Genomic DNA, 46,835 nt, shown 5'->3' with positions numbered 1-46,835 from the left:
GCACCCATATGTGCCCACGCGTCCATTCGACCATGGCTGCTGCGAAATCCAGGACAGCGTGTCATAACCGTCGTCCCCTATATGTTCCCTAGCGTATACGCCGCCGGAATCGAAGACGCCACGACGCTCCTGCACAAGTACAGCGAACCCTTGTCCAGCAAACATTCTTGCCACTTTGTGGCGAGGCTCAACCGGACAGCGATAGGGCGTCTTACCGTATGGAGTTCGGATAAGGATTGACCCGAGTTCCCCAGTGTAACCAATAGGCCGATACAGGTCCGTGGCGAGCTCAACGCCGTCCCGCATTGGAACGCGCAAGCCGGTCTGCAAAACCACTTCGTATCGCGGCGTTGGCGGTTTAATCGGGCCTAGTTCATTACACACTTCAGAGTGCCTCCCAGACATTGAGACTGATTCAAGATGGAGTGGCCAATTTCGACGGGTCTCAGCATTCTATCTGCATGGTGGTGTTCCAGCCCACCTGCCTGTGCAATACCAGATGGAATACGCTCATTGGGGTGGCGCTGATTGCATGCCTTTCACTTAGCGAGCCAGCAGGCTGACAGGTGCTGTGGTCCAACTTCGATCGCCGGCGGCTCCTCAGCTTTGCAACGGTCGAAGGCAAGCGGGCAACGAGGATGGAAACGGCAGCCCTTCGGCACGCGCGCGGCACTTGGAACCTCGCCCTGCAGGGCCGGCAACTCGGCGCGACCTGCGTTGCCGCCAATCTGCGGTGTGGCGTTGCGCAAGGCGACGGTATACGGATGGCGAGGGTTGAATGTGATCTCGTCGGCGCTACCAATCTCGACCAATTTTCCAAGATACAAGACCGCAATCCGGTCGGCGATCAGCCAGGCAAGGGGCAAATCGTGGGTGATGAACAGCAGCGCCATGTTGTGCCTGTCGCGCAAGTCAACCAGGACCTGAAGAATCTGAGCGCGTATCGAGACATCGAGCATCGATACAGGTTCATCAGCAACGATGAGTTCCGGCCGGACGGCAAGCGCTCCTGCAATCACGACGCGCTGGCGCTGCCCGCCGGATAGCTCGTGCGGGAAGCGGGCGAAGAAATCGCCGGGAGGATTGAGCCCAGCGGCCGCAAGCGCTTCACTCACCCGGTCGGCGAGTTGAGTGGCGTTACCGACCAGCCGCAGGGACTGCAACGGCTCCGCCACGATGTCGAACACGGTGTGTCGCGGATTGAGGGCCTGATAAGCGTCCTGGAAGATCATTTGCACGCGACGCCGGTACGGACGTAGAGCCGAGAAGCCCTCTACCGACCTCATGTCGCGGCCTTCGAACAGCATTCTGCCGCCAGTCGGCTTGGCAAGCTTGGTGATGACGCGGCCCACAGTGGTCTTGCCGCTTCCCGATTCGCCGACCAGGGCGACGATCTCGCCCCGCCCGACGTTGAGGTCGATCCCGTCTACCGCGCGCATGGCGCCGACAGATCGGCCCAGGACACGGTCGAACAGACCGCCCTGGATAGGAAAATGAACTTGCAGGCTCTCGAGACGCAGGATGCCGGCAGTGTCAGGCATGAACAGCGACCTTGTCTTCTTGCGTCAAGGACCGGTGAAGGTGACAGGCGACACGTCCCCGCCCGAACTTATTGAGGCTGGGGACTTCGGTCGCGCACCCCCCCATGACCGACGGGCAACGCGGATGGAAAGCGCAGCCCGAGGGTCGATTCACCAAGTTGGGAGGATCACCCGGTATTGGCCGGATCATCTTTTTGCCGCTCGCTGGGTTCGGGATCGATTCGATCAGCTGTCGGGTGTAGGGATGTTTGGGCTGGGCGAAAATCTCGGCGACAGTGCCATCCTCGACGATGCGGCCCGCGTACATGATCATTACGCGATCACAACACTTAGCCACCACAGAAAGGTCGTGGGTGATCAAAATCAGGGCGAGGCTCAACTGCGATCGCAAGTCGCCTAGCAGGTTAAGGATCTGAGCCTGAGTGATGACGTCGAGCGCTGTGGTGGGCTCGTCACCAATGATAATCGAAGGTCGACACGCGAGCGCCATGGCAATCATCACCCTTTGTCGCATTCCGCCCGACAACTCGTGAGGGTAGGCGGAACCACGATCCGCCGGGATGCCGACCAGTTGAAGCAACTCACTTCCCCGCTTGGTCGCCTCGCCCCGCGACATGCCGAGCTTCAGCATGCATGGCTCGGCGATCTGCTTGATAATGCGGTGAACAGGATTAAGTGCGTTCATCGCGCCCTGGAAGACAACGGACGTTTCGCTCCAGCGATGTGGCCGCATCGCCGCATCATCGTCGATCGGCAGTCGGTTGCCACGATAGCGCACTTGGCCGCCGCTGACCCGCGCGTTGGGTGATAGTAGACCAGCGATCGCCATCGCGGTCGTGGTCTTGCCACTGCCCGATTCTCCGACGAGGCCCACGGCCTCTCCGGCTCGGAGCGCGAAGCTTACGCCGTCGATTGCTCGCAATGAAACGCCCTTGAGCCCATAATCGACAGAGAGCCGGTCTATTTCCAGAAGCGGTGTTTTGTCCTGGGAGGAGCTGGTCATGGGATCACCCTCCGCCGTGGATTGAACGTGTCGTCAAGGGCACTGCCAATCAGGACGAAGCTAAGCGAAACCGTGAGTACGCACAGTCCTGGGGCGCCGAGGTACCACCAGGCTCCAGCACTGGCCGCGCCGGCGCGCTGAGCGAGCGAAAGCAAAGTGCCCCATGAAGGCTGCAACGGGTCCCCGAGTCCAAGGAATGAGAGCGATGTCTCGACATAGATTGCGCTGGCGACCACCAGCGCACCATTGGCTGCGATTTGCGGCACGAGATTGGGGAGGATGTGCCGCACCATGATGCCGAAATTACTGCTACCCGCAACGCGCGCACGATCAATGAATGGTCGCTCCTTAAGCGACAGTGTCTGACTCCGGACGATACGTGCAACAAAGGACCAGCTTGTCATGCCTATAACGACAATGATCACGAAAAGAGAAGGACGGAAGCCCAGGATTTCTCCACCGCGCCCCATCACCTCGAGAACCACGGGTGTAATGACCAGCGCCAGCACGAAGGACGGCATGACAAAAAAGAAGTCTGTCAAGCGCATCAGCCAGACGTCGACCCTGCCACCATAGTAGCCAGCGGTCGTACCGATTGTAGTCCCAACGACGAGGCTGATCACAGTCGCGAGTAGCGCAATCGTAAGCGAGATCCGGGCACCATGGAGGACCAGATTGAGCACGTCCCGCCCGATTTCGTCCGTGCCGAGCAGATGCTCGCCTGATGGGGGTGCGAGGAAATCGCCAGTTGCATTGATCGCAGTCTGGAGCGGTCCCGCCAGAATATTGGGGACCGCTCCCACAACAAGAAAGAATACCAGACATACGAGGCCCACCTGAGCACCGCCATAGCTGAGAAATTGACGCAGAAAGCCTTTTATTGCGCGCGCCCGGCCTCGCGGGCAATATCGAACAATATTGTCGCTCATTGTCGGACCCTCGGATCTAGAAGGCTGTAGGCAAGATCGGCTACGAGGTTTGCGAGAACAATTGAAACGCCAAGCAACAGGAATATGCCTTGAAGGACTGGGTAGTCCCGTGCGTTGAGTGCTTCCACCGTCAGCCCGCCGATACCCGGCCAGGCGAAAACGGCTTCGACAGTGATGGCCCCGGCGACCACATAGCCAATATTGAGGGTGATCAAGGTCACGACCGGTAGCATTGCATTGCGAAATGCATGACGCATCAGCATTTGACCGTTGGTCAGCCCTTTCGCCCGTGCGGTTACCATGTAATCCTCGGTGAGTACGTCACTCATTGCGGCACGAGCGACGACGACGTACTGGCCGATTAGCCCAAGCGCCACCGCAGTGGCGGGAAGCGTGAGATGTTGCAGGTAGTCGAGGAACGAACCAAGAGAGCCCGTGATCAGGCCGGGCGAGTATGCACCATAGCCCGGGAGCCAACCCAATGCCGTGCTGAAGATTACCACCAGGATCATGCCGAGCCAGAAAGCCGGCGTAGAATAGAGCGCCAGAGAGGCTCCGGTTGCGATACGGTCGCCGGCTCCTCCCCGGCGCCAGCCTGCGTAGATCCCAAGCATCACCCCAATAACGATTGCCATTATCTGAGCAACCCCGACTAGGACTATGGTGTCCGGCAGGCGTTCCGCTATCAGGTCTGCGACATGCCTGCCCCTGAACTTGAAGCTGTAGCCGAAATCGCCGCGGAGTGTTGCCGACAGGTAGTCGACCGCCTGGTCCGGGAACAGCGGCCGGTCAAGGCCCCAACGTTGGTTCTGCGCCTCAATCTGCTCGGCGGTGACGCTGACGCGCGCCCCGCCAAGCAAAAGAGATGCAGGGTCACCTGGAATAACTCGGAATAGGATGAAGTTCAGGACTGCCACCATCAGGAGGGTTATAGAGGCCCTGACGATGATGCGCAGGATGTGACGGCTCCCTCCCCCTCCGTTCACGGCGCGGGCACCGGCTTCAAGCGATCGAATGGGAAGTAGCTGTCCATCGACATGATGCCTTGCTTTCCCCAACCCTCGAAGCAATCCCTCCGGTGGGCTTCGAGCAGGGTGGGGTAACATAGTACGATGTAAGGCGCTTCAGTATAAATTAGTCGCGCTGCCTGGTCGACCAGCTTTTGGTTTTTCTTGAGGTCAACGGTGACCTGCACCTCCGCGAACAGTTTGTCGAACTCCGCATTCGTCCAGTACGCCTTGTTCTTGATGCCGATGGAATTGCTGCTGCCGAAGATGAGCAGGTCTTTAGGTGTTGGGCCTTGCCAGGTATCGGAAATGAGCAGATCCCACCCTCCGCCGCCTTTCGCCGGAGCTGCGGCGCGGGCGCTCAGCGCACCGGAGTCGAGCCGAGTCACCGATACAGGGATACCGATTTGCTCCAACCAGCCAGCGATAAACTGCACTGCCGCGACCGGCATCTCTATATTTGCTGAAGGTCCAGACACCAGCTCTAGCTGGAAACTCTTCCCGTCCTTGTCCTCCCGAATGCCATCGCCGTTCGTGTCCCGGTACCCTGCGGCGTCAAGCCGGCGGTTGGCTTCGGCGAGATCGAAGTGGCGCCTGATGTCGTTCAGATCTGAATAGTAATCGGCCGCCACCGGCATTGCGAGTCCGACACCAGGGTCGGCGTGTCCGCGCATGGCTCGATCGACGATGGCCTTCTGATCGATCGCGTAGCCGAGCGCATCGCGAAACGCCGGATCCTGCAGAGCCTTGGTGCTACCTGCGCCATCTCCCGAAGCGGTGTTGAAGGCGAGATAGGTTTTCTGAGCTATGCGGGATTCACCGACTACAATGTCGGGATCCTTCGAGAGATCAGCCCACTGGGCGGACGTCAGGTAGTTGCCATAATCGAGTTCCCCGCTCTTAAGACCTTGCGCAATCGGATCGGCGGCATCGAAGGACCGCAGGATCACCCCCGCGATTTGGGGCTTCCCCGTACGGAAATAGGGGTTCGGCGTCAGGCGTGTAAACTGGCCCTGGTGAAACTCCGAAACGATCATAGGTCCCGTACCCACCAAAGGCGGATCGTTGCGGAAGGTTACGCGTGCGTCAGCATAGCTGATGTCCTTCCAAATGTGCTCGGGAACGATCATTATGATATTGTCTATTGGCCAGGTCGCGGGGAACTTGGTCACGATCTGCAAAGTCTCGTCGTCGAACGCTTTGATGGACTCGACGTTCTCAAGACCGCTGGTGCTGTTCCACCCGACGTTTAGCTCGTCGGGCTTGCCTATGGAATCGTGCAAATAACTATAAGTGAACGCCGCGTCCCTAGCGGTAGCAGGCTGGCCGTCCGACCACTTCATGCCGGGCCAGATCTTGAAGGTCCAAGTGAGGTTGTCGTCGGCGACGGACCAAGATTGGGCAAAGCCCTTTCGATCGTCGTATCGCTGGGCGTCTATGCAGACCAAGAAATCATAGCAAATAGCCAAGGGCCAAAAGGAGCCCCAAGTGGCGAAGGGGTTCATCGAATCAGGGCCTCCACCCAGTCCGCCGATTCGCAGGATGCGATCGTCGCACGACGAGGCGAACGCCCTCGAGTTAATCCCCCAAGGGGTCGCCGAAATCGCCAGCATTGCCTTCATAAGCGCACGACGATTATATGAGTATTGGCTCATTTTATCCTCCCTGTTTGCCGGCTTTATCATCACTTCATGTTCACACGACCACGATGATCTACGGCCTCAACCCGGAACATCTGGCTTCCTTTTGACGGAAGCTCCACAGTCCCCTCATTCCAGATAAGTAGCAGTGCCCAGGGGGGTGGTTCCTGCAAATTGGCCGCTGTGCCTGCATGAATCCGGCGTTTTTCTCGATTCTGGGCACAGCTAGCCAGAATTAAAGTCGATTGGCCGGTTCCAGCTCCTGGCGGCGCCCACGGACAATTCGCATATAGCAAACGAGGCAGTCATTCAGGTTCTGTTCGCGACCTCGGGTTGGAGGGTCCCGTCGAGCCGCAAACGCCTTTATCACGGATGTGTGATGTCGGAATGTCGATGCCGAAATTCCAGAGGATATCCTCTTCCGGCACACGACGGTCTAAGAGGCGTTCGACAAGCTGCGCGCCGCGCAACAACACGGAGCTTGAGCCGCCCGTTGAAAAACGATGTAAACGCTGATGGATCTCCAGCCTGATGCGTGGCCGCCAGCTCGTCGACCGTGAACTATCCGCAAGCCATTGATCTGGCCTTTTGATTGAGGCGGATAGCGTCTTTTGAATTGCAGGATTAGCGGTATTTGGACGCTGTTTTCCTGCAATTCGGTTTTGCGATTCCCTTGTGCTGCGGAGCGTGATTCACTCGGTTCGGCGGCGGCGAATCGAGGGGACGGCGAATGTCCAAGCCACGCGAGACGGGAGAGCAGGACCTGTTCCGCTCCAGGCTCGATCAGATCATCAACATGAAGCAGGCGATCGACCGGCCGGTGCTGGAGGAGCGTTTCGGCGCCGTCTATTCGGACGGCCCCGGCATGCCGCCGCTGCCGACCCGGCTGATGGCGGGGCTGGCGATCCTCAAGCACACCTTCAACCTGTCGGATGAGGTGCTGTGCGAGCGCTGGGTGGAGAACCCTTACTTCCAGTATCTCACCGGCGAGACGTTCTTTTGCCATACGCTGCCGTTCGACCTCTCGTCGATGACGCGCTGGCGCAGCCGCATGGGCGAGGAGCGGATCGTGGCGCTGTTGCAGGAGAGCCTCAGCCTTGCGGTCAAGACCGGGGCGATGAAGCCGGCCGACACGCGCCAGGTGATCGTCGACACAACCGTGCAGCCGAAGAACGTCATGTTCCCGACCGACGCCAAGCTCATCAACCGGGCGCGCGAACGGCTGGTGCGGCTGGCCAAGAGGGAAGGAGCTCCATTTGCGCCAGAGCTATCAGCTGGCGCTGATCAGCCACCAGCGCTATGCCCACGCCAAGCAGTTCAAGCGGGCCAACAAGGCGCTGCGCAGGCTCAAGACCTATCTCGGCCGGACCATTCGCGACATTTCTCGCCAGATCGCCGGCGATGCGGGGCTGGACGCGCTCTTCAAATGGCCGTTCTACCAGGCCGCCACCGTTCTCTAGCAACGCCAGCGCCAGCGCGGCCGCAAGATCTACAGCCTGCACGCGCACGAGGTGGAATGCATTGGCAAGGGCAAGGCGCATATGCCCTACGAGTTCGGTGTGAAGGTGTCGGTGGCCACCACGCTGAAGCGCTCCAAGGGCGGCCAGTTCGCCCTGCATGCAAAAGCGCTGCCCGGCAATCCCTATGACGGCCACACGCTGGCAAGCGTCATATCGGCCACATCAAGAACGAACACCGCATGGGCCGCAACTACCTCGCCGGCCAGCAGGGCGACGCCCTCAACGCCGTCCTGGCCGCCGCCGGATACAACTTCTCCCTCCTGCTCAGGTGGCTGAAGTGATTTTTGTGGCCCTTGATCGCCCTGCTTCAACTCCGGCCGAAGTCGGTCGCCGCTTAGCGTCTGGATCACGGTCGACCAGCACGAGTTCCAAAAATCCAACCTGCATCTCAGGCACCGCGTCCTGACCTCGGAAATCGAGGATCCAGTCTCGACAGAGTATTCGACAAGATGCGGACGTGTGTTACAATAACGAGCCGCAACTCATACCAGACATGAGCTCATATTTTGGGATAGTGGCCTCCAAGCGGTCAAGCCACGGACGCGAATGTCATCCGATAAAGGGTCGCGGCGTCATAGATGGGCAGTCCTGTCCTACGACGGATTGCTGACGTCACCATCGGGAACAATGTACATTCAAATAGGAGGGCGGCAATCCCCGGATGTGCGGCGCCAAGTCGCGCGACACAGGCTGCAACCTCCGACTCCATTTCAACAACACCAGCCGGCCACGCGTCACCTTCAATGCCGCCGATGACTACTCTTGCCTCTGCGGATGAATCTATGCCCAGCAGCTCTTTGCCGCAGTGTCTTGAGTCTGCGGCCACAACGGCGAGCTTTGCGTCAGCTGGAAGCTGCCGGAGTAGCGTGGGCGCCAGTAGCAGGCTCGACATGGCCACCGGGACTTCGACAGACGCGGCCACTGCAGCCTGGTACCGGATACTGAACCCGCAGTCCCCGGTTATCGCGACTGCTCCGCGCTCGACCAACCGCCTGGCAGCTGCAATGTAGGCCGGCTCGAGAGAAGCATCACCGGGAATGACCCTCTCCTCCAAAGCCCCGGCCGCGGTCTCTATTATAATTGGGAAGTCGAAAGTTGCCGGGTTGAAGACCGACTCCGGTTGCGGTGGCGGAAATTCACGAGGCGGAAGTCCGATCTCCAGCCCAATAATTCCGAGGGCCCTTTGTTGAGTTGTCACGGAAGCATCCTTCTTCTGGAAGCAGCTAAGATGGTGATTTCGGCAGCAAATGCCCATCACCTGCGCGATACAGGTTCTCTCTGAATGCACGAATTTAACAGCGTCGAAACGGCTGTTTCAGAGAAACATGCCTTTCCAGGCGCAGTAAGTCGGCATTGTTTTGGTGCATTCGCATGAAAGCCGTAAAAACTGGGAAACCGCAGAACGCTTGTGCGACCCTCCCCGGGCCTGTAGGATACCGGGTTTGCGTCCGCCGTCAGACAATCGTGTTAGGGCACTTTCCAGAGCCCAGATGCCCTGAATGGCAGATTGAACGCACATCAGATCTTCAAGCTCGCAACTGCCGAACGGGCAGCGCTATTTACCTAACTCGACCAATCTGGGGCTTGGACCGGACGATCCTAGTTATGCAGTCCTGAATGAACTGGGGCAGTAACCTCGACATCAACCCGGCCCTGAAAAACCGCGCGTAGGTTCGTCGCAGGGCAGCCTGCTCCGAACGGACCAGTTCCTGCCCGGAAGCCACCCACGGGATAACTCAACTAGCGGCACAACCCGCAACTCACCTCGTCTCCAGCACCGCATTGAGAAACTGCTGCGTTCGCTCGTTTTGCGGATTGCCTAAAAGCTGGCTGGGCGGGCCTTGCTCGACAATCTTACCGCCAGAAAAGAAGCACACGCGATCGGAGAACTCCTTGGCAAAGCCCATCTGGTGCGTGACCATCAGCATTGTGAGGTCATGTTCGGCGCTGAGCTTGCGGATGACGTTGAGCACCTCTCCAACCAGTTCCGGGTCAAGCGCTGATGTCACCTCGTCAAACAGCATCACCTTGGGCCGCATGGCCAACGCCCGAGCGATCGCCACGCGTTGCTTCTGGCCCCCGGAAAGCTGGATCGGGAAATGGTTCTTCTTGTCGCCGAGGCCCACCAAGTCGAGCAGCTCTGCCGCTCGGGCCTCCGCCTCCTTCTTCGAGAGCCCAAGGACGGAGATCGGCGCCTCCATGCAGTTCTGCAGAGCAGTCATATGCGGGAACAGGTTAAAGTGCTGGAACACCATACCGATCTTGGCACGCACGCGACGGAGATGACGCTCGCTCGCCGGCACTATTTGGCCGTTCTTCTGCGTATGCGTCAACGGTTCACCGTCGACCCATATCACCCCCCCGTTGATGTGCTCAAGCGTCATCAGCATGCGCAGAACGGTGGTCTTGCCCGAGCCGGACGGACCAATGATGGACACCTTCTCGTTGCGTGCGATCTCGAGATTGAGTTCGTCCAGCACCGTCAACGCGCCGTAGCGCTTTGTGACGTTCTCGAAGCGAACTATGGGTTCGTTCATGACTTTTTCGCTGCGCCTGATATCGAGGTCAAGCTCGTCCCGCCTGGCTGATGCCCTAGGGCGCTTCGTGAGATCGTCCTCGAAGCGAAGCACAAATTCGCTCATAGTATAAGGCCTCCCTATTGCAGATGGTAGCGGCGGTTGAGCCAGACGCGGACCGACTGCACGATAGCGGAAGCAACCAAGCTGAACACGTAGTAGAAGAAGCCGCACATAGTGATCGCTTCTATGTATCGATAGTTATTGCCCCCGAAATTTTTCGCCTGCTGCAGCATCTCGAAGATCGAGATTGCCGCCAGGACCGGCGTGTCCTTGAACATGCCGATGAAGTAATTGCCCAGAGCTGGCACCATGGGCGGGATCGCCTGCGGCAGAATGATTGTTCGCCAGGTCCGCGTTCGCGAAAGGTTTAGTGCCGTACAGGCCTCCCACTGGCCGCCATCCACATTCTCGATGCCGCCGCGGAAGACTTCGGAACAATAGGCTGCATAGTGGATCCCCAGCACGCCAACTCCCGCCGTCCAGGCAGGAATGAAGATTCCGATCTGCGGACCAACGAAATAGACAAAGAACAACTGCAGCAGCAAGGGCGTTGAACGGATAAACTCCACGATCTCCGCCATGGTGGTCGAGACGTAGCGGTTTGGCGACTGGCGAATCATCGCGAAGACAAGACCCAATATCAGCGCGATCGCAAACCCGAGCAGCGTAGCCTCAATGGTGACGATCGCTCCCTGATAGAGATATGGGAAAGCCTCCCATACGTAAGACCAATCCCAGATCTTCAAGCCACCTGCTCCCGAACGAAACCGCGCGAGACGCGGCGTTCCAGCCAGCGCACGAAAGGAGTGATGAGGGCGCGCGCGATGATGTAATAACCGAATAGTGCAACCGCAAAGAACAGCATATAATCGCCAGTTGCGTCGGCCGCCTGCTTGGCGGCGCTAGTAAATTCGGGAATGGTGATGAAGAAGACGAGCGAGCTACCCTTAAGCACATCGATGAGCATGTTACCCCAGGTCGGCAGCATGGCGCGCATTGCCTGTGGGAGGATAATACGCCGCATCATGGTGAGCCGCGAAAAATTGAGCGCTGTAGATGCCTCATACTGGCCCCTATCAACGGCCTGAATGGCGGCGCGGACATACTCGGCTGCGTAGCCAGAGGCATTCATTCCGATCCCCAAAATTCCGACAGTCCACGGCGACAGGAAAATACCGAAAATCGGCAATACAAAGAACCACCAGTAGAGCTGAACCAGCATGGACGTCCCGCGGAAGAATTCGATGTAGGCGATACTGAACCAGCGCAACTGCCGACGGGGAGAGACTCGGGTCAGGCCCACGAAAAGCCCAAGGACGATCGCTACGACGCAGGCGCCAAGAGTGACGATGACCGTAGTCATGACGCCCTTGGTGAGCACGGCAAAGATAAAGCTGAGATCGACCTTACTCATATGCCCTCCCCACTGACCGCCTACCGGCCAAGGGCCGGGGAGCGGTCAGACGCATAGCTTCAGCCCTTGCAAAGATCAGCGGTCTTGCTGCCATCCGGGAGATCGCGTTTGGTGTAACCATATTTGCCGACCGCGGCCATCATTTCGTCAGAGCCAATATAGTCTTTCAACACAGCATTGAACGCGTCTACCGCAGCCTGTTCGCTGAGCGGGAAGGCTATGGCGGGATGTTCATTCGGTCCCGGCGGGGTATACGGGTCAGCCACCTCAATGCTGGGATCCTGCTCGGCAAGAGTCGTCGCGTTCAGACTATAGAGCGAGCCGGCAGCGGCGCGGCCGGCCTTTACAGCCTGTACGACCTCGGGCGGTCCGGCGACCTGCATAACCTTGTCGTCAGGGAAACCTAATTTCTTCGCCTGCTCGACTGCGGTGGTACCCGTCATGATGGCCAGGGTAAGCCCCTTCTTCTGAGCGTCATGGAGGGAATGCAGCGCTTCCGGATTGCCCTTCGGCACGATCATCGAATCATTGCTCGATGCGATCGGTTCGCTGAACAGGACGTTGCGGCACCGCTCCGGCTTAATCCACATGCCGCCCGTGATGATGTCAAAGCGACCAGCCTGGAGGCCCGGGACAAGGGAACCCCAATCGGTTACGACCGGCTCGATTTTGGTCGTTCCCATCTTTCTCAGAACGTCCAGTGTCATCACATTGACCAGGCCAAGCGGCTCGTTGTTCGCACCAGGATAGGCACTGGGAGGCTCATTGGTGAAGCCAAGACGGATCGTTTCTCCGTTCTTAATCTTATCGAGCAGCGACTCCGCCGAGGCCGAACCGGCAAAGGACGAGATTGTCATCGCCGCCAGGCCGAGCGCGGCAATCCTCTTCAAGATTGCAGCCTTAAAGCATTCGTCGAGTTTCCACTTGACCACTGGTTAGTCCTCCGTTTTCGCATCGCCGATGGTCTCCCGATATGCCTCGGGAAAAGACCATTGCATCATTTGTTGAGCTTGTAGTCCGGCGGTTCCCATCATCGTGTGAGCTGCAGGGTCCCCACTTAGGTATAGATTCCTCCAGTCGATCCTTTGCTACGCCACTTGTGCATGCTTCGTGAGCGTAGCAGCGCAGCTGTGGTGCTTTGTGCGAGAAATGCAAGTTATTCGCAGAAATTCGGTGATTTTTGGGTGCATACGCACATTTCCGTCATCCCCGTGGTTCGTTGGAAGTGAACAATCGCGAGCTGTGGTATGGCCAACTGAGGCACACCACGTCTTGCATGACTCCTGCCCTGCCCGGTTGGATGGGCGCCACCGCCTGGGCTATGCCCTTGTTGCCATGGCAGGGCACAAGTTCGTCGTATGCGACACGCCGCTGAGAGATTCGCCTCGGAGACGCTGGCCCGAGCATTGTTCCCGTCACAGTTGATCATTCGTGCCATTGACGGATGAGTCTGTTCACGGCTTCGCTCCGGATCAACCTGGACGGAATCGCCGGCATTATTGAGCAGATGGAAATCTGAATTCCTGATCAGCTTCGCCAGGTTGATCCCTTGCTCCGGCGTCGCGGTAGGGTCGTTCTTGGACCAGATGATCAACGTCTGGGCCTGAAGCTGATCAAGGTAGGGGAAGATATACTTCTGCTGCAGCAGTGGATAACGATGCAGGTTTGTCTCGTCTTCCGGCAATCTCTGCCAGATCTCCCATTGTCCCCGAGCCGCGGCCCGCCGATAGGCTTCTCGCTCGGCGCATTCCACATCCTGCCCGTGGGCGCGGCAGCTTTTCCGCCGTGCGGTGATGTATTCCTCTTCGCTCGGCATCGGGCCGGAACAGCCGTAAGCCTGCCGGCAGGCCTCCAGCCAAGCTTCGTCACGGTCATCTCCGAACGCCGGCGACACGGAGTTAGCGGTCAGCAGGACAAGCTTAGAAACAAGATCGGGACGCACGATCGCGACCCGCGCGTCGACGAATGATCCTTCTGAATGGCCGACTAGCGTGATCTGCTTCAAACCCAGTTGTTGGAGGAAGCTAATTACATGATTCACACGACCGAGCCGGTTAATGTATTTGCAGTCAGCAGGATAATCCGTTCCCCCAAAATGGAGTTGATCAATCGCTACTACCGTAAATTGATCGGATAGCCCGTTCAGCTGCCGAACAAAGGAACTCTTAGCCTCTGCACGGAAGCCCGCCCCCTGCAGGAAAACAATCGGCCTACCAGCTCCGTTCTCGCAGTACGATGTCTCGACACCATCAACCGATACGCGATGCTTGGTGATCATCGGTTCCTCGGCAAAAGGAGGGGCATCAGGTCGGCATTGCGACATGCGAGATGGACTGCCATTGCTCACTCCTGAGCGTAGCAGCCTCACATGCCACGTTGCCGAACTATCTCGTCTGAATACCGGAAATCGGCACCCCGGAGCCTCGCGTCTTGTCACTTTGCTCTGTCGTCGCCCAGCCACTGCGGCCGGGAGCCTTTTAGGTGCATGGGTGGCATTCCCCGCAAGATTTCAACCCTTGCACAGGTCGCCGGTCTTGGTGCCGTCCGGCAGATTGATTTTGGTGTAGCCGTATTTTGACCGACTGCATCATTTGGTCGGAGCCGATATAAGTATTCAATACCTCGTTGAAGGCATCGACCGCCTGCTGATTGGGCAGGAAGGCGAGACTTGGGTAGCCGGCCTTCCCAGCCGGCGGGGTGAACGGATCTGCCATTTCAACGCTGTCGACCTTGTCAGCGAGCTCCTTACCGTGAAGTAGTTTAGCGACCCCGCCGCCGCGCGGCCGACCTTCACTGCCTGCAAGAATTCGGCCTGGCCGGCGACCTGCATGACACGATCCTCCGGAATGCCCGCGTCTTTGGCGGTCGTGACCGTGTCGGAACCGGCGGTGGTGACCAGCGTTAGGCCCTTATCACGAATATCGTCAAAGGAGTGCTGGTCTTTTGGGATTGCCATTCGGCATGAGCAGGGCTTCGGTGAACTTAGCAAGCGGCTCGGTGAACACCACATTGCGGCAGCGCTCCGGCAGAATGTACATGCCGCCTGGCCTAGCTCCGTCTGCCGTCTCTCAAGGTTGTGTCGGCCAATTTCTCAGCCACCATAATCGTCGGAATGTTTGTGTTCGCCCGAGGGCAAAATGGCATGACGGAAGCGTCGGCGATCCTCAAACCCAAAATACCATGAACGCGTCCCGACGGATCGGTCACAGCGCCAGGATCCGCGGCTGCCCCCATCCTGCAGGTCGACGTCGGATGCCAACTTGGGATGACGTTCTGGCGAATATACCGATCCAGATGTTTCTCGTCGTTGACGAGATCGGAAATGCTATCCCCATCCGTTATGACGCGCCTAATCAGCCCACGGCGCAGCCGCGGCGACGCGTCCATGAGCAGCGCCAGAAATGACGTGAGTGCATAGTTTGTGCTTGTGACCTTGCTCACCAGCTTCGCTCGCGCATTCAACGCTGACGGAAACGGGTCCAGCGCCACAGAGGACAGCGAATCTTGCTGCAGCAGGCGGACTATGAAGCGAAAGCCCTGCTTGAGGCGCTCGGCGTCCCGCTTGTCGCTCAACCAGTTGAAATCGACCTCCGGCTCTATTTTATGCGAACTACCCTTGAGCGCCACAGTTCCCGTCGAGTAGCTGCGATTGACCCACACGGCGAGAGTGCCGAGGCGCCTCCCCAGCGGGTGCCAGGATGATTTGGCAACAGTCGATATTGCCATATCGGTCGACGGGCAGCCTTCGTAACCCGACGAGTAGCGGGCGTGCATCTGAATATATTCGCTCACGCCGGGTGACAAGCGATCGGCCGGCTTCAAATAGGCCGAAACGCAAATCGTGGGGTGTTCCTGAAGATTCTGGCCCACACCTTTCAAATCTGCAACGATAGGGATTCCGAATTGTACTAATTCCTTCGCGGGGCCGATCCCGGAGCGCATCAATATGGCGGGTGAATGGAGTGCTCCTGCGCACAGGATAACGCAAGAAGCGCTATACGATTGCACGCCCGATTTGTTCTCCGTCTCGACCCCCGTTACCGTTGTTCCCAAAAAGGTCAGCCGCGCAACTGTCGTTTCGGATAAAATCGTTAGATTGCGGCGAGAGCGGACGGTTTCGGGTAAGTACGCCATCGCGGAGGAGACCCGATGACCATTGCGGTTGGTCAATGGGACAACTGAATAGCCATCACCGAATGCACCATTGAAGTCTGGCCTGAAATGAAGCCCCAAAGCATCGTAAGCATCGGAGATTGCCCGGATGAAGCCCGACCAGTCTGATTGGCGCACACGTTTGATTGGCAAGGGGCCGTTCGTGCCATGAAATTCCCCGCCGAAATCCAAATCGCATTCTAGACGACGGAAGTAGGGCAGCACGTCTTCCCAACCCCAGCCCGTTGCACCGCTTGAGGCCCACTCATCGTAATCTCCGGGCCCGCCGCGGTTGGCGACTTGGGCATTGATGCTGGAGCCGCCACCCATGACGCGCGCCTGTTCGTAATGGACAGGCTTGCGGCCACCTCGCACCGTTGTCGCGTGGAGTGACTGCCATCGATAACCGGGATTAAGGTAAGCACGCGTTGGGTCGCCATCCTGGATGTCGTCAGGAATGGCATTCGGCGGCGTATCAGGGCCAGCTTCAATGAGCAGCACGCGAGCGCCATAGGCGGAGAGCCTGCTCGCCATCACGCATCCAGAGGAGCCACCACCCACGACGATATAATCGAAAACCACGCAAACTCGCAAATGTCTGAGTCGGGCAAAAATCTAGCAGACGGCGAGCAAGCAAAAACGCGCAATTATCTTGCAGGACGCAGGAAATCAGCGCATTCTTAAGAGATTCGCATTATGGCGGCCTCCCAACGGGGCGGAACGTTTAAACATGACCTTGCCAGCAGTCCATCAGGGCTGAAGGCGATGCCGGAGCGTCGTGACTTAAGTGGACAAAGCGCATCGCGACTGAAGGGGACAAACCTATCGCGAGATACATCAGAATGCAGCCCGGTAGGTCCAGAAGTGCTTTTGCAGCATCGCGCTGACGAGGCCGTTGTAAGGAGCAGAATGATGCTTCGCCTTGCGCTCCATCGCCGCTTTAGCGGTACGAAAACTCCCGTCCCAATCATGGCCGGCGGGCAAGGCGGCTGACCCTTGCGCCAGTCATCGGTGAATCGGATCAACCAGTTGTTGAATGCGCGTAAGATTGCGCGTTCTATACATCGATTGGCACCGCCAAGGTTACCTTCGTGCGATCCATCACAATCATCGTGCTGTAATTTCTAACAGCCGGGCTATCAAAGAAGAAACGCCTCGAGAATGCGTCGTACTCTGCCAAGTCACGCACGGAGAGAAGGAGAACGAAATCGGCGTTACCGGTGACCGCATACGCGCTCATTACTTCAGGCGCCTTCTGTAGAGACTGCTTGAAGCGATCGATGACGTCGGAACGATAGCGCTCAATGTCGACCAAGACCAGCATCATCAGGGACCTGCCCACCGCCTCAGGCGACACGATTGCAACATCAGCCTCAATTACGCCAATTTGTCGCAACTGCTTCAATCGCCGCTGACAGGCCGTGGGCGATATACCGGCCAGTTGGCCCAATTCTTCCGTTGTTTGGCGATTGTTGCGCTGAACAGCGCTTAAGATTTTCAGATCTATCCGATCCAATTCCATGGTCATTCTCCGGAATAGCTGCAATTTGCGCAGAAAAACTGCGATATGCACTCGACTGTAGCCTCAACCCCGCGCAGACGGAAGCCCAAACGATCAGGCCAGGCATGGGACCAAAGTCGGCTATCGTCCTCGACGTCAGTTATAGCCATTGGCCGAAGAGTGCTGTCCACCATCGCCCAACTGACAATGGCAGCCGACGGTCAAAAGCCGAGGCCTTGCGCCCAGTTCGGCCGAGGAAACGTCTCGGAACTTAAACGCTAAGCCGACTGGACGATGATGATAGGGGGGACCTCTATTTCCGCGCTTCGGCTTCCATTCGTTGGCTCACGCTGCCAAGAGTCTCATCTGTGTATAGGGAATCGAGCGCTAGGTTCGCCTGCCCCGGTTGCTGCATCAAATGCAGCCGTCTTGAGGTGGTTGGGAAAAATCGTCACCGCAGCCACACAAACCGCCGGCCTTATGCAACCTGCCGGCAATTTCGCATAATTACTGCATCCCGCCGCTCAGAATTTGCGCAAGGCGCCCAATGTAGCGCGCTATTGTCTCACAACGGCACCTACACGCCACTTCATAAAGCAGAAGAGGCCTGGCTTTGCAGGCTTCAGATTGAGGAGTTCGCCTATGAGCAAGCAATTCGCACCTGAAATGGATGCAGGTCTCGCGGTTTTCAATCGCCTGGAGTCTGAGGTGCGCAGCTACGTCCGCGCCTTCCCCGCCCTATTCGATCGCGGAGTCGGGACCACTCTCATCGCTGCAGACGGTCGGGAATATCTCGACTTTTTCGCCGGTGCAGGCGTTTTGAATTATGGGCACAACAACCCCGTCATCAAGAAGGCGCTGCTGGATTATATCGAGCGCGACGGAATTGTGCATGGGCTGGACCTTGCCACGACGGCCAAGAAAGCCTTCATCGAAGCTTTCGAGCGATACATTCTCAAGCCTCGTGGTCTGACATACAAATTACAGTTTCCCGGCCCCACAGGTACGAACGCGGTCGAAGCGAGTCTAAAACTGGCTCGCCAGGTGACCGGGAGATCGAACATCGTCTCGTTTACCAACTCGTTCCATGGGGAAAGCGCTGGAGCATTGGCAGCGATGGGAAACAAGGAGCACCGGGCCGCTGCCGGGTTTCCCCTCGCCCATGTGACATCGTTGCCATACGAAGGCTACCTGGGGGCGTCAGTTGACACAATCGATTACTTCGAAAAGCTTCTCAATGACCCCAACAGTGGCCTCGACAAACCTGCCGCGGTGATCCTGGAAGGGATCCAAGGTGAAGGCGGCATCAATGCTGCGAGCGTTACTTGGCTGCAACGGCTGCGCGAGCTAACGTCGCGGCACGGAATCTTGATGATCCTCGATGACATCCAGGCCGGGGTCGGTCGCGCGGGCAGTTTCTTCAGTTTCGAAGCGGCTGCAATTGTGCCGGACATCGTTACCCTGTCCAAATCTTTGTCGGCGATCGGAACCCCAATGGCCCTTATTCTCATCAAGCCTGAACTTGATGTCTGGGCCCCGGGCGCACACACCGGGACCTTCAGAGGCAACAACTATGCTTTCGTCACTGCTCGTGCGGCCCTCGAAGCTTACTGGTCCGACTCCAAGTTCGAGGATGAGATCGCTCGCAAGTCTGCGATCTTGGTCCAAGAACTCAACGCGATTACCGAGGAATTCCCCACCCTCGGCCTGAGCGTGCGAGGCCGCGGTCTGATGTACGGACTCGTTTCACCGAAGCACCACTCCTTGCCAGGTCTGGTCTCCCAGGAGGCTTTTCGTCGGGGCTTGGTGATCGAGATCGCCGGCTCATACGGTGAGGTGCTTAAGTTCATGACTGCCCTCACCATCGCCGAGGCTGACCTTCGGCGTGGTCTGTCCATCATTCGCGACAGCATTGGCGCAGTAGCGACTACCCTCGACGGTGGAGGCGCGGCTCGCTAGCCGACAAAGCACCGGGCCACTAGCAGGTCCAAAATCGGGCCGCTCGCAGTCACGGAACGGGAAGGCCGTTCCGTGGCATGTGGCAGTGGGCGAACTCGGAGCGGCTGAACGGCAGACTAGGGCTTTCACTGCCGGACCGATACCACGGTTGCCGTTCTTCCTGCGGCGCCGACCACTGTCGCTGCGCCAATTCGAAGAAAATCGAGCGATAAGAAAGAGGACTGGATGGCCAGCAACGACGTAGTCAAAAATTATATCGATGGCGAGTGGCGGGATTCTGTGTCCGGCACACGCATCGAGGTCGATGACCCGGCGAGCGCCGAAACGATTGCTGTCGTAGCTGAAGCAGGACCCCAAGACATCGAGCTTGCCGTTACTGCTGCTCACCGCGTTTTTCGCGACCGCGTGCTGATAGACATGCATCCGTATGATCGCGGTCGCATGTTGTTTCGCGTTGCCGACGCCCTTGAAGCGCGTTTCGACGAGATCGCAGCCATTAACTGCGCGGAGACGGGGAAGGCATTGGAACTTGCCGATGGCGAGGTTCAGACCGCCATCAGATACCTGCGATACTATGGTGGCTTGGCCGACAAACTTGAAGGGCGCTCGATCCCGCGCGGGGCCAACCTGGTCAACTACACAGTCAGAAGTCCCTTCGGCGTGTCCGCCCAGATCGTTCCGTGGAATGGTCCACTTGAACTGACGGCCCGCTCGCTGGCCTGCGCCATCGCAACCGGCAACTCAGTCGTGGTGAAGTCGCCGGAACTAGCTCCCCTTTCCGGAGTTGAACTTGCGCGTGCCTGTGAGACAGCGGGGCTGCCTGCCGGAGCGGTCAACGTGCTCACTGGATACGGCCAAACGGCAGGCCAGGCGCTGATCGAACATCCCGACGTTCGCCACATCGTCTTCACGGGCTCGATTACTACTGGGCGGACGGTGCTCAAGACGGCAGCGGATCGGATCGTGCCCTGCATAATGGAACTGGGCGGAAAGTCGGCTGCAGTTGTGTATTCCGATGCCGACCTCGACTGCGTTGTGGAAGCGGTACGCGTCGGGACCTTTCTGAATGCAGGCCAGAATTGCAACAACCTTACACGTCTTATTGTGGAACGTTCTATTGCAGACAAACTGGTGGAAAGAGTGAGGGTCTGCGTCGAAGGACTGTCGGTCGGTCCAGGACGCGAAAACTGCGACATCACCCCGTTGATCTCCCGAAACCAACGACAAGGAGTTGAGCGGGCCTGCCAGACGGCCCTCTCGCAGGGCGCGCGACTCGTAACCGGCGGGACTGCGCTTTCGGAGCGGAGCGGTTACTTTATGGCGGCCACGGTGTTTGCCGATGTCGCGCGAGACAGCAATCTCTTCCAGCAAGAAGTATTCGGTCCTGTTCTTGCCGTTACCACGTTCGATAATCCGGGAATGGCCGTCAATCTCGCGAACGACACCGTTCACGGTCTGGCAGCGGGCGTGTTCACGCGGGATATTGACCGGGCCCTCTGGACCGCCGACCGCCTTTGGGCCGGTCAAGTGTACGTGAATGGGTGGTATGTGGGCGGGGTGGAAACACCGTTCGGTGGGATAAACCAGTCCGGCTACGGCAGGGAGAAGGGTCAGGAAGCGCTGGACGGCTACGTTCAGACGAGAAACGTTGGTATCCGCCTCTCGCAGCCACCATCTGGAAATTGAACGCTTGCTGATCCCTACCGACGGCGCGGCTGTCGGGCGATGCAGGATTCAATGACCTCGACCAAATCGAAATAAGCCCGGCGAGAGAATCCGTATCGGAGGTCATCGAGAACAACTCTAATCATAGGATTTTTGGCTGCGGACGGGCTTTACCCACCACGGACATGTAGGAGCGCATTGCCTAGCCCGCTGCGTGGGTCGCATGGGTCAGGAGAGGATCACAGTGCTTCAGAGACAATTGAGATTCGCAGAGCTGCCGCCGAAGATTTCGACAAGTTGGCAATGTTGAACCGCGAGTTGATCGAGGCCGAGAAGCATCGAAACCCCGATGACGGTTTCAGAACTCAAGGAGCGGTTTATTCAGTTGGTGAATCGCGAAATTTGGATGGTCGACCTCTTCAGCCAGAACGGCGAGATTGTGGGCCTCGCCACTCATCGTTTGGAGCCAGACAATGCGGAGCCGAGTGGGCAACGCGTCTTTTTGAGGCAATTCTACGTCAGCTGCCAACACCGACGTTCGGAGATTGGCTGCAGGACCCTTGAGCTGCTTATTCGGTCTCGTTTCCACAACAAATCAAGGATTTTCCTCGACGTGCTGGAGACCAATCCTGGCCGCAAGACCTTCTGGTCTCACACCGGTTTTGTCGCCTACAGCACGCTCATGGAGCGTCTCGTTGAAAAAGCGGACACCAAATAACCTGCGGTGCTGGGAATTAATTTGGGGATCGGATTGTCTGGCATTTGCGTGCGTCGCGCAAAAACACGAGAATAGAATCGAGCCGGTCGTAACCGAATGGGGCTCACTTGTCCCCGGCCTGCAGGCTAGCCGCTTCGACTTCATCACGGCCGGCATGTGGATCAAGCCGGAGCGCTGCCGCAACGTGCTGTTCAGCGAACCGATCGCTACGGAGAGAGGCGCACTGCTGGTGCCTAAGGGCAACCCGGAAGGGCTGCATTCTTATGAGGATGTGCGTGACAAGGGACTCACCTTCGTCAGTGATACAGGCTACACCGCGGTCCAGGACGCGAAAAAGTCAGGCATCGCCGACGACAAAATCATGCAGGTCGCCGGACCGCCGGCGGACAGGCTGTCGCGCCGCCGCCGGTGCCCTCGACTACTTTACAGCGACTGGACTTGTTAAGAAGGACCACAGCCTTGAGCTGGCCGATTCGTTCATCGCGCCAGCCAACTATCCTGCTATCGCCTTCGAGCTCAACGAGCAGGCTGCGGTCGACGCGTTCAATGCCGTATGCAGGACTATGTTGGCTCTGGCGAAATGATGGCAGTATTCGGCAAATACGGCTACGGCAAAGACAACCTGCGGACGGCAGCAAGACCGCTGACCTCTGCAGAGGCTGAAGGCAATGTGCCTTAACACGTCCCCGGTCATGGCGGGGACGTGTTCAGTGGGCAAGCGTCTGTGAGGCGATTTCAGGTCCACCGTGGCGGTGCTCACAAGACGCGCCTCATTGCCTGAAACAAACACATCTACACTTCATCGGGTGCGCACATGTGAGCGTCGCGGCCCACAATACGACGGCCAATATGCGGGCTGGCTCACCTGCCACATCAGGCAACTGCGCAAGCAAATCCCCTGACGTGTGCCGGAACGAGAAGCAGGAGAATACTGTGGAAATCAGAGTTGTACGCCCGGGCGACCTTTCTCAATTGCGCAAGATTTGTGACGAACACATCGACTTGGAAGGGGTGACAATAGCGGACCAGGACCTGAGTCCTTATTGGAACTCGGCGTTTTTTGGAACACCTGCCCAGTTGTTCGGTTGGGTTTGTGATGAAGGAGGGTGTGTGCTGACAGTTCTGCAAATTCGCTGAGAGAGGGCGGTCATGGCAGGCTGGTGATTGTTCACGTCACCGATTCCCGCGAAGGAACGCCACCATGACCAAGATTGAAAGTAAGACCGGCAGCGCTGCCATCAAAGACATTCTGCTTTCGGACCCGGACGGACTTCACGAAGTGATCCGTGCGGTGATGCAGGAGGTACTCGAGGCCGAGATGGACGAGGCGCTGGGGGCTTCGAAGAGCGAGCGCACACCTGAGCGGCTCGGCTACCGCTCGGGTTATTACGGCCGCACCCTTGTCACGCGGGTCGGCAAGCTTGAGCTGCGGGTTCCGCAGGACCGGGCCGGCCGCTTCTCGACCGAGCTTCTCGAGCGTTACCAGCGTTCGGAGCGGGCCTTGGTGGCGACGCTTGCGGAGATGTATGTGCAGGGCGTGTCGACCCGCAAGGTCAAGGCGATCACGGAAGAGCTGTGCGGCCATGCGTTCTCGGCCTCGTCGATCTCGGCCATCAACAAGCGGCTGGACGAGAGCCTCGCTGCCTTTGCCAGGCGCCCCCTTCAAGAGCCGTTTCCTTACCTCATCCTCGATGCGCGCTAAGAGAAGGTGCGTGAGGCCGGCGTCGTCATGAGCCAGGCGGTGCTGATCGCTGTCGGCATCGACTGGGACGGCCGGCGCCAGATCCTGGCCGTCGAGATGGCCAATCGCGAAAGCCGCTCGGCCTGGAGGGATTTCCTCGTCGCGCTGAAGGCGCGCAGCCCCAAGGGCGTCGAGCTGGTTGTCTCCGCCAATCATGCCGGCCTGGTCGCGGCGATCGGCGAGGTGATCCCCGAAGCCGCCTGGCAGCGCTGCTACGTCCACTTCCTCAGGAACGCGCTCGATCACCTGCCGAGAAAGCACGGCGCCGACTGCCTGCAGGACTTGCGCTGGCTCTAATGACCGGCGCGATCTCGCCGAGGCCAAGGCCGATCTCGCCGCATGGCTGTCCAAATGGTCGGGCCGCTATCCGCGACTGACGAGTTGGGTGGAGGAGACCATCGAGCGCACGCTGACCTTCTTTTGCCTGCCGCGCCAGCATCACAAGCATCTCAAGAGCACCAACATGCTTGAACGGCACAATGAGGAAATCCGCCGGCGCACCAATGTCATGCGCATCTTCCCCAATGAAAGCTGCCTGCGCCTCGTCAGGGCGCTGGCTGCGAGACCAACGAGAACTGGATGGAGGCCAACCGCTACATCAACATGGACGATCTGCGCGAGCACAAGAAGCTCGCTCTACGCCAAGCCGCATGACCAGCATCGTGGCCGCCCCATTTTGCAGAACTTGACGCACACAACCTGAAGGAGGTAAGCGTCATGACAACTCTTAGAGGATACATGACCGCGTCGATCCGGCTTTTCCTTGTTGGTCAGGGGCGATCCTCGGGTACGCCTCCGGCGAGGGCCGCCTTGCGCGATCATGGCACGGTAGCGAGGCTGGGCTCTTAAGGTCGTCCTTAGGAGCGTAAGCCCCGCGACCATCCCATCGCTGAAAACAAACCCTTGATCAGCGGGCGCCCGACGGACCGCCTCTGTCGTCGTGGCGCTCCCATGAAGAACCTGGCCCATAGTGCATCCTTTGATTCGGAAGATAAGGATGCCCCATCAAAACCTGAGATCAAACATTTAGGCAGGCCTCGACTGGGACAAGTAAAACGGCCGCATTCGAGGCATGAGGCTGCACGCGTCTAAGATCCGAACAGCCAATACCCGAGCGTCCTCGACATCCCCGCCGCCAGAAGTCAACGATGCCCAGATCGGCCGCACGACCACCAGCAGAAGGGCGCCACCTCAACCCGTCCTACACTCAACATTTTGTCGCGTCCGCGACGTGCCTTCTTGATCCGATCCGTGGTCTGCTCACCTAAATAGCTGAAAGAGATCACGCATTTCTGTTTCCGGCCTGATTAGCCAGTTTGGCACGAGGTTTGCAACTTTGTGTGCGATCCAGTTGAACGGGCCGATTGGCACAGTCACCTGAAATCACAACTAATTAAAGGAACGGAACATGTCGGAACTGTATCGGATGGCATTACCAATGGGGGACAGCCGGCCGGCAATGCCTCCGCCCACCACAACCAGCCTTCGCCTGACTGTCTCGTGCTGGCCACGCCAGAGTAATCAATTTTGTCCTAAGAACCACAATACGACAAATCGCAGAACGTCCATCCATCCATCCTGAAACCAAGACACAGCAATCGCTTGTCGACGCAGTGTCCCACCGCCGAGAGGAAATGTAGATGAGAAAATTTGTTGCCGCCAAGCTTCATGGAATAACTGTGACCGACGCGAATTTGAACTACCGGGGCTCAATAACTTTGGATCCAGATCACTGCGACGAAGCCGGCATCCTTCCAATGGAATTCGTTGAAATCTGGAATAAATCATCGGGCGCTCGAATCAGCACTTACGTGATTTATGGAGAGCGGGGTTCTCGTTGCTGCGTGCTGAACGGAGCCGCTGCTCGCACCTGTCAGGTCGGGGACGAAATAATCGTTTGCTCCTCCGCATACATCGAGGAGCATCAGATGGTGGAGATCAAGCCGCGAGTGCTGACTTTCCACCGGGATAATTCTATCTGCGACCACATGTTCTACGAGGGTGCAATAGACGACGATGGAAGGATAACGTTCTCGATTCGCGAGGGCTCTCCCGGCGATAACGCGCTAAAACTCACTCCCTAGTAGGGCCTTTCGGTGACAGCTCGTGGCGCCGGGTCCCGGTCAAGGGCGTACTCGTCCCCAGTACTCTGGTACGCGATACAGTGCATTATCCCACTCGGCCACTATTCGGTCAGTTGCCATCAAGCCCAATCGGTTCTGCCCAGATCTGGGAAGACGATTTTGCTGCGCCAAAGGCAACTTCAGCTTCAGCCAGCGGCTGCGGGTAGAGGCGACCAATTTCACGGAATGTTTGGCCTTGGATCGTTGTCTTTAAGTCTGAGGTCCACGATGGCAAAACGACCTATCGACAAAAACGCAGAGTGGAGAACAGCCAATGTCAAGGAAAGCTCTCATCCTGGTTGAAGGCCATGCAAGAGGTAATGGAATACGATACATCCACGCGGCCCGGCGTCTTGGCTTTCATCCAATTACACTATCAGTTGATCCAACACAGTACGAGTATCTTGCGGCGGAAAGAAGCGAGGCAATCCGTGTCGATACAACCAATCTTGATACCTTGATTCGCGAATGTTCCAGGCTGCGTGAGACCAATGACATCGCTGGTATCACGGGCTTCTCGGGCATCGACGAGTCGGTCTATGCAACCGTTGGCAAACTATGTCGGCATTTCGACTTACCGGGACCCAACCCCGAATTGATTGAACGATGCTGTGACAAATTCTCTCAGCGCCAGCTACTTGCGGAAGCCGGAGTTCCGATACCCGCTTATCGCATGGCGCTGAATGTGGCAGAAGTAGAAAGCGCTGTCGCGGAGATCGGCTTTCCCGTAATTGTTAAGCCGGCAATCGGCAGCGGTAGCATCGGTGTCCGATTGTGCCGCAACGCCGATGAGTTAGCTGACCACACGACCTATCTGTTGGGTGGGAAGCACATCTGGCCGTCTTCGCCGAGGATATTGGTTGAGGAATTCGCGCGCGGCCCTTTTTATAGCGTGGAGATAATGGGCAATGAGGTTATTGGGATTGTCGCCGTTGATTTCGGCCCCCCACCGCATTTCGTCTTCCGTGAAACGACCTTCCCGGCCCCGCTTGCGGAAGACGATCATGACCGTATCGTTGATGTTTCGCTGAGGTGCTTGCAAGCTCTTGGCCTTAATTGGGGGCCAACGAACATCGAGCTCCGGTTGACTAATCATGGCCCGGTTGTAATCGAAGTGAATCCGCGTCTTGCTGGTGCGCTTGAGCCTGAACTGGTCCAACTGGCGAGCGGTGTCGATCTGGTCACCGAGCACATCAAGCTTGTCGTCGGCGAGGAATGGGATTTGCGCAGAAGGCATTTGCAGACCGCAGCCGCGCGGTTCCTAGTTGCTGATTGCGACGGCACCCTCGATTGGATCGATGGCGGCAGTCAGGCGATCGCGGTACCAGGTGTCGCTGAAATCAAATTGTATGTTGAACCCAACGCGCCGATCTTCAGGAAAGGCGATTTTCGAGACTGGATAGGACATGTCGTCGCCGTTTCACCCAGCCTTGCTCAGACCGAAGCGATACTCCAACGAGCTGTCGACTTAATCGCTTGGTCTATCACACCGCCGTCGGGCGAACAGGAGCGATCTGCAGCCCCACGACTCCCCCCCAACTGAGAGGTGATCCGTCGCCAGCATAAGAACTCTTACCCGCAATAGCTCGCCTTGTTGTCAAAAGCATAGCTGGAGTTCAAACTTATGAATATATCCAAGGGACCCCAGGCATTCCCTAGAAGTGAATACCTTCGCCGGCTCGGCTCGGTGAAGTTCGAAATGGGTCGGTGCGATATCGACGCGCTCGTCGTTTCCGACCAACATAACATTACCTATCTCACGGGGTACACCGCGCTATCAGCCTATGTTCCTCAGGCCGTTGTGGTTTCGATACGAGAAGAGGAACCGACGTTCATTCTGCGCCGCTGTGATGCGCCGGCAGCCATTCATCAATGTTTTATGGAGCGCGACAAAATCGTCGCATACCCCGAAGCGTATATTGGAAATCCTGACAAGGATGGCTATGACGCGGTAGTCGATTACTTGGAGGACGTCGGCCTCGCGAGTCGAGGCATAGGAATCGAGCTATGCTGCCTTCCATCGCAATCGGCGAAAAAGTTTAGGATGCGCCTGCCTGGTGCCACGATCGTCGATGCTACTAAGGCGGTCACTTGGAAAAGGCTCATCAAGTCAGATCTCGAGATAGCTGTAATGCGGGAGGCGGCGGCAATCTCAGACGCCGCGATTCGACGCGCTGCTGAGGTAATACGCCCCGGGGTGCGTGAAGCAGACGCGTGCGCGGAAATTGTGGCAACGTTGGTGCGCGGCGCAAACGGTAAGCCAGGAAGCGGGATCGAGGGAATAAGTTTGTGTTCATCACCGCGAACGGGAACGTGCCACATTCCGTGGAGCGAGGACGTTTTTCGCTATGGATCGCAGGTGAATCTCGAAATCGGCGGTGCGCGATATGGTTACTGTGCTGGGCTTATGCGCACTTACACGATCGGCTCACCCTCCGATCGTCTACGTCGCGTGCATGAGATCCAAGTCGCCGGCCTTGAGGTCGCTCTTGATGCGATACGGCCAGGAGCGACTTGCAGCGATGTTGCCAACGCCTTCAATCGCAGCATCGAGAAGCGGGGCCTCAAAAAGGAGACGCGTTGCGGCTATGCACACGGCATTGGTTGGTTGGAGCCGACCGCAAGCCTTAAGGATGGCGATATGACAGAGTTGCTACCAAACATGACCTTTCACCTGATGTTAGGTAATTGGATCGAGGAGGATTTTGGATACGTCATCAGCGAAACGTTCCGTGTCACAGACTCCGGCGTCGAGGTACTGACCACTGCTCCCCGGAAGATTTTTGAGATCTAAATTAGAATATGGCTTGTCATAACGACAGCGCGGACGTCCGGAATAGATCTTGCCGGTCGACGAGATGTCGCCTACCTTGTTGAAGTGCGGACGGCGAGCGGCGGTCGGCATGCGGGGCCGATCCGTGTCGAGGCGAAGCCGAACGCACGCTGGTCGCTGTACGACCAGTTCTCCTGCGGCCGATCAACTCGTCGACGACGTGACGCGCGAATGCCTTACGCGATTCCGGACACAGATCTCTGGTCGCCGCGTTGCTCGCGAACTGACGACCTGATCGCCCAGCGCGGCAAGCCCGGCATGATCGTCGCAGACCACCGCACGGAGTTTACCTCGAACACGGTCCTTGCCTGATCAATGGATCATCGCGCCGAAAATACATTCCGCTGCAAGCCCATGTGCGCAACATAAATGGCTGCACCTCTAGTCTACTCGCCACTGTTTAAAAGACTGGGGCAGGTCAATGCGCTTTCGTTACGACCTCAGAGCAAGTCTACAGGTCATAGTAGTAGGTAAGGTATGGACTCAATTTACCGATCTTGTCATAGAGCGCCCGCGCATGATAATTTGATCTGTCCGTATTCCAATAGATTCTCAGCCAGCCTTGGTCGCGACCGTAGGAGGCCAGATTCGTGAGCATGGCTTGGCCAATCCCCTGGCGCCGCGAAGACTCGTCGACATAGAGATCTGCGAGAAAACAGACCGGACGATCGCTAAGAGTATACGGGTGAATGACAAAGGTAGCAAAACCTATGGTAACGCCAGTTGCTGAGACCGCGATCAGCGCGTTAATCGGTTCGTCTGGGCGCTCGATGCGCCGCCAGATCCTATCTGTCGCCTGTTCTGATGAATTGAGACCTTGGTCGGCGCAATATGCGTACCAAAGGGACCGCCATGCATCGCGGTCGGCAGTGCCTGCGAGACGAATCTCCATGAGGGGCGGGCTCCGGCTGAGAATGGGCTCCAGGGCGCGAGGTGTTCGGCCTGAAAGGTTGACGGCTTGCGATAACTGCCACCGGCCCGCAAGACGTGCAGCACGCGACCGCCGGGTGTTATAAGATCTTTCCGCCTGTGACGGCGTCGTGGTCGCGCTGGAACTGGTTCCCGGGAGCTCGGTTCGCGATACGTCAAGCGCGAGTTGGGCGAGCGTTATCATGGGATCAAGTTCCCTCAGGTTTTCCCGCAGCACGTTTGCGACAGCGGTGCAGATCTAGTGCGATCTTTCCCTGCGACCACACGATGCAAACAATCTGACACCATAGGTGCATTCATCCCGAAGCGGGCTTCCGACCGCCGCGCTACACGCGCGACGGCGGGACAATCTAGCGGATGCGAGAGTTCTTCCAGCTTACCACGGAGATCTGCACCGCGTCGGCGCCATAATTGCGCATGCTTTAGAAAAGCAGACAATCATTGCAGTTCGCGCGCGCGTCCGGCGCCATTCCCAGTCACCCATATTGACTCAACGTTGCGCAGCATCATTTCTACAACACTAACTTGCTGCCCTTGTCGCGAAGTCAGGCGAGCGTCGATCTCGGGATAAATAAAGAAGGGCAGCGAAATTCGATCAGTCGGACCACTATGCACGACCTGGTGGGGCGTACTCTTGAAGCGGCCGTCGCTCAAGACCTGAAGGAGGTCGCCCAGATTGACTACGAGACTATCGGGCAGGCTCGGCACCGGCATCCATCGACCGCGGAACCACACCTGCAAGGAACGCAGGGGGAGTTCCTCTTGCAGCAGCAGCGTGAAGAAGCCATGATCCGTGTGCTTTGCGCAAGTGCCGCCGCGAGCTGGATACCGTATCACGCGTTGCCCAAGCGTCGGCGTGCTGAAATGGCGTTGGAACCATGCCTCTTCCATACCTATCAGGTCCGCCAGCGCATCCCCGATCTGGGGGACAATCCCGGCGAGCACGGTAGCCTGCAAAGCAAGCAGGTTTCTTGCGAAGCCAGGAGCCAAGGCTTCATCCGGAAGGCGCGTGCGGCCGGAGAACGGACGCCGGTCGCCTTCGTTCTCAATTCCGAGGTCGAATACCTCCTTTGGATCGAAGCCGGCCTCAGGATGTAGCATTTCGCCGTGTAAAGGACTGTATCCACGGGCGGCAGTGGGGTACACGTCCTGAAAGGCGTGCCCGTAGCGTTCCTTAACCGACTGTGGCAATGCGAAGAATCGCCGGGAAGCCTCAATGGCTTGCGCGATCTGTTCCCCGGGGATGCCGTGCTCGACAAGGTAGAAGAACCCGTATTCCTGGCATGCCATTTGCAGGCGCTGGCGCTCGTCACGTCGCGTTGCATCGTCTCTCAATTTCGAAAGTGAAATTTTCGGCAGCGTGGTCATAGTCAATCCCCTTTTTGGGCGCTTAAGTTGATTAGTGTTTGCCGCGGCTCTCAAAGTCGACAGTTCCTTGGATGTGGGCAACGCGCCGTCTCTTCCAATAATAACGAAAGTCGACATGATGTCCCATTCTAAGGCTAAGCCGATGGCTGGGCGGTGATTCCGTCTTAGCAATTGATCTCTAGCGCTTCCTGGTGAAGATAACAACGATTTGTATGTTAATATAGTTGTATATATTGTTACATCCGTCGCGGTTAGTTTAACATTATCACGGCCAAGATACTAAGAGCGATTTACAATTCTGAATTGCTTTATGACTTCCAGGCTCAATCCAGACCAGCGCCGACCTCCGGGTTTCATGGCAGGATCGGCCATCTCGAAGAGCTCTATGACGCGAGGTATCGCCAGCTACCTGAGCTCGTCCATCACACACGCCGTCCCGGACGATGGCCGAATGGCAGAAACCGACCGCTCGAAATTTTCCTATCCCATAGTCTTTTTCGACGCTATCCGGGTCGAGCGGTCAAGCTCAGGGACGAAGACTTCGTTCGCAAAAAAGCCATCTACATCGGGTTCGGCGTTCTGCCTGGCGGCACCAAGGAGCACATGAGCTGAGGAAGCGCTTGTCGACGTTATCCGCCGTCTCGACGAGACGACTAGCCGAGCAGCAAAGCAGGCAGCGATTTAGCTCCGTCTGCCGTCTCTCAAGGTTGTGTCGGCCAATTTCTCAGCCACCATAATCGTCGGAATGTTTGTGTTCGCCCGAGGGCAAAATGGCATGACGGAAGCGTCGGCGATCCTCAAACCCAAAATACCATGAACGCGTCCCGACGGATCGGTCACAGCGCCAGGATCCGCGGCTGCCCCCATCCTGCAGGTCGACGTCGGATGCCAACTTGGGATGACGTTCTGGCGAATATACCGATCCAGATGTTTCTCGTCGTTGACGAGATCGGAAATGCTATCCCCATCCGTTATGACGCGCCTAATCAGCCCACGGCGCAGCCGCGGCGACGCGTCCATGAGCAGCGCCAGAAATGACGTGAGTGCATAGTTTGTGCTTGTGACCTTGCTCACCAGCTTCGCTCGCGCATTCAACGCTGACGGAAACGGGTCCAGCGCCACAGAGGACAGCGAATCTTGCTGCAGCAGGCGGACTATGAAGCGAAAGCCCTGCTTGAGGCGCTCGGCGTCCCGCTTGTCGCTCAACCAGTTGAAATCGACCTCCGGCTCTATTTTATGCGAACTACCCTTGAGCGCCACAGTTCCCGTCGAGTAGCTGCGATTGACCCACACGGCGAGAGTGCCGAGGCGCCTCCCCAGCGGGTGCCAGGATGATTTGGCAACAGTCGATATTGCCATATCGGTCGACGGGCAGCCTTCGTAACCCGACGAGTAGCGGGCGTGCATCTGAATATATTCGCTCACGCCGGGTGACAAGCGATCGGCCGGCTTCAAATAGGCCGAAACGCAAATCGTGGGGTGTTCCTGAAGATTCTGGCCCACACCTTTCAAATCTGCAACGATAGGGATTCCGAATTGTACTAATTCCTTCGCGGGGCCGATCCCGGAGCGCATCAATATGGCGGGTGAATGGAGTGCTCCTGCGCACAGGATAACGCAAGAAGCGCTATACGATTGCACGCCCGATTTGTTCTCCGTCTCGACCCCCGTTACCGTTGTTCCCAAAAAGGTCAGCCGCGCAACTGTCGTTTCGGATAAAATCGTTAGATTGCGGCGAGAGCGGACGGTTTCGGGTAAGTACGCCATCGCGGAGGAGACCCGATGACCATTGCGGTTGGTCAATGGGACAACTGAATAGCCATCACCGAATGCACCATTGAAGTCTGGCCTGAAATGAAGCCCCAAAGCATCGTAAGCATCGGAGATTGCCCGGATGAAGCCCGACCAGTCTGATTGGCGCACACGTTTGATTGGCAAGGGGCCGTTCGTGCCATGAAATTCCCCGCCGAAATCCAAATCGCATTCTAGACGACGGAAGTAGGGCAGCACGTCTTCCCAACCCCAGCCCGTTGCACCGCTTGAGGCCCACTCATCGTAATCTCCGGGCCCGCCGCGGTTGGCGACTTGGGCATTGATGCTGGAGCCGCCACCCATGACGCGCGCCTGTTCGTAATGGACAGGCTTGCGGCCACCTCGCACCGTTGTCGCGTGGAGTGACTGCCATCGATAACCGGGATTAAGGTAAGCACGCGTTGGGTCGCCATCCTGGATGTCGTCAGGAATGGCATTCGGCGGCGTATCAGGGCCAGCTTCAATGAGCAGCACGCGAGCGCCATAGGCGGAGAGCCTGCTCGCCATCACGCATCCAGAGGAGCCACCACCCACGACGATATAATCGAAAACCACGCAACTCCCCATCAAGGTACCAAGTGTGATGGGCTTCTTCAGCAAAGCGCTCCTCCTACCGCCTGAGATATGGTCACTTACGGCGCGGCAGCTCCACATCATGCCGTCTGTAACGGAGCGATTTGATCGCCAAATCGGTCGAGGGCATGCCCGAAGCGAGACCGAGCGACCCATCTGAACTATCTCTGAACCGACAAGCTCTCAATTCCAGGGCACATGCATCTCCGGACACGCCGGTGCGTCGGTGTGAATGATTGCAAGTTCGTAGGGCGAGAGCAGCGCTCGCCTACGGTTTCTTGCATCACCGTCTTCCGAGAAACAATGATACTAACAAGAGATAACGACGACTTTTTCGATTTTTACAGCAGTCAAGACTGTCACTTCAAAATATCGCATAACTACGTTATTGTAGACCCGGTCTCTTACATAGCGAAGGCCTACTTTCGGTGCTTTCCGAAGCGAACGCGTGTTCGTTGGGCGAATGAATGAAGTGACCTTCTCGAGCGTTAGGTTCTCGAAAGCAAACTGGATCGCTGCCCTGCCGGCCTCTGCGGCGATCCCCTTACCGGAAGACGCAAGGTGGAGGCACGATACGGTTTCCACATTAGTGGGATCTTCGGGCAGATACGGGCCACTGTACATCAATCCACAGTAGCCTGCGAATTTTCCGACTTGGCCTTCGCCTTTTACGAACACCATCCATAAGCCGAAACCATTGCTCTGCCAATGATGGATGAACTGTTGTAGTTTAGCTTTCGATTGCTCTCGGGTCGGATAGACTCCATCCCACATGGCATTTACCACAAATGGATCGCTATGAAGCTCATGTAGAAGAAGCTCGTCGCTATGCGACGGTGGCCTTAGGATTAGGCGCGGCGTTTCTAGAATGTACATGAGAAGCTCCCTTCTAGCCATAAGTTAGAGCCGCACTTACCTCCAACGCGGCCATGATCTCCTAGCATGAGCGTCAAGGCCGCAGTGCTTGATTGAAGGCGTTCGACGAGGTTTATGCTTAAGGTAGCGAGGTCTACACAAATCAAGCTTTGGGCGCCTAACCGTGTCAGTGTTGACGGCACCTGGAAAGCCGGCCCGAAGGCGATAAAAAAATTAGGCGCCTCCTTTCAGAATGGAAGCAGGCGACGCGCTGGTGAGCGGGCGCCTGATACGCGCAACATGCTGCGGCGGCGTTTACGCAAGGGGTTGCTTACCCCAAGGGGGGGGTATGGTATTGGCCCAAAACCGGCTAACTACATTGTTCATTTAAAATACGCGCCTCCTTCAAGCTTAACCTGCACTGGTCACTTTGCGAATGCCCGCCAGTGGGTTCTTCAGCGTGCCGACGGTGTGCAGGTATTCTCCCGGATCACCGAAGTCCACCATTTGCTGGTTTTTTTGTATCTGCAGTCGATTCATACATCGTCGCAGAAATTCTGGAGCGAATAGGTCATGCTGCCTGTATTTTTCGTCATATTCCGGATGTTTCGTCTGGTAGCCAAGGATGGACTCGCTTACGAGCTGCCAGAAGTGTGTCGACGGAAAATCAAGATGTTCTTCGAGTGTTACAGCCAAGTAACGAAAGAAGCAGTCGAAAACGTCGGTGAAAATGAAGTCGTGCTTCATGTCGCGATTTACTTGAATGCAGATCCTCTTAATCTCCTCCGGCACGTTGAGATCTCCGCCTAGAATACGAAGCTCCTCGCCAATGTCTTTCATGATAACTCGCGTCGGAGCGTGATCTTTCATAACTAGAATTATATTTTCTCCATGTGCCATAAACGCTAGATCGTAAGCATAAAAGCAGTGGAGAAGCGGCGCCAGATAAGATTCAAAATAGCGGCGTAGCCAAGCGGCGGCGTCTAACCCCGAGGCATTGATGAGGGCTGTCACGAGTGCTTCACCATTGTAATCGACATGAAGCAGCGACGCCATTGTCATCAGACGTTCCCCTTCTTTCAACTGCCGAAGGGGGCTTTCCCTCCACAGCGCAGAAAGCATCTGCTTGTAAGGGGAGTCCTTCTTGAGGGCGGTGTTGAAACAACGATTGCGATAGCCAATCGTCGCGACCTCGCGAAGGATGCTGAAGCCGTTGGCGGCTAAATAGGAGTCACTGTCGAGCAAATTCTTCAACCATTCGTTGATGGCGGGCGTCGCCAGCATGTGTGTCGGTGACAAGCCGCGCATAAACCCCATGTTAAGTATCGACAGCGCCGTTTTCACGTACCGTTTATGCGGATCGCTTATATTGAAAAGTGTGCGGATCGATTGCTGGGCATGATATATGTCCTTCCCCTGGCCTAGGCAGACAATGTGCCGGTTGGCGATATCCGCCGCGAAGATAGTTGAGAGCCGATTGAACCATTGCCAAGGATGCGCTGGCATATAGATGTAATCGGTCGAGTTTAGTCCCTTTTGACGCAACGCTGCGTCGAACTGTTCCAGCGCCTGTCGACCGAGTTCCTCGTGCATGAGAAGGTCGTAGTCGAGCGTTGAAATGGACTTAAACGTTGCCATTTCTTTATGGACGGCCAGCCATATGAGTCTTATCGAACTGCCCACCTCCGGCGCATAGCGACTATAGTCGAGCGCGTCAAAGCCAATGCGACCGTTATTCGCGATAAAGGTCGGGTGGCCCTCCGTCATGCCAGCCTCAACGATCTGGTAATCGGCAAAAGCCAGTTCTGCGGCGGATATCTCTGTTTTGGCCTGCTTGTACGCGCTGCCATACAGCGTGCTGCTGATCTCCTGCAGGTAAACCGGCATCATCTCTTCCTTTATGCCAAGATGGCGGCTGAACTCAATAACAAAATCAAGCGCATCCAGGGGGGCCGGCCTGCCCTCAATCCTTTTCTCCAGAGAGCCGGCGTCCACTTGCCAGTGATCTAGCAGGAGGCGCCGAGCCTGGAACCAATACTCCAACCCAGGGGTCTCGCTTTCCAGCACATACTTCCCCCAGTCGCCTTCCATTCGCTGGAGTCGAGGAGCAATTAGCAACTCGTGTGCAAATTCGCTGATTGCTTTACGGATAAGGAGCCGGTTGGCCTTTGCCCATAAATGCGGTTTCAAATGCTGCGTTACGCGTTCGGCTAGGCTTATCTCATCGTCTCGGGCTGTCATATCACTCACGATCTCAACTCCTTCAGAACGTAACGGTGTAAGGTTCGCGAACGCGCCTTACACTCGTCTCGCCAAACTTCGACGTCGCACAAAATCCGTTCTATTTTTCATCAGAAAGGATAAGAAATACCGGACCTCTTATACAAGTTAATTTCTAATGTGTTGTGTACCGTTCGTCTTCGCTCGTGATAAACCAGCAATATTACCATCTTACTTATATAATATATTAGAATACCGGTTTCACCGGCCCTGGACGTCGTCCTTCATCTTGCAACGAGCAAGAAGTGTGTATTGATTTGCACATGCCGTACTGTCGTTCGATCACGTCAAGCGGTCGGTGTCCATTGTTTGAGCTCTCCGAGTGTCCATTTTTGCTGTCCGTCTCCATACAATCGCATACGTCTAAAGCGGAATTTCCTTTGCTTGATAAGCCCAGACTGGGTAGGGGGGACTGAGTGAATGCCTACTCCGCTGAAATGCTGTCCTGCACCGCGCCAATGCTGTCGCGTACGATCGACAGACCACGGCGCAGTTCAGCCTCGGTTATGGTAAGGGCTGTCATGAACTTGAGCACCTCACCATACGAGCCAGCGATCTCGATCACCAAGCCGCGACGAAAAGCTTCCCGGGAAATGAGCCCCGGCAATGAGTGGTGCTTTGGTGATACGAGTCCATACATCAAGCCGCGGCCTCGGACATTCAGAGCAAGGCTGGGGAAGTCGTCTGCGATCGACTTGAGTTCTTGAGCCAAGATGGCTGATTTGCGAGCAATCTCATCTTCAAACTTGGAGTCGGACCAGTAAGTCTCAAGGGCCGCACGAGCAGTGACGAAAGCATAGTTGTTGCCCCTGAACGTGCCGGTGTGCGCACCCGGCGTCCAGACATCAAGTTCAGGCTTCATGAGGACAAGGGCCATAGGCGTTCCAATTGCAGACAACGACTTTGACAGGGTAACGATGTCCGGCACGATCTCAGCCGCCTCGAAACTGAAGAATTTCCCTGTGCGACCGACACCAGCCTGAATATCATCGAGGATCATCAGGATCTCGTGCCGAGAGGTCAGATCACGCAGCCGTTGCAGCCATTCAACGGTAGCAGCATTGACACCGCCTTCGCCCTGCACTGCTTCTAGGATCACCGCAGCGGGTTTGCCGAGACCACTGCTAGGATCATCGAGAAGCTTCTCGAAATACTCGATCGTGTCTGAAGCGCCGAGATAGCCCTCGTACGGCAACGATGTCACGTGCGCGAGGGGAAAGCCGACAGCATCTCGGAACTTCGTGTTTCCGGTTGCCGCCAACGCCCCAGCGCTGACTCCGTGAAACGAGTTCGTAAACGAAACGATGTTTGACCTGCCGGTCACTTGGCGAGCTAGCTTCAGAGCCGCCTCGACCGCGTTCGTACCTGTGGGGCCAGTAAATTGCAATTTATAAGACAGACCGCGGGGCTTCAAAATAAACTGCTCAAAAGCTTCGATGAAGGCCTTCTTGGCGGTCGTAGCAAGGTCGAGCCCGTGCACAATTCCGTCGCGCGCAATGTAGTCCAACAACGCCCGCGTGAAGGCTGGGTTGTTGTGCCCGTAATTCAAGGCTCCCGCGCCTCCCAAGAAGTCGATGTATTCCCGACCGTCTGTAGCTATGAGGGCAGTGCCGACGCCTCGATCGAACAGAACTGGGAACGCACGGACGTAGCTCCGCACCTCAGACTCAAGACGATCAAAGATCGCGAGGCTTACATCGTTTGTAGGAGTAAACTGCTTCTTCATAGGGCGAGTCCTGAATTGTAGCCTGCAAAGGCATCAGCCCAAACTGTCTGGCGAAGGCCATTTCAATCGGTTCGAGGTTCGGCTTGTATGACGGCAGCATGAGCAGTCACACGCCTGGCCACGCCAACTCACGGCCCAAGCCAGTCGATCGCTGCGAGGTCCAACGTCACGTCCACCAGAGAACAAGATCAGGCCGCGCAAATCCGAAAAAGCAATTCAGCACTAGGCGACGCTTTCCGTCGCCTAATTGACCGGTAACCCCGTGAACGAAGCCGCCATCGATTAGGGCGATATCCCCGGTTTTGAGCTCGAACTCGCGGCAAGGGACGGCTTCCAGATAGGCTGCCGAATAGGGATATCCAGTGGTCTCCACACCTTGCGATATCCGGTCCGCAACCGTCGGCTTGTGGCTCCAGAGCTTCAGATTGCCGCCTTCCTCAGGCATGCTGGGATAGAGGTTGAGCGCTGCGACCGTATTGTGCGCCACCGCAGAAAGCTCGTAATCATCGCCAGCACGTAAGACTTGAGCGACGTCGTCGTGGGGATCCAAGGAAAATGTGCCTGTGCCCGACCAACTGAGGCCGCGACAAACATTGGCCTGGCCGTGTTCGGAACGGGCTAGCCGCAATTCGATTCCCTGGTTGTGAAGCTCTCGCTTCAACGCCCTGAATACTGCTCGAACCGGGTCAACCAAATTCTTAAAAAGGGCATCGACGTACGGCCGCGCGTTTTCGGCGTCTGCGAAATAGGTGGCTGCATCCTTCCTGTAGTGAGATGCGCCGACATATTGTCCGGGCACACCATCTTTACGCTCTCTGAGACCAGAGCTTCCAATAAAGTTCGTAGTGATCTCCTCGGCTACTTCGGTGCTGAAAGCTTGCTTGATGTGCAGAGCGGTGAGCTCACCTTTCAGGACCGAGATGATCTCCGCCGTGTTGATCGACCCGGTCCGTTCTTTGATCGAAACCGGCGAGATGGCTGGCACTTGAGATATCTGACTAGGCATTGTCTTGCTCCTGTAGTGCGTGTTCAAGGATGGTGATGCCACGATCGAGTTCGGCATCGGTGATGGTTATCGGTGGGAGGACTTTGATAACGTCGCGATTTGGCCCCGAGGATTCGATAAGAAGGCCATTTTCGAATGCGACATCGTGCACGCGGCCGACAACTGCCGGTGAACGGCATTTCAGGCCGGCCATCAGACCGCGGCCGCGCTTCTGTTCGATGTATCTTGGAAATTTCGCAACCAGGCGATCGAGGTGCGTTTGCAGCCTGACGGCTGTCCGCTCGACACCTGCAGTAAATTTCCTATCCGACCACATCTTGCACATGGCTCCTGCCGTCACGAAGGCGAAATTGTTGCCTCTGAAGGTCCCGCTATGTTCTCCGGGCTTCCATATGTCCAAGTCGGGTCGAATCAGAACGATGGACAACGGACTACCTGAACCGCTTAGGGACTTGGAAAGACACACAATATCCGGTTCGATTTTCGCGGACTCGAATGAGAAGAAATCGCCAGTTCGGCCCGCACCCGCCTGAATATCGTCGACGATAAAAACAATGCCGTGCGTACGGCAAATGCGCTGAATTTCCGTGAGCCAAGCTGCGGATGCGGCGTTCATGCCGCCTTCGGCCTGGATGGTCTCCAGAATGATTGCGGCAGGCTTTTCTATGCCGCTCCCCGGGTCGCTCAAAACGCTGTCGATGTAACTGGCGGAATCGAAAGCTTGGCTCGGATAGCCGTCATAGGGAACACGGATCACATCGTGGCGAGCGACGCCTCCCAGTTCCCTGGTTGAGGCCGAGCCCGACACCGCTAGAGAGCCGAGCGACATGCCGTGGAACGCATTCGTAAAGGCCATGACGCTCGAGCGGCCGGTGTATTTTCGCGCCAGCGCCAGCGCCGCTTCGTTGGCGTTCGTGCCGGTCGGCCCGGGAAACTGAATCTTGTACGAAAGGCCTCTGGGTTTCAGGATCCAATCGACGAACCCTTCAATGAAGTCACGCTTTGCCGCCGTATGCATATCAAGCGACAGAAGAATGTTCTCACCGACGAGATATTCAATCGCTGGCGCCATAATATCCGGATTGTTGTGCCCGTAGTTGAGTGCGCCGGAACCCACCAGGAAATCGATAAAGGGCTTACCCGTCTCGTCCCAGATCGTCGCCCCAAGGGCCTTCGTAAAGACGGTGGGGAACGCCCGGCAATAACGACGAACGTTAGATTCATGAGCCGTGAAAGCGTCGGTGTCCATATCAAGTCCTCTGCACATAGTCTTTCAAAGAAGAGAGCTGTTTAATGGCTAGTGGTTTGCGGCAGATGTTCGTCGCTTAACGTTGAAGCAGAATGCCGGAGGCAGCTTTGTTTGGTCTGGGTTTGGTCTGGTGATGCCGGCATCCTCATCAAATATTGTTGGGTTGCGTTGCCCTCCATTCGGATGCTTTCGAATGTGCTGCAACAGGATGGCTTCTAAAGCTTCCGCGAAAGCATCGCTACTATGGCATCAGGTAGTTGACGTACCCACCCTTCGCTGCCCATAGCGCTCCGGACAAATGAATGAGTCCAAGGAGATCAGCAGGGTCGCGTCGCCAGAGGTTGTGTCGCTCGGCGGTAGCGAAGCCGCTCGCGAGCGCGCTCCTCAATAGCGCCGTAGCGAGCGAGCGGCTTCGCGGCGGTCATCAATATTCGCCGTTCAACCTCGGGCTGCGGACACCAACCTGATTCAAGAAACTATTTGATGACCGATGACACAGCGAAAGCCACGCTCTCTTTGAGAAGAATGCGGATTCCGATCTCTTGCGCGATGACTGGCCCGAGCCGCCGGATCAAGAGGGCGGGGCCGCCGTGGACCCCCTTGACGGAAAGCCCGTTCGTAGGCCAGGCGGAAGCAACCGGGAGACGCGCTGGCGAAGGGCCGCATCGGTTTCGAGAACGTCCACTACCGCGACGGCAACCATCCCCGGCCGCAGCTGGGCTGCTGCCTTCAGGCGAGTCGAAAAGGAGATCGTCCGGGAGGGTGAAGGCGTTGACGAGGTGAGCCGTGAGTAAGCAATCAAGCTCTGATCGGGATCGACTAACACTGTTTCCATCCGACCGATGGTTGACCTGTGATCGGCGTTACCTCAAGCTAGGCAGGCCGACAAGCTCGGTTGGAAGGCGAAGACCTTTCGATGAGCTCGTCTCCGAAATGCTCGAGGCCCACTGCCGCGCCTACAGGAACATACTGGCGTAACGTGAAAACACGATGGCGTCGCGGGCAGGTGCATCTGTCGTGGGGCCATCCGCACTGCCAGGCACGCCCTCTCGGCCGGCATGCACTCAGGTCCGGTCGTTTGGGTCGGCGAATTCACACATCCTGCAAAGCAGAAAACCATCTGCTCCATTCATGCGGTCGACGATTTCGCGAAAAACTGGCTTTTCAAACAGAGCGGAGTAACCCTCATATAGAAGGTTGCCCAATACGTGACGCCGTTCAAAATCCATAGAGCACAGGGTAACGTCGCCGTTTGGAAGAAGAACATTCCGATACTGTCGTGCGTCCACGCAGGTTAGGGCTCCGACCACTGGCTGACGTGGTGCAACGATCTTAGGGTCGACGCTTCCACCCCTACTGCTCACCGGCCGCGCTTTTATCAGGGCTTCGGTAGGAATAATGTCGGCTATATCTGGGTGGGGCTCGCCCAAGGCCACGAATCGGATCAAGGGGATGTCCGCGTCGACGAGTTGACGAACCAGATCGCGATACTTGTCTCCGACCAGGCGGCTGTTCATGTAGGTGCCGTCATCGAAAACATGGACCACGAATACGCCCAAGCGCAAGGCTTGCAATCGCTGCAGGTCCTGCCCGTTCATTCCCACCAGCGTCGTAAAAATCCTGATGCCATGGCCTTTGGCGAAGGCGTGCTCCACCATTTCGGTACAGTCCGGATTGAGCCAAGGTTCGGAGTATCCCGCAAAACCAATGTCGACGGAAGTCGGTACGCGGGCCAGACACCGCTTGAAATCTTCAAGATCCAGATGACTCGCATGAGACACTTTTCTTTGCCGGACCGCGAACTTGTCCTGGGGACAATATGAACATCCTACGACGCATCCCGTGGTCGTCGTTATCTCCAAAACCCTGCCGGCTGTGTTTGCTGAGCGAAGTTCCGGTAAAATCACTGGTGATTACTCCCATCTACTTCCTGCGAAGCGCCACGATGGTGTGCGTGTGCCTTTGGCTTTCTGATACCGCCTGCTGATCTACCGAGGCAACGCAGACATCTACCCTTTTTGGCAGCCTAAGCCGCCCGGTTCACCGATTTGCCGGGCCGACCCTTCACAAACTTCCAGCGCGTCGGACCAGAGACAGCATTGCATCTTTCGAGGCATCACTCGCTCCGGAGATGTAGCCTCAACCGTTGGTCGCTGGCCCGTCGCCGAGATGCGCGCGCAGCACCCTCGAACCCGCCGGAGAGAAGCTTTCTGGATGCCGTCGATCATCCTTCATCGAGCGAGTTCCGTGTTCTCATGCGGGTCAGCCCTCACACTATATTGCCGCACATCGACCAGCAAAGGCCGAGCTAGTGCGCCTGGCGCGCAGTTACTGCGAGATAGGCTTCGAAAAGCCCGACAGGGCTAAGACGCTCCGCTGTATTGAACCCGAAATGTTTTCTGACAGCTGTCAGATTTTGGACACACATCACTCATCGTCAGTCGCTTAATACGGATGGTAATTTCTTCCAGGAATCGGTGACATTGAACACCACCCTGTCATGACCGCCCAATCTCAGCGAAGCGAACTCAGCATCGCCACCAGGACCAAGCCTGAAGATAAATCCGCCGTAGCAGCGTCAACGACATTTTGCTTTCGAAGCCGGATGGATTGCACGAGGTGATTCGCGCCGTGATGCAGGAGGTGCTCGAGGCCGAGATGGACGAGGCGCTGGGTGCTTCGAAGAGCGAGCGCACGCCGGAGCGTCTCGGCTATCACGCGCGCTACTACGGGCGGAGAACTAGCTGCGCACCTACGGCGGTTGGATAATCCCAAGGTTCAAAGCTTTTACAACAGCTACCGTTCTGCTGGTCGCATCCAACTTCCGCATTACATTTTTTAAATGGAAATCTATCGTATTTCGTGATCTGCCTAAAATAGTTCCTATTTCCCAAGATGATTTTCCTTGTGACACCAAATCAATGCACTCTATTTCTCTCGGAGACAGGTTATGAGCTCGTTCCGACGCAGTCGTAGTGTCGAACTTCGTAACCATCCGATGAAACCGCAGCGCGGCCATTTGCAGGTAGGTGATCGCTCTATTCTGCAATTCGCAGTCCGAGGATTGAGCAAAACTCACAAACCTAAAGCTGCCACCAGGGCCATGTAATGGGACGGTAACGCCTGACCTCAAGCCGAATGTTGCTGCTTCGTCCAAGACGCGGCGTCCATCTTCAGTTATGTTTTCATCAGTATACACCTCGCTCCATCGAAAGGGTCCCGCCTCCTTTCGACCTTTCTTGATGAGGGGGTCTATTTTGGCATAGCCCATTCTCGAGTAGCGCTCCTGCCATTCAGCAGGATAATTCCACATCACCACAGAACCCTCCCGGTTCGGCTTGAAAGCCCTCTCTGATGCGAGCGGCCCATAGGCAATCCACGGGCAATCGAAATTCAGCGCAAACGCAGACAACAGTTCGAACAACTGTTCGGATTGAGCGACATCATCAGTCATCTTGAGGAATAGGTCTAACTCCACCGCAATCCGCCGGAGTTCCATGATGTCTCCTTCATTGCGTTCTCATTGGTGCACAGTTTGCTCCAACCCAGCCTCGCAACATCCGAAGTCAACGGGACTCGAGCCGGAGTTCCTTCCGCCACCTGGAGTACCCTCAAGAGTCGTGCCAGCTTGCGAGCGAAGCTTCTCCTTCAGGTCGTCAATCGACGGGGGAGGTACCCAGGAGGCGAACCGACAGCACTGTGTCGGGGAGCGCACAATCCGACAGTCGAGCATTCGATTGACGGAATATGGGCAGGAAAGTATTCGCGGCGCGCTTTTGAAATCAGCACCTAAGTGCCGGGCCTGAGAAAGCTGCATTGCAACTGTACTTATTTGATCGAGGCAAGAACAAGCTCAAAATTCAATCGATACATCGACCTTCTTTTCCAATCTCCCGAGTTGAGCAGCCGTAGCAATCGTATCGACTGGATGGCGGCTGACTTTCTCCAGGCTCGGTAACCTGCTGAATTTGTCCTTCGGATGTTCCCGCTCAGTTGGCACGACTTTTGAACTCACCGTCGTGAGGCGGCAAGAGCTGCCCGCCAAAATTGATGCTGTTATGGGGGAGGTCGAAATTCCAGTTTTGTCTTTTATCGTCTTTGGGACCGAGCGTGTTGATGCGCCCGCTTGGAAACTATGAGACGTTTCCCCGTCCATGGGCGCGGCGCCACTTGTCGCGACGTTTTCGCCTTCACTGTTCGCCTCTGGAACAGGCAGCCGGCCCGGCTCGCGATCATCATGACCGCGATGCTCGCCTCCACGCTGGCTGACGTGTTGATGCCGCTCTATTCTGGCCGACTCATCGACGCTGTTTCTCGTGCTGCTAATGCGGCAGCACCAGCTTCGGATTCAGCTGTTGCAGCATTCTCTGTACCGATTGCATTGGCACTCGGTGGCATTGCCATGCGCCACGTCGCCTTCATTGGCCTGAGCGACCTGGTGTTGAAAATGATTTCCGACGTCGCGACCGAAGCGTTCCATCATGTGCAGCGCTTTTCGACAGACTGGCATGCAAACAGCTTCGCCGGCTCGACAGTGCGCAAGATAACGCGCGGCATGTGGGCGCTCGACCTCCTCAACAGCACGATACTCGTCACGCTGCTCCCGTCGTTTGTCATCTTGATCGGCTCGACGGTGCTGCTCGGCTGGCACTGGCCGGTCATGGGCGTGATCTTTGCTTGCGGCTCTCTCGTCTACCTTGCGTTTTCGATTTCGCTGTCGCTCGGCTATGTCGCGCCAGCGGCGAGCCTTGCCAACCGATGGGACACAAGGCTCAGCGGCGCGCTTGCGGACGCGGTCAGTTGCAACGCTGTGGTCAAGGGCTTCGGCGCAGAGGTTCGCGAAGACGAGCGGCTTGCAAATATCATGACGAAATGGCGGCACCGCGCGCGCCGGAGCTGGGTGCGCGGAACGATCATCGGCTCAACCCAAGGCGTAACTTTGGTTGCGCTCAGGGTGGCGGTGGTCGGATATGCCCTGCTTCTGTGGTCGCATGGACAGGCAACGCCGGGCGAGATAGCATATGTTCTCACGTCCTTCATCGTCCTGCAGGGCTATCTGCGTGATGCCGGCATGCATGTCCGCAACGTGCAGCACTCGGTTAATGATATGGAAGAACTGGTGGCCATCCACAATCAGCAGGTGGATGTTGCCGATCGTCCAGAGGCCAAGCCGATCCGGATCACGAACGGCCGTATCGATTTCGAGAACGTCCACTTCCGCTACGCCAACCATCCCCTGCCGCTCTATAGCGAATGTTCGCTGTCGATTGAAGCTGGCGAAAGGGTTGGGTTGGTTGGACCCTCCGGTTCCGGCAAGACAACATTCGTGAAGCTGATCCAGAGACTCTACGACCTGAGCGGCGGCCGGATCCTGATAGACGGTCAGGACGTCTCGGAGGTGACCCAAGAGTCCCTTCGTTCGCAGATCGCGATCGTGCAGCAGGAGCCGATCCTGTTTCACAGGTCGCTTGCCGAGAACATCGCCTATGGCCGGCCTGGCGCGAGCCAGGCCGAGATCGAGCAAGCGGCACGACTGGCAAGTGCCCACGAATTCATCGCGCCCCTGCCGAAGGGCTATGGGACATTGGTCGGCGAAAGGGGTTTGAAGCTCTCCGGCGGCGAGCGCCAGCGCGTGGCGATCGCGCGCGCCTTCCTCGCGAACGCGCCGATCCTTATTCTGGACGAGGCCACATCGAGCCTCGATTCGGAATCCGAGGTGCTCATTCAACAAGCGGTGGATCGGTTGATGGTGGGCCGAACCACACTCGTCATCGCACACCGGCTGTCGACGGTCCGCTCGCTCGATCGGCTGCTCGTCTTCGACCGTGGCCGCATCATGGAGGACGGCGATCATGCCGCCCTGATCAATCTCGATGGTGGCATTTACCGCCGCCTCTTCGAACGGCAGGCGTTGGAACTCGCGAAGGGCCTGGCCTGATCGCTAAACCGGCTTGCGCGATGCGCCGAGCCGTTGCCGGAGAGGGGTGTGGCAGTGACGAGCGGCGGGCGTTAGGCGGCAAAACCAGCACGGCCGGAACTGTCCGCCAAACGGGCGAGCGGGAATGCACCACGTCTAAGCTTCGGCGAATGCGCGCAGTTACACGCGGGCACCGAATTGTCGCGCCTAACGGCGCACGCACCAAAAGGGCGGGAATGTCGACGGCCCGGGAAGAGTGCGGCCCTCGCCGTTACCCACATTTCGCCAAAGGAAGCGAAGTCAACGCACATTGAGAGGGCGGTGCTTCCCGGCCGGCCGGGATCCCTGTCGCTGGCCCAACCTACCGCACGCTGGCCACGTCAACGGTTCAAAGTCCCTTCGGTTCGCAAAGTCGTCCCCTTGGAGACCCGGAAGCGCAGGAGCTCCGACCGCAGTCTTCGCTCAACTCTGGCCATCTGCTCCGGGATTGGATTCCGTTCCCTTGCTAGCACAGTGGCAGCTGAGCACGAACTCGCCGGCCCCGTGTCTTTCGATTACGGCCAACGGGCTTAGGAAGAGATTGGATTCGCCGGCCCTCTGCGGAGCGAATGAACAGTTCTACAGATCATCGACGTCCGCGAAAAAGAGCACGCAGCCGAAATAGCAGGCCTGAAGCAGCAGCGAACAGGCCAGCGTCGTGACGACTGCCACACGGATCGAATCCAAAGCGAAGTAAACCATCGACGCATTGCTGCACAGGACCAGCCCCACGAGCCGACAAAAAGATGAAGTGC

34 protein-coding genes and 5 pseudogenes are annotated in these 46,835 nt (G+C 57.1%); 14 read left to right on the top strand and 25 right to left on the bottom strand.

Going from position 1 to position 46,835, the window contains the following annotated elements; genetic code table 11:
- Positions 1 to 539: 539 nt before the first annotated feature.
- From FJV80_RS29950 to FJV80_RS29930, 5 genes are read right to left on the bottom strand one after another with little or no spacing between them, the layout of a single operon-like run.
- Positions 540 to 1,541 carry an ABC transporter ATP-binding protein gene (locus tag FJV80_RS29950; RefSeq protein WP_063169341.1) on the bottom strand — a complete coding sequence of 334 codons (1,002 nt, stop codon included), beginning with the start codon at positions 1,539 to 1,541 and terminating at the stop codon, positions 540 to 542.
- Positions 1,534 to 2,544, bottom strand: coding sequence for an ABC transporter ATP-binding protein (locus FJV80_RS29945; protein WP_063169342.1), 1,011 nt, complete (start codon positions 2,542 to 2,544; stop codon positions 1,534 to 1,536). The genes FJV80_RS29950 and FJV80_RS29945 overlap by 8 nt, the downstream gene beginning before the upstream one ends.
- Positions 2,541 to 3,473 carry an ABC transporter permease gene (locus FJV80_RS29940; RefSeq protein ID WP_063169343.1) on the bottom strand — a complete coding sequence of 311 codons (933 nt, stop codon included), beginning with the start codon at positions 3,471 to 3,473 and terminating at the stop codon, positions 2,541 to 2,543. Before FJV80_RS29940 ends, FJV80_RS29945 begins: the two co-directional genes overlap by 4 nt.
- A complete protein-coding gene (locus FJV80_RS29935) occupies positions 3,470 to 4,459 on the bottom strand; it encodes an ABC transporter permease (RefSeq protein WP_063169344.1) in 990 nt (329 codons plus the stop codon). Before FJV80_RS29935 ends, FJV80_RS29940 begins: the two co-directional genes overlap by 4 nt.
- A complete protein-coding gene (locus tag FJV80_RS29930; RefSeq protein ID WP_063170379.1) occupies positions 4,456 to 6,135 on the bottom strand; it encodes an ABC transporter substrate-binding protein in 1,680 nt (559 codons plus the stop codon). Before FJV80_RS29930 ends, FJV80_RS29935 begins: the two co-directional genes overlap by 4 nt.
- A gap of 715 nt (positions 6,136 to 6,850) precedes the next feature.
- Between FJV80_RS29930 and FJV80_RS29925 the strand changes: the two are divergent.
- Positions 6,851 to 7,921, top strand: a pseudogene (locus FJV80_RS29925) (IS5 family transposase).
- A gap of 248 nt (positions 7,922 to 8,169) precedes the next feature.
- Here FJV80_RS29925 and FJV80_RS34730 read toward each other — a convergent pair.
- The 8 genes from FJV80_RS34730 to FJV80_RS29880 all read right to left on the bottom strand — a co-directional run bounded on the left by FJV80_RS34730 (position 8,170) and on the right by FJV80_RS29880 (position 17,307).
- The gene (locus FJV80_RS34730) at positions 8,170 to 8,838 is read right to left on the bottom strand and encodes a hypothetical protein (protein WP_176477193.1); all 669 of its coding nucleotides are present in this window, start codon (positions 8,836 to 8,838) and stop codon (positions 8,170 to 8,172) included.
- 562 nt (positions 8,839 to 9,400) lie between these two features.
- Entirely contained in the window at positions 9,401 to 10,177 is a 777-nt protein-coding gene (gene ehuA, locus FJV80_RS29915; RefSeq protein ID WP_063170381.1) for an ectoine/hydroxyectoine ABC transporter ATP-binding protein EhuA, read from the bottom strand.
- Positions 10,178 to 10,296: 119 nt separating this feature from the next.
- On the bottom strand, positions 10,297 to 10,965 hold the full coding sequence (ehuD, locus tag FJV80_RS29910) for an ectoine/hydroxyectoine ABC transporter permease subunit EhuD (RefSeq protein WP_063169345.1): 669 nt from the start codon (positions 10,963 to 10,965) through the stop codon (positions 10,297 to 10,299).
- Positions 10,962 to 11,633: an ectoine/hydroxyectoine ABC transporter permease subunit EhuC gene (gene ehuC, locus FJV80_RS29905; protein ID WP_063169346.1), complete on the bottom strand. Its 672-nt coding sequence runs from the start codon at positions 11,631 to 11,633 to the stop codon at positions 10,962 to 10,964. The genes ehuD and ehuC overlap by 4 nt, the downstream gene beginning before the upstream one ends.
- A gap of 59 nt (positions 11,634 to 11,692) precedes the next feature.
- Complete coding sequence (gene ehuB / locus FJV80_RS29900) at positions 11,693 to 12,565, bottom strand: ectoine/hydroxyectoine ABC transporter substrate-binding protein EhuB (RefSeq protein WP_082826582.1); 873 nt, start codon at positions 12,563 to 12,565, stop codon at positions 11,693 to 11,695.
- A gap of 224 nt (positions 12,566 to 12,789) precedes the next feature.
- Positions 12,790 to 13,911: an alpha/beta hydrolase gene (locus FJV80_RS29895; protein ID WP_063169347.1), complete on the bottom strand. Its 1,122-nt coding sequence runs from the start codon at positions 13,909 to 13,911 to the stop codon at positions 12,790 to 12,792.
- A 770-nt stretch (positions 13,912 to 14,681) separates the two neighbouring features.
- Entirely contained in the window at positions 14,682 to 16,367 is a 1,686-nt protein-coding gene (locus FJV80_RS29885) for a GMC family oxidoreductase N-terminal domain-containing protein (protein WP_063169348.1), read from the bottom strand.
- Between the two features lie 475 nt (positions 16,368 to 16,842).
- Positions 16,843 to 17,307: an Lrp/AsnC family transcriptional regulator gene (locus FJV80_RS29880; RefSeq protein ID WP_063169349.1), complete on the bottom strand. Its 465-nt coding sequence runs from the start codon at positions 17,305 to 17,307 to the stop codon at positions 16,843 to 16,845.
- 621 nt (positions 17,308 to 17,928) lie between these two features.
- On the opposite strand from FJV80_RS29880, the gene ectB (FJV80_RS29875) reads away from it, so the two are divergent.
- The 10 genes and pseudogenes from ectB (FJV80_RS29875) to FJV80_RS29830 form a co-directional block, all read left to right on the top strand.
- Positions 17,929 to 19,245 (top strand): diaminobutyrate--2-oxoglutarate transaminase, encoded by a 1,317-nt coding sequence (gene ectB / locus FJV80_RS29875; protein ID WP_063169350.1) that lies wholly within the window; start codon positions 17,929 to 17,931, stop codon positions 19,243 to 19,245.
- A 225-nt stretch (positions 19,246 to 19,470) separates the two neighbouring features.
- Positions 19,471 to 20,931 (top strand): aldehyde dehydrogenase family protein, encoded by a 1,461-nt coding sequence (locus tag FJV80_RS29870; RefSeq protein ID WP_063169351.1) that lies wholly within the window; start codon positions 19,471 to 19,473, stop codon positions 20,929 to 20,931.
- 328 nt (positions 20,932 to 21,259) lie between these two features.
- Positions 21,260 to 21,628, top strand: a complete 369-nt coding sequence (locus FJV80_RS29865) for a GNAT family N-acetyltransferase (RefSeq protein ID WP_063169352.1) — start codon at positions 21,260 to 21,262, stop codon at positions 21,626 to 21,628.
- Positions 21,606 to 22,073 carry a transporter substrate-binding domain-containing protein gene (locus tag FJV80_RS35370; RefSeq protein ID WP_224571101.1) on the top strand — a complete coding sequence of 156 codons (468 nt, stop codon included), beginning with the start codon at positions 21,606 to 21,608 and terminating at the stop codon, positions 22,071 to 22,073. Before FJV80_RS29865 ends, FJV80_RS35370 begins: the two co-directional genes overlap by 23 nt.
- A 488-nt stretch (positions 22,074 to 22,561) precedes the next feature.
- Positions 22,562 to 22,765, top strand: a complete 204-nt coding sequence (locus tag FJV80_RS29855) for a hypothetical protein (protein ID WP_141245431.1) — start codon at positions 22,562 to 22,564, stop codon at positions 22,763 to 22,765.
- Between the two features lie 64 nt (positions 22,766 to 22,829).
- Positions 22,830 to 24,023: pseudogene (locus FJV80_RS29850) on the top strand (IS256 family transposase).
- 986 nt (positions 24,024 to 25,009) lie between these two features.
- Positions 25,010 to 25,453, top strand: a complete 444-nt coding sequence (gene panD / locus FJV80_RS29845) for an aspartate 1-decarboxylase (protein WP_063169354.1) — start codon at positions 25,010 to 25,012, stop codon at positions 25,451 to 25,453.
- A gap of 313 nt (positions 25,454 to 25,766) precedes the next feature.
- Positions 25,767 to 27,035, top strand: a complete 1,269-nt coding sequence (locus FJV80_RS29840; protein ID WP_082826583.1) for an acetyl-CoA carboxylase biotin carboxylase subunit family protein — start codon at positions 25,767 to 25,769, stop codon at positions 27,033 to 27,035.
- A gap of 81 nt (positions 27,036 to 27,116) precedes the next feature.
- Positions 27,117 to 28,286: a Xaa-Pro peptidase family protein gene (locus FJV80_RS29835; protein WP_063169356.1), complete on the top strand. Its 1,170-nt coding sequence runs from the start codon at positions 27,117 to 27,119 to the stop codon at positions 28,284 to 28,286.
- Positions 28,287 to 28,403: 117 nt separating this feature from the next.
- A pseudogene (locus tag FJV80_RS29830) lies at positions 28,404 to 28,634 on the top strand (IS3 family transposase); the annotation flags it as partial.
- Between the two features lie 142 nt (positions 28,635 to 28,776).
- On the opposite strand, the gene FJV80_RS29825 reads toward FJV80_RS29830, so the two are convergent.
- On the bottom strand, positions 28,777 to 29,217 hold the full coding sequence (locus FJV80_RS29825; RefSeq protein WP_158515807.1) for a GNAT family N-acetyltransferase: 441 nt from the start codon (positions 29,215 to 29,217) through the stop codon (positions 28,777 to 28,779).
- Between the two features lie 476 nt (positions 29,218 to 29,693).
- A complete protein-coding gene (locus FJV80_RS29820) occupies positions 29,694 to 30,623 on the bottom strand; it encodes a 2-oxoglutarate and iron-dependent oxygenase domain-containing protein (protein ID WP_063170383.1) in 930 nt (309 codons plus the stop codon).
- 456 nt (positions 30,624 to 31,079) lie between these two features.
- On the opposite strand from FJV80_RS29820, the pseudogene FJV80_RS35365 reads away from it, so the two are divergent.
- Positions 31,080 to 31,223 (top strand): annotated as a pseudogene (locus tag FJV80_RS35365) (transposase); the annotation flags it as partial.
- An 81-nt stretch (positions 31,224 to 31,304) separates the two neighbouring features.
- On the opposite strand, the gene FJV80_RS29815 reads toward FJV80_RS35365, so the two are convergent.
- The 7 genes from FJV80_RS29815 to FJV80_RS29785 all read right to left on the bottom strand — a co-directional run bounded on the left by FJV80_RS29815 (position 31,305) and on the right by FJV80_RS29785 (position 41,905).
- On the bottom strand, positions 31,305 to 33,035 hold the full coding sequence (locus tag FJV80_RS29815; protein ID WP_224571100.1) for a GMC family oxidoreductase N-terminal domain-containing protein: 1,731 nt from the start codon (positions 33,033 to 33,035) through the stop codon (positions 31,305 to 31,307).
- Positions 33,036 to 33,317: 282 nt separating this feature from the next.
- Positions 33,318 to 33,884, bottom strand: a complete 567-nt coding sequence (locus tag FJV80_RS29810; protein WP_158515808.1) for a GNAT family N-acetyltransferase — start codon at positions 33,882 to 33,884, stop codon at positions 33,318 to 33,320.
- A 390-nt stretch (positions 33,885 to 34,274) separates the two neighbouring features.
- Positions 34,275 to 36,104 (bottom strand): IucA/IucC family siderophore biosynthesis protein, encoded by a 1,830-nt coding sequence (locus FJV80_RS29805; RefSeq protein WP_063169359.1) that lies wholly within the window; start codon positions 36,102 to 36,104, stop codon positions 34,275 to 34,277.
- 463 nt (positions 36,105 to 36,567) lie between these two features.
- Entirely contained in the window at positions 36,568 to 37,869 is a 1,302-nt protein-coding gene (ectB, locus tag FJV80_RS29800) for a diaminobutyrate--2-oxoglutarate transaminase (protein ID WP_063169360.1), read from the bottom strand.
- 166 nt (positions 37,870 to 38,035) lie between these two features.
- The gene (locus tag FJV80_RS29795) at positions 38,036 to 38,875 is read right to left on the bottom strand and encodes a hypothetical protein (RefSeq protein ID WP_063169361.1); all 840 of its coding nucleotides are present in this window, start codon (positions 38,873 to 38,875) and stop codon (positions 38,036 to 38,038) included.
- Positions 38,868 to 40,124: a diaminobutyrate--2-oxoglutarate transaminase gene (ectB, locus tag FJV80_RS29790; RefSeq protein ID WP_063169362.1), complete on the bottom strand. Its 1,257-nt coding sequence runs from the start codon at positions 40,122 to 40,124 to the stop codon at positions 38,868 to 38,870. Before ectB (FJV80_RS29790) ends, FJV80_RS29795 begins: the two co-directional genes overlap by 8 nt.
- 1,064 nt (positions 40,125 to 41,188) lie before the next feature.
- Positions 41,189 to 41,905: an SPASM domain-containing protein gene (locus FJV80_RS29785; RefSeq protein ID WP_224571099.1), complete on the bottom strand. Its 717-nt coding sequence runs from the start codon at positions 41,903 to 41,905 to the stop codon at positions 41,189 to 41,191.
- A 719-nt stretch (positions 41,906 to 42,624) separates the two neighbouring features.
- On the opposite strand from FJV80_RS29785, the pseudogene FJV80_RS29780 reads away from it, so the two are divergent.
- Positions 42,625 to 42,860, top strand: a pseudogene (locus tag FJV80_RS29780) (transposase); the annotation flags it as partial.
- 16 nt (positions 42,861 to 42,876) lie between these two features.
- Here FJV80_RS29780 and FJV80_RS29775 read toward each other — a convergent pair.
- Both FJV80_RS29775 and FJV80_RS34725 read right to left on the bottom strand, forming a co-directional pair.
- Complete coding sequence (locus FJV80_RS29775) at positions 42,877 to 43,623, bottom strand: LuxR family transcriptional regulator (RefSeq protein WP_063169365.1); 747 nt, start codon at positions 43,621 to 43,623, stop codon at positions 42,877 to 42,879.
- Between the two features lie 354 nt (positions 43,624 to 43,977).
- A complete protein-coding gene (locus tag FJV80_RS34725; protein ID WP_127262113.1) occupies positions 43,978 to 44,280 on the bottom strand; it encodes a hypothetical protein in 303 nt (100 codons plus the stop codon).
- Here FJV80_RS34725 and FJV80_RS29770 point away from each other — a divergent pair.
- The gene (locus FJV80_RS29770) at positions 44,260 to 46,062 is read left to right on the top strand and encodes an ABC transporter ATP-binding protein (protein ID WP_063169366.1); all 1,803 of its coding nucleotides are present in this window, start codon (positions 44,260 to 44,262) and stop codon (positions 46,060 to 46,062) included. The genes FJV80_RS34725 and FJV80_RS29770 overlap by 21 nt on opposite strands.
- A gap of 597 nt (positions 46,063 to 46,659) precedes the next feature.
- On the opposite strand, the gene FJV80_RS29765 is transcribed toward FJV80_RS29770, so the two are convergent.
- Positions 46,660 to 46,782: an exopolysaccharide production repressor protein gene (locus FJV80_RS29765; protein ID WP_127248688.1), complete on the bottom strand. Its 123-nt coding sequence runs from the start codon at positions 46,780 to 46,782 to the stop codon at positions 46,660 to 46,662.
- Positions 46,783 to 46,835: the final 53 nt, after the last annotated feature.

Source organism: Mesorhizobium sp. WSM4310, assembly GCF_007003935.1.
In the GTDB taxonomy this organism is placed as follows: Bacteria; Pseudomonadota; Alphaproteobacteria; order Rhizobiales; family Rhizobiaceae; genus Mesorhizobium.
This window is presented reverse-complemented; position numbering and strand designations above follow the sequence as displayed.

Excerpts from the sequence above, each read along its gene's own strand:
- FJV80_RS29950 (WP_063169341.1), bottom strand. The coding sequence starts at position 1,541 with ATGCCTGACACTGCCGGCATCCTGCGTCTCGAGAGCCTGCAAGTTCAT.
- FJV80_RS29945 (WP_063169342.1), bottom strand. The coding sequence starts at position 2,544 with ATGACCAGCTCCTCCCAGGACAAAACACCGCTTCTGGAAATAGACCGG.
- FJV80_RS29940 (WP_063169343.1), bottom strand. The coding sequence starts at position 3,473 with ATGAGCGACAATATTGTTCGATATTGCCCGCGAGGCCGGGCGCGCGCA.
- FJV80_RS29930 (WP_063170379.1), bottom strand. The coding sequence starts at position 6,135 with ATGAGCCAATACTCATATAATCGTCGTGCGCTTATGAAGGCAATGCTG.
- ehuA (WP_063170381.1), bottom strand. The coding sequence starts at position 10,177 with ATGAACGAACCCATAGTTCGCTTCGAGAACGTCACAAAGCGCTACGGC.
- ehuC (WP_063169346.1), bottom strand. The coding sequence starts at position 11,633 with ATGAGTAAGGTCGATCTCAGCTTTATCTTTGCCGTGCTCACCAAGGGC.
- FJV80_RS29895 (WP_063169347.1), bottom strand. The coding sequence starts at position 13,911 with ATGATCACCAAGCATCGCGTATCGGTTGATGGTGTCGAGACATCGTAC.
- FJV80_RS29880 (WP_063169349.1), bottom strand. The coding sequence starts at position 17,307 with ATGGAATTGGATCGGATAGATCTGAAAATCTTAAGCGCTGTTCAGCGC.
- ectB (WP_063169350.1), top strand. The coding sequence starts at position 17,929 with ATGAGCAAGCAATTCGCACCTGAAATGGATGCAGGTCTCGCGGTTTTC.
- FJV80_RS29870 (WP_063169351.1), top strand. The coding sequence starts at position 19,471 with ATGGCCAGCAACGACGTAGTCAAAAATTATATCGATGGCGAGTGGCGG.
- FJV80_RS29865 (WP_063169352.1), top strand. The coding sequence starts at position 21,260 with ATGACGGTTTCAGAACTCAAGGAGCGGTTTATTCAGTTGGTGAATCGC.
- panD (WP_063169354.1), top strand. The coding sequence starts at position 25,010 with ATGAGAAAATTTGTTGCCGCCAAGCTTCATGGAATAACTGTGACCGAC.
- FJV80_RS29840 (WP_082826583.1), top strand. The coding sequence starts at position 25,767 with ATGTCAAGGAAAGCTCTCATCCTGGTTGAAGGCCATGCAAGAGGTAAT.
- FJV80_RS29835 (WP_063169356.1), top strand. The coding sequence starts at position 27,117 with ATGAATATATCCAAGGGACCCCAGGCATTCCCTAGAAGTGAATACCTT.
- FJV80_RS29825 (WP_158515807.1), bottom strand. The coding sequence starts at position 29,217 with ATGGAGATTCGTCTCGCAGGCACTGCCGACCGCGATGCATGGCGGTCC.
- FJV80_RS29820 (WP_063170383.1), bottom strand. The coding sequence starts at position 30,623 with ATGACCACGCTGCCGAAAATTTCACTTTCGAAATTGAGAGACGATGCA.
- FJV80_RS29810 (WP_158515808.1), bottom strand. The coding sequence starts at position 33,884 with ATGTACATTCTAGAAACGCCGCGCCTAATCCTAAGGCCACCGTCGCAT.
- FJV80_RS29805 (WP_063169359.1), bottom strand. The coding sequence starts at position 36,104 with ATGACAGCCCGAGACGATGAGATAAGCCTAGCCGAACGCGTAACGCAG.
- ectB (WP_063169360.1), bottom strand. The coding sequence starts at position 37,869 with ATGAAGAAGCAGTTTACTCCTACAAACGATGTAAGCCTCGCGATCTTT.
- FJV80_RS29795 (WP_063169361.1), bottom strand. The coding sequence starts at position 38,875 with ATGCCTAGTCAGATATCTCAAGTGCCAGCCATCTCGCCGGTTTCGATC.
- ectB (WP_063169362.1), bottom strand. The coding sequence starts at position 40,124 with ATGGACACCGACGCTTTCACGGCTCATGAATCTAACGTTCGTCGTTAT.
- FJV80_RS29775 (WP_063169365.1), bottom strand. The coding sequence starts at position 43,623 with ATGGAACTCCGGCGGATTGCGGTGGAGTTAGACCTATTCCTCAAGATG.
- FJV80_RS29770 (WP_063169366.1), top strand. The coding sequence starts at position 44,260 with ATGAGACGTTTCCCCGTCCATGGGCGCGGCGCCACTTGTCGCGACGTT.
- FJV80_RS34725 (WP_127262113.1), bottom strand. The coding sequence starts at position 44,280 with ATGGACGGGGAAACGTCTCATAGTTTCCAAGCGGGCGCATCAACACGC.
- FJV80_RS29765 (WP_127248688.1), bottom strand. The coding sequence starts at position 46,782 with ATGGTTTACTTCGCTTTGGATTCGATCCGTGTGGCAGTCGTCACGACG.